We start from the raw sequence: 55447 nt of genomic DNA, 5'->3' as shown, positions 1-55447 counted from the left end.
GCGAACTTGCGCGCCTCGGCCACATGGAATCGCAACTCCGGCGTGTTGACCATCGCCGGCATCTCGCTGCGCAGCGCGGTGACCGACTTGCCGAGCCGCGCCGAGGCGGCGATCAGCCGCACGCCGGCATAGAGCGCGTCGTCGAACCCGTAATACTCGTCGGCGAAAAAGACGTGGCCGCTCATCTCGCCCGCAAGCGGGGCGCCAATCTCCTTCATTTTGGACTTAATCAGGCTGTGCCCGGTCTTCCACATCAGCGGCCTGCCGCCGAGCTGGGCGATACGCTCGAACAGCGCCCGGCTCGCCTTCACATCGGCGATGACCGGGGCGTTAGGTAGTCTCCCTAATAGATCTTCAGCGAAGATCATGAGCAACTGATCCCCCCAGATGACCCGGCCTTCGCCGTCGATCGCGCCGATCCGGTCGCCGTCGCCGTCGAAAGCCACTCCGAAGTCGAGGTTCTTCGACGCGACAAGGCGCCGCAGGTCGTCGAGGTTTTCGGAAACGGTAGGATCAGGATGATGATTGGGAAACGACCCGTCGACCTCGGTGAAGAGAAGGTGGTGCTCCCCCGGCAGCCGGGCGGCGAGCGCCTCGAGCGCGGGCCCCGCGGCGCCGTTGCCCGCGTCCCAACCGATTCGAAGACCGGCCAGCGCATCGCGGTCGATCCCCTCCAGGCCGAGGAGCAGCCGCTCGACGTAATCCTCGAGGACCTCGCGCGAGGTGACCTCGCCCTGCCCGTCGGCCCAGGCGCCGGCCTGCGCACGTCGACCGAGCTCGATGATATCCTCCCCGAAAAACGGCCGTCCCAGGAATACCATCTTGAAGCCATTGTAATTGGCGGGATTGTGGCTGCCGGTTATCTGAATGCCGCCATCCACCTCTTCGGCTGACGCCTCTGCGTAATAGAGCATCGGGGTCGGCCCCATGCCGATCCGCACCACGTCACAGCCCGACGCGGTAAGCCCTTCGACCAGCGCGTGCTCGAGCATCGGGCTGCTCACCCGACCGTCGTAACCCACTGCCACCGTCCGGCCGCCGGCCTCGCGCAGCATCGTCGCGAAGCTGCGGCCGATCGCGCGCGCGTCCTCCGCTCCCAGCGTTTCGCCGATGATCCCGCGAATGTCGTATTCGCGAAGTGCGGTGGGATCGAAGGTGTGGCTCAAGCCGGGTTCCTCAGCGGCCATCAGGCAGCTCGCCCAGCAACAGGTCGCGCGCGTCGTTTGCCGCGTGAACCTGGTCGCTGGTGCCGCCGCGGTCGGGATGAACCCGGGCGATCAGCCGCCGGTGCGCCTCGAGGATTTCGCCGCGACCCGCTTCGTGCGGCACGCCCAGCAGCTTGCGCGCCCGCAGCACCGCCTGCGCGCGGGTGGGTTTCGCCGACAGGTATTCCCACGGCCAGCGATGGGTCGCGATCCGGACGATGAGCGAGACGAGGCCCGCGACGAGGAGGAGCTTGATCACCGCCGCGACCTAGCGCGCGCGTCAGGCCAGCGCCAGTTCGGGTTCGCGCCGGGCGGGCACAGGAAGGTTGAGCGCCGAGACGAGGGTGCGCAGTTCCTGCCGCGCGACGAGGTGGCTGGTGCCGAGTTCACCCAGGTGTCCCTTGTCGAGCAGGGTCAGCCCGCTCGGGAACAGCTCGCGGTAGATCACGCGTTCGGAAAGCCCCTGCGCGACGCGGAAGCCGACGCGCTTCGACAGTTCCTTCAGCGCCGCCTCGATGCGCGCCATGTTGCGCGCCTCGACGTGGCCGGTGCGGTTGCGTACGACGACCCAGTCCATCTCGCGCCGGTTCTGCTCGATCTGGCTGCGGCTGCGCTTGATCCGCGCTTCCCAGATCAGTTCGGCATAGAACGACAGCTTGCGGACCTTGAACGTCTCGGCGTCGACCTGCCCGATCAGGTCGAAGTCGACGAAGCTGTCGTTCAACGGGGTGACCAGCGTGTCGGCCTCGGTCGCGGCGTGGCGGGCGAGCGGATCGTCGCGCCCCGGCGTGTCGAAGACCACGAAGTCGCAGCCATCGGAGAGCGAGGTGGTGAGCGCCTCGAGCTCTTCGGGCGAGCCGCCCTCGAACACCTCGAACCGCGCGGTGGGCAGGTCGATTCCCCGCCGCGCCGCCGTCTCGGCCCGGTTTTCGAGGTAACGGTAGAGCGTCCTCTGGCGCGGATCGAGGTCGATTGCGGCGACCCTCGCGCCGCGATAGGCCAGCGCCACCGCGATGTGGACTGCGGTGGTCGACTTGCCGGTGCCGCCCTTCTCGTTGGCGAAGACGATCCTGTGAGCCGGCTTGGACACGCGTGCATTCCCGAATAGTGCCCGCTAGGGCGTTGGCATGACCGCAAGGATAGCGGAGGGACAAAGCCCCATGCAAACAGCGACCACGCTGGAAGTGTTGAGAAGCGCCGTGGACGCCCTCAGGCAAGGGGGCAAGCGGCTCGCGCTGGTGCCGACGATGGGCGCGCTCCACGAGGGCCACCTGGCGCTCGTGCGCGAGGCCAGAAAGCACGCCGATGCGGTGGCGGCGTCGATCTTCGTCAATCCGAAGCAATTCGGCCCGAACGAGGACCTCGACGCCTATCCGCGCACGTTCGCCGAGGATTGCCGCCTGCTGGAAGCGGAAGGGGTCGAGCTGGTCTGGGCGCCCGGCGTCGCGGCGATGTACCCCGACGGGTTCGCCACCAACGTTTCGGTCGCCGGCGTGAGCGAGGGCCTCTGCGGCGCGGCGCGGCCGGGCCACTTCGACGGAGTGGCCACCGTCGTGCTGAAACTGTTCAACCAGGTCCGGCCCGACGTGGCCGTGTTCGGCGAGAAGGACTGGCAGCAGCTCGCGGTGATCCGCCGCATGGCGCGCGACCTCGACCTCAGCGCGCCGCACGTCGATGCGATCGTCGGCGTGCCCACGGTGCGCGAGGGCGACGGCCTCGCGCTGTCGAGCCGCAACCGGTACCTTTCGCCCGAAGGCCGCGCCCGGGCGGCGGCGCTGCCCCAGGCTATGCGCGAGGGCATCGACGCGCTTCTCGCCGGAAGCGCGGTTGCCCCGACGCTCGCGGCGATCGAGGCGCACCTGCTGCAGGCGGGTTTCGATTCGATCGATTACGTCAGCCTCGTCGACGCAACCTCGCTCGAACCGGCGGAAACACTGGGAGACGCGCCCGCGCGCCTGCTGGTCGCCGCCCGCATCGGCGGCACGCGACTGATCGACAACATGGGTGTGACGACGCAAGGCCCGGCGCGCCTCTGACCAGCGAAGGCGCAAGGCAAGAAGGGACCGTGGAGCGGGTAAGGGGAATCGAACCCCTCTAGCCAGCTTGGAAGGCTGGAGCATTACCACTATGCTATACCCGCTCGGGAACCCTCCGGGCGTCCGGCGAAGGCGCGCTTGCCACGCCCCCGGCCATTCCGTCAATCCTCTGCCGCACCGGTCAGTTCGTCGACCAGCGTCCCGCTGTCGCTGGCAGGGGCCGCCGGCGGCGTCCCTTCGGGAACCGCGATGGTCATTTCGACACGCCGGTTTTTCGCCCGGCCCTCTGCGTCGGGTGTGCCGTCGGGCCTGGCATTGGGGACGGCAGGGTTCTGTTCGCCGAAGGCAATCACCACGATCCTCTCTTCCTCGACCCCGTGCTCGACAAGCCAGTCGCGCACTGCCTCTGCGCGTTTCTTCGAGGCGCGCAGGTTCGCGGTGTCTGACCCCGCCGAATCGCTATGCCCGCCGAGCGTTATGGCTCCCCCCGCCTTCATCTGCTCCGATGCAAGCGCATCGCGCAGCTGGGCGACCGCAGCGTCGGTCAGCTCCGTGCCGCCCGCGGCAAAGCCGATGACGACCTCGAGCGGGGCAAGCGGCGCAGTGGGCTCGCGATCGATCCCGACGTCGTCGCGGATGATCGACACCTTTTCGCCGGAGCCGGCGGTGGTTGCCGTTGCGCTCGGCGCGGGGGCCGGGTCGGGTCCCCCGCGATCGCACCCGGATAGCACGAGGGCGAAGGCGAACGGGAGGGCGATCATCGGATTGGGGCGCATGGCTTGCCTTTCCTTGGTCCTATTTCGCGGGCAACGCGCCGGGCGCGGCGCCGGGCTTGGCCTTCTTCGGCGATTTCTTCGCCGCCGCGGCCTCCGCCGAACGTTCCGGCGGCGGGGAGTAGGAGACGACGGTATCTTTGGCGCGGGGCGCCGGCTGGCTCGCGTGGGTGAAGAACCGGAGCGTACCGTCGGGCCGCACCAGCAGCAGCATCTGGCCCGCGTCGGGGAGCTTTTCCTTGGCGTCGTCGAACCCGAACCGCTCGCTGAGCCGGGTCTTGCGGAACACCCAGCCGGCGCGCTGGCGTTCCATCAGGTCCTCGACCCCCATGCCCGACTTGAACAGTGCGCGGCCGCGCAGGCTTTCGGGCAGGCGGCGGGGATCGTCTTCCTCGCCTTCCTCACCGACCTGATAGACCGCGTCGCGCCCGAACAGATAGGCGAATTCGTTGCAGACAAGCGTGTTGTAGGCCTCGTTCTCGGTCGCGGCGACGAGGACATGGAACGGCGACAGGTCGAGGTGGTGCTCGGTCGCCTCGTGGAGGATTTCGCCGTGATAGAACGGCAGACCGGCCTGGCGCACCGGGGCAAGGCGTTCCCAGCTCGAATCGGCGATCGTGACCGGGGTTTCGATTTCCTTCATCTCGCGGGCCAGCGCGATCGTCCACGGGGTGGCGCCGACGATCAGCAGCCCGGGACGGCTGGCGCCCTTGATGCCAAGCAGCCGCGCCGCGAGGTCGATCGTGAATCCGTGCGCGATGACGGTTGTCACCACTACCGCGAACGACAGGCCGATGAGGATGTTGCCGTCGGCATACCCGAGTTCGGTGAGGCGCAGCGCGAAGAGGCCGGCGATCGCCACCAGCACGATCCCGCGCGGCGCGATCCAGGCGACGAACAGGCGTTCCTTCCAGGGCAGGGAGCTGCCCAGCAGGCTGATCAGCACGGTCGCCGGTCGCACGATGAACAACAGGGCCAGCAGGAACAGCGCAAAGCGCCACTCGAGGTAGCGCAGCTCCTCGAACTGCAGGCTGGACGACAGCAGGATGAAGATGCCCGACACCAGCAGCACCGCCACGTTCTGCTTGAAGGGATGGATGCTGCGCAGCGAGGAAACGTTCATGTTGGCAAGCGCCACGCCCATGACGGTGACCGAGATCAGCCCCGCTTCGTGCTCGATCAGGTTGGCGGCGACGAAGACCGCGATCACCGCCGTCAGCAGGACCGGGACCTTGAGGTACTCGGGGACCAGCCCGCGCGGGAAGCTCCAGGCGATCGCCAGCGCGGCGAAATAGCCAAGCGCGGCGGCGATCACCGCCGCGACGATCATCGGCGGGACAACCTCGAACAGCAGCGCGCCGTTGGCCGAAAGGCGGAAGTATTCGTAGGCGATCACCGCGCACATGGCGCCCGCGGGATCGTTGACGATCGCTTCCCACTTGAGAATCGCGGCGGGCCGCGGCTGGACGTTCGCCTGGCGGAGCATGGGCATGACGACTGTCGGCCCGGTCACCACGAGGATGCCGGCGAACAGGATCGCCACCGGCCATACCAGGCCCGCCATGTGCAAGGCCACGCTGCCCAGCAGCCAGCCGAGCGGCACGCCGAACACGAACAGGCGCCACACCGCCTCGCCGGCATGGCGCAGTTCGCGAAAATTGAGGCTGAGGCCGCCTTCGAAGAGGATCAGGGCGACGCCGATCGAGATCATCGGCGCCAGCATCTCGCCAAATACCCGCTCGGGGTCGAACACGTGCAACACCGGCCCGGCCAGGAACCCGGCGGCCAGCATGAGGACGATCGCCGGCCAGCCCGTTCGCCACGCCACCCACTGCGCGCCGATCCCGAGCACGCCCACGAGCGCGATCACGAGTGCCTGCTGTTCCATGAACCCCTGCGTTGTCGCACGAATGCGGCTTGCAGTTCAAATGCGCGGAAGCCCGTTGGGGTCCCCGAAAGGAGGCAATCGGCTAGTGCCCGGGAAACGCCATCAGCGCATCGACAGCCAGGCCCGCGGCACGCAGGCGCTCCGCCCCGCCGAGATCGGGCAGGTCGATGACGAAGAGCGCGTCGGCCACGGTGGCCCCGGCACGGCGCAGCAGCGCGGCCGCGGCCAGCGCGGTGCCGCCGGTGGCGATGAGGTCGTCGACAATGGCGATCCGCTGGCCGGGACGAATCGCGGTGGGGTCGATCTCGAGCCGATCCGTCCCGTATTCGAGGTCGTAGTCGATGCCGATCGTCGCGACCGGCAGCTTGCCGGGCTTGCGCACGGGGACGAATCCGACGCCGAGCTCGATCGCCACCGCGGCCCCGAAGATGAACCCGCGCGCTTCCATGCCGGCGATGGATTCGGCGCCACGGGATCGCGCCCGGTCGGCGAGGTGGCCAACCGCCGCGCGCAGGCCGTCACCGTGCGCGATAAGGGTGGTGATGTCGCGAAAAAGAACGCCCGGTGCCGGGAAGTCGGGCACCGAGCGCACGAGATGCTTGAGATCGTCGGGGCTCACGCCCGCGGTATCCCTGACCGGGCGATCAGCCCTGGACCACCTTGGCCTTCTTGGGCTTGATCGCAGCCCAGACCTGGTTCTTCGCCATCCACGCGAGGATCGTCGCGAACAGCAGGAAGCCCAGCACCGGCCAGCCGACCTGGGTGCGCTTCACCTTCTTCGGCTCGGCAGTCCAGGTCAGGAAGGCGGCAACGTCGCGCGCCATCTGGTCGACCGTCGGCGCCGGCTGTCCTTCGGCGTAGGTCACCTGCCCATCGGCGGTGAGCGGCGGCGCCATCGCGATGTTGAGGTTGGCGAAGTAAGGGTTGAAGTGCGTGTTCGGCGGGGTGGCGAATTCGGGGAATTCCTCCTTCACCTTCTTGCCGTCGATGCTGAAGGTATCGACGTTGCGATAGCCGGTGAGCAGCGAATAGACATAGTTGCTGCCGTCGTGCCGTGCCTTCGTCATCAGCGAGAGGTCAGGCGGAATGGCGTTGTTGTTCGCCGCCGCCGCCGCCACTGCGTTCGGATAGGGCGAGGGGAAGTAGTCGGTCGGCAGGCCGGGGCGGGTGGTTGCCTCGCCGGTGTTCGGATCGACGCCGGGGACCTGGAAGCCCGCTGCGATCGCCTTCACTTCGGCCTCGCTGTAGCCGAGCGCCGCAAGGTCGCGGAAGGCGACGAACTTGAGGCTGTGGCAGGCCGAGCAGACTTCCTTGTAGACCTGGAAACCGCGCTGCAACTGCGCGAGGTCCCACTTGCCGAACGCGCCGTCCGAGGCGAGCTCGGCGTCACGCGGGTGCAGGTGGAACTCGTGCTCGGCGGTCGCTTCCTTGAGCTGGCCGTCGGAAATCACGGTGCCAAGGCCCGTGCCGAAGGCCCACAGCGCCATGACCGCGAAGAACAGGCCGATGAGGATTCCGAAGAGACGGATCATTGTCGTGTCGCTTTCCCTAAAGCCTGTCGTTCAGACGCCGACCGGTTCGGCGTTCTCGCCGAGGACCGCGTCCTTGTCCTCGCCCAGCACCGCCTCGGTGATCGAGTACGGCAAGGGCTCGGGCCGTTCGATCATCGAGACGATCGGCAGCACCACGAGGAAGTGGAGGAAGTAGTATGCGGTCGCGATCTGGCTGAGCATCACGTACGGCTCTTCGGCCGGCGCGCCGCCGCACCAGAACAACACCAGCATCGCCGGGATCAGGCCGAACCAGAAGAACTTGCGGAACAGCGGCCGGTAGTGCCCGCTGCGCACGGGACCCTTGTCGAGCCAGGGCAGGAAGAACCACAGCAGGATCGCGCTGAACATGGCCAGCACGCCGAGCAGCTTGGCCTCGATGATGACGATGCTGGTGAACGGGATGTGCAGGTCGACCGTGAAGGCGCGCAGGATCGCGTAGAACGGCCAGAAGTACCATTCGGGGACGATGTGCGCCGGGGTCGAGAGCGGGTTCGCCTCGATGTAGTTGTCGGGGTGCCCGAACATGTTCGGGCCGAAGAACAGCACCGCGCAGTAGATCAGCAGGAACACGCCGAGCCCGAAACCGTCCTTCGCCGTGTAGTACGGGTGGAACGGGATCGTGTCGCTCTCGCCCTTGACCTCGACGCCGGTGGGGTTCGAGGAACCGGTGAGGTGCAGCGCCCAGATGTGCAGGATCACCGCGCCCGCGATCACGAACGGCAGCAGGTAGTGCAGGCTGAAGAAGCGGTTGAGCGCGGCGTTGTCGGGCGCGTAGCCGCCGAGCAGCCAGATCTGGATCGGCTCGCCGACGACGGGGATCGCGCCGAACAGGCCGGTGATGACCTTGGCGCCCCAGAAGCTCATCTGGCCCCACGGCAGCACGTAGCCCATGAAGCCGGTCGCCATCATCAGCAGGAAGATGGTGACGCCCAGCAGCCAGACCATCTCGCGCGGGGCCTTGTACGACGAATAGAAGAACCCGCGGAAGATGTGCAGGTAGATCACCGCGAAGAACGCCGAGGCGCCGTTGGCGTGCGCATAGCGCAGCATCCAGCCCCAGTTGACGTCGCGCATGATGTGCTCGGTCGAGGCGAAGGCCACCGTGGCGTTCGATGCGTAGTGCATCGCCAGCACGATGCCGGTGACGATCTGCAGCACGAGGCAGAAGCCGGCGAGAACGCCGAAGTTCCACATGTAGTTGAGGTTGCGCGGCACCGGGTAGCCGCCGCCGATCGCGTTGTAGACGAGACGCGGAAGCGGCAGCTTCTCGTCCATCCAGCGCATGAACGGGTTAACCGGTTGATACTGTTGGGCCCAGGGGAAGCTCATGGTTGCTCTCTCTCGCCTCAGCCGACCTTGACGACGGTGTCGCTGGTGAATTCGTACTCCGGCACCTCGAGGTTCTTCGGGGCCGGGCCTTTGCGGATGCGCGCCGCGGTGTCGTAGTGCGACCCGTGGCAGGGGCAGAAATACCCGCCGAACTCGCCGCGGGGCTCGCCTTCCGCGGCACCGAGCGGCACGCATCCGAGGTGCGTGCACACGCCCATCGTGATGAGCAGGTCGGCATGACCTTCCTTGGTCCGCTCCTCGAGCGTCTGCGGGTCGCGCAGCGAGCCGACGTCGACCGCGTTGGCAATCTGGATTTCCTGCGGCGTCAGGCGGCGCACGAACAGCGGCTGCTTGCGGAACACCGCCTTGATCGCCTGGCCCGGCTCGATCGCCGCGGTATCGACCTCGGTGCTGCTCTCGGCGAGCACGTCGGCGGACGGGGCCATCTGGCTGATCAGCGGAAGGAGTACGCTCACCCCGCCCACGCCCGCGGCAGCGATCGCCGCTACATTGATGAAGTCGCGCCGCCGGATCCCGTCATCGTCGACCGTAACGGTCCCCGGGATCGCGTCGCCAGTCGTGTCAGCCATCAGCCGTGCCTGCCTTGCCTTGTAACGTCTTCGCGATGGGCTGTGCCGGATGGCGCAACCATTGAATATGCCACCGGCAGAGCAGCGAGAACGAAGCGTCGGCCCCTGTTTTCGCGGTTCGCCGCGAGAAGCCCTTCGAGCTACTCACGGTGCCGGTTTGCGGCGCGCATAGACTCCATTGGCGGTGTTGCCAACCGCCATTGTGGCGGTTTCAGGACGCGGTTCTCAGCCGAGGCCGATCAGCGATATCTGGCGGCCGTAGGTCGGCTCGCCGCGATGGGTGGCACGGCGGAAGGAAAAGAACGCCGCCTCCTCGGCGTATGTGTCGCGGTTCAGCACCGCGACATGGCCCACGCTCGATTCGGCAAGGCGGTGCGCGACGTAGCCCGGCAGGTCGAACTGGCAATGCCCGTCCCGGCCGGGCGCAAAGAAGCGTGCCTCGGCCTCGGCGAACTGCTCCCGGAACGCGTCGGTCACTTCGTAAGAGGGTTGCGCGATGCACGGACCGACCACTGCCGCGATCCGCTCTGCCCGCGCACCAAGCGCCTCCATGACGGCGACGGTATTGCCGATCACCCCGCCGTGGGCGCCGCGCCAGCCGGCGTGGGCCGCGCCGACGACGCCCGCCGTCCGGTCGGCGAGGAGAACGGGGGCGCAATCGGCCGTGAGGACCGACAGCAGCAGCCCCTTCCGGTCGGTGACCAGCGCATCGGCGCGCGGCCTGTCGGCGTCGCTCCACGGTCCGCGCACCGTCACGACCTCGCTCGAGTGGATCTGGAACAGGCCAACGAGCGCCGCCCCCGGCAGGACCGCAGCGGCCGCGCGGCGGCGGTTTTCCTCCACCGCTTCGTGATCGTCGTCGGCGCCGAAACCGCAGTTGAGGCTGGCGACCGGGCCGGTCGATACGCCGCCGCGACGGGTCATGAACCCATGCGGCACCCCGCCCAGCAGGTCCGACCGCAGCGCCTCTGCCAAAGTCCCTACCCCAGCGACCGCGTGACCTGCTCGAACGTGTCGCGCGAGAGGCCCGGCGTCGCCGCGATCCGCTCGAGCTGCGCGCGCATCAGCGCCGCGCGCCCCGGTTCGATCCGCCGCCAGCGGCCGAGCGGGGGCACGAATCGCGCGGCGGTCTGTGCGTTCAACGGATCGAGAGCGAGGATCAGGTCGGCGATCATCCGGTAGCCTTCGCCGCTGGGATCGTGAAACGCGTGCGGGTTGCCCGCGAACGCCATGTAGAGGCTGCGCACGCGATTCGGGTTCTTCAGCGTGAAGTCCGGGTGGTCGGCCAGCGCCTTGACGTGCGCGATGGCTTCCGGGTGGAGCGAGCTCGCCTGCAGGCTGAACCACTTGTCGATCACCAGCGCGTTGCCCCGGTACCGATTGTAGAATTCGATGAGCTTGTTGGTCCGCTCGATGCCCGGCAGGCCGGCGAGCACCATCAGCGCGCCCTGTCGGTCGGTCATCGTGGTCGCCGCATCGTATTGCGCGGCGGCCATTTGCGCGGCGAGGTCCGGATTGCCCGCGGCGAGATAGACCAGCGCCTGCGTCTTCACCTTGCGCGCGCCGCGCGCCGCGGCATCCATCCCGTCGGACGCCTTGCTGGCGCGCGCGTGCATCGCGACCAGATCGTCCTCGAGACGCTGGCCCAGCCACCCCTTGAGCGCCTCGCGCTCGGCGTGGATGCGGCCCGGATCGGCGACCAGAAGCTGCTCGGCGACATAGGTCTGGCTCGGCAGCATCATCAACTCGCCGCGCATCTGGTCGTCGAGCCCAGCGTCGGCGAGGATCGCGGTCATCGCCCGGCCGATCGCCGCGCGACCCGCCTCGCGGTCATCGCCCGAAAAGCCTTCGCCGACCGCGGCGACGAGATGGCCGACGATCAGTTCCTGCATCGCCTCGTAACGGGCGAACGAATCGTCGTCATTGGCGGCGAGGAACACGAGGTCCTCGACCGGGGTGTCGCGTTCGATCGAGACCGGCGCGGAAAATCCGCGATTGATCGACAGCACGGGCTTGTCGGCGAAGCCACCGAACGCGATCTGGGTTTCGGTACCGTCGAGGACGATCAGCTCTTCGCCGCGATGCGCGCCGGTCGCGCGGTCGAACAGCGCGTACTTGAGCGGGATCGGCATCGGCTGCTTGTCGGGCTGGCCGGGAGTGGGCGGCACCGTCTGGCGCAGCGTCAGCGTCGCGGTTTCCCCATCGTGCTCGAGTTCGACCTCGACCTTGGGCGTGCCGGCCTGGCTGTACCAGCGGCGGAACTGCGTAAGGTCGAGCCCGGCGCCGTCCTCGATCGCGCGGACGAAGTCCTCGCAGGTCGCCGCCTCGCCGTCGTGCCGCTCGAAATAGAGGTCGGTCCCCTGCCGGAACCGCTCGGGGCCCGCCATGGTGCGCATCATGCGGATCACCTCGGCACCCTTGTTGTAGATCGTCGCGGTGTAGAAGTTGCTGATTTCGCGAAACGAATCGGGCCGGATCGGGTGCGCGAGCGGCCCCGAATCCTCGGGATACTGCACGCTGCGCAGCAGGCGGACGTCCTCGATCCGATTGACCGCCTCGCCCTGCATGTCCTGGCTGAAAAGCTGGTCGCGCAGCACGGTGAAGCCTTCCTTGAGGCTGAGTTGGAACCAGTCGCGGCAGGTCACCCGGTTGCCCGACCAGTTGTGGAAGTACTCGTGCGCGATCACCCCCTCGATCCCGTCGTAGTCGCCGTCGGTGGCGGTCTCGGGATCGGCGAGGACGTACTTTGTATTGAAGACGTTGAGCCCCTTGTTCTCCATCGCCCCCATGTTGAAATCGCCGACCGCGACGATGTTGAACACGTCGAGATCGTATTCACGCCCGAACGTCTCCTCGTCCCACTTCATCGATTTCTTCAGCGATTCCATCGCGTGCTCGGTCCGCGGCAGGTCTTCCCCGCGGACCCAGATCGCCAGCTCGACCGTGCGGCCGGACATCGTCGTGAAGGTGTCCGTGCGCGCGACGAGATCGCCCGCGACGAGCGCGAAAAGGTAGCTCGGCTTGGGCCAGGGATCGTGCCATTCGGCCCAGTGATTGCCATCGCCGCCCTCGCCCGCAGCAGTCCGGTTGCCGTTCGAGAGCAGGACCGGGAACTGGCGCTTCGGCCCCTCCATGCGCACGGTGTAGGTGCTCAGCACGTCGGGCCGGTCGGGGAAGAACGCGATGCGCCGGAACCCTTCGGCCTCGCACTGGGTGCAGAGCATCCCGCCCGACGCGTAGAGGCCCATGAGCTGCGAATTGGCCGAAGGATCGATCTGCGTGACGATGGTCAGCTCGTGCGCGCCCTGTTCGAGCGGGATGACGAGGTCGCTTCCCTCCATCCGCCAGCTGTTCGAGCCGTGCCCGTCGACCGTGACCGACGCCGGCTCGAGCCCGTCGCCCGACAGGCGGATCTCGCTCGAGGGTTCCGCGTCCGGGTTCGGCTCGACCGCGAGCGTCGCGGTCACGCGCGTCGCCTCGACGCCGAGCGCGAAGTCCAGCCGGGTGGTCGGAACGCGCCAGGGGAACGGCTTGTAGTCCTCGCGCCGGATCACCGGCGGTTCGGCCGGCAGCGGCGGCGCGTCGGCCATCTGGGGGTTGCCATCGGGAGTCGAAGGGGAGCGTGCGATATCCATGGGCATTGCATTTAGACCTTACGGGCCGCGCGTCCAGCCGGTGCGCCAACGTTCGTCGGACGCAGGCGTTCACTCGTCTGCGCGCGCGATTGACAGGGACCGCTTCGGGGCCGAGCAATCGCGCCGGGACACGGCCGCAAGGCAAAAGGGGGGACCCAGATGACACCGTTCGACCTGCTGGCGGCCGCTGCCGCCAATCCGGGCTTCGACGTCGAGACTGCGACGCGGGCCTATCTCGACACGCTGCAAGGCGCGGCCAGGGCCAAGTCCGACGCCTACTTCGAAGGCGGCTACTGGCTCGGGCTGTGGGGGACGGTGATCGGGGTCCTGGTCGACTGGCTGCTGCTTCGCTTTCGCGTGACCCACGCGGTGCGCGCCTTCGCCGAACGCAGGAGCCAGCGGCGCGCCTTTGCGGTCTGGCTGACCGCGCTGGCCTATCTGGCGCTGTCCACCGCGATCACCCTTCCCTGGGCGATCTACACCGGCTTCCTGCGCGAACGGCAGTACGACCTGATGAACCAGGGCTTCGGCGGCTGGCTGGGCGAACTGGCGATCTCGTTTGCCCTTTCGCTGGTGTTCGTGCCGCTGCTGATCATGGCGGTCTATGCCGTGATCAGGCGCGCGCCGCGCACCTGGTGGCTGTGGGCGACCGCTGTCGTCGGCGCGTTCGCCTTCGCCGCGATGGTCGTGTCTCCGGTCTACATCGCGCCGCTGTTCAACACCTACACCGAGATGGAAGCCGGGCCGCTCCGCTCGAAGATCGAGGCGGTGGCGGCGAAGTACGACATTCCCGCCGACCACATCTACGTCTCGGACGCCTCGAAGCAGACCAAGCGCATCTCGGCCAACGTCTCCGGGCTGGGGCCGACGATCCGGATCACGCTCAACGACAACCTGCTGAACCGGACCAGCGAGCCGGAAATCCTCGCGGTCATGGGACACGAGATGGGACACTACGTCCTCGGCCATGGTTTCCGCAACGTGGCCTGGCTGCTGGTCGTCTTCGGGGTGTGCTTCTTCCTCGTCAGCGTGATCGCGCCGCGCCTGATCGCGCGGTACGGCGAGCGATGGGGCGTGCGCGAGCTCGCCGATCCCGCCTCGCTGCCGGTGCTCTCGGCGGTCTTTTCGGTATGCGCGCTGCTTGCCACACCGGCGATCAACACCCTCATCCGGACCGCCGAAAGCGAGGCCGACGCCTTCGGGCTCGAAGCCGCCCGGGAGCCCGACGGATTCGCCTCGACCGCAATGCGGCTTTCGGAATACCGCAAGATCGAACCCGGGCCGGTCGAGGAGTTCCTGTTCTTCGACCATCCATCGGGCGAGACGCGGGTGCGCATGGCGATGCAGTGGAAGAAGGACAACGTGCCCGGCGCCGAGGTGGTCCGCCCGCCCGCGGGGTATCTCGACCGGTAGATGCCGCAGCTGTTCGTCTTCGGGCTGGGCTATACCGCCAAGCGGATCGCCGCGGCACTGCCGGCGTGGACCGTCTCCGCCACCGGGAGCGACGGTTCGGTTTCGTTCGACGACGACGATGCGGTGCGGGCCGCGGTGGGCCGGGCGAGCCACGTGCTGTCGTCGGTCCCGCCGGACGGGGCGGGCGACCCCGTCCTGGCGCGCTATGCCGACGTGCTGGAGGGGCGCTGGCTCGGCTACCTGTCATCGACCGGGGTCTACGGCGATACCGGCGGCGCGTGGGTGGACGAATCCTCGCCCATCGGTTCGGGGCGCCGCACCGCGCGCTCGGACGCGGATGCGGCCTGGCTCGACCGCGGCGCCCGGGTCTTCCGCCTGCCGGGCATCTACGGCCCCGGTCGTTCGCCGCTCGACCGGGTACGCGAGGGCAGGGCCCATCGGATCGACCTCCCCGGGCAGGTGTTCAGCCGGGTCCACGTCGACGACATCGCCAGCGCGGTGGTCGCCGCGATCGATCGCGGCCCCGGCGCGCCGCCCGGCGCCTACAACCTGGCCGACGACCTGCCCGCGAGCGGCGCGGCCGTGACCGAGGAAGCCTGCCGCCTGCTCGGGATCGCGCCGCCGCCGCTGCAGACGCTCGACGAAGCCGGGCTGTCGCCGATGGCGCGCGAGTTCTATTCGGAGAACCGCCGGGTGGCGAATGGCAAGGCCAGGCGCGTGCTCGGCTGGTCGCCGCGCCATCCGACCTATCGCGCGGGGCTGCGCGCTACTCTGGCGGCCGAGCGGGGGTAGCGGCCGCGACCTGCCGCGCCCGCAGCGCGACGATCATCCCCAGCGTCGCCAGCAGCGCGCCCGCGATCGCCAGCGCCGACCAGCGATAGCCTTCGAGCACGGTCGAGATGCTCATCGCGATCACGATCACCAGCACGCCGTTGTAGGCCGCGCGGCCCGCGCCGATCTCGCGCACGAGCTGGTAGTAGAGCGGAAAGGTCACCACCGTGCCGACCAGCGCAAGCCACGCCGTGCCCGCCCAGAACCAGCCCGATGCCGGCAGGACCGGCGGCCCGGCGAGGGCAAGCGCCAGTCCGATGTCGATCCCGACGCCGTACAGGATCGCCCAGGCGAGCAGGCTGACGAGCGGCACGTCGCGCCCCGCGGGTCCCGCCTGGAGCACGTTCGCCAGAGAGGCCGAGATCATGCCCGCGAGCGCCAGCGCGGCGCCGAGCGCGACGTTGCCTTCGAGCGGTGCGGTCCGCGCCTCGTTCACGAGCAGCAGCGCAATTCCCGCAAGCGCGATTGCGCTGCCGAGAATGAAGCGCGCGGTTACCGTCTGTCCCAGCAGCACCCGCGCCAGCAAGGCATTCGACACGAACATGACCCCGATGATCAGCGCGACGATGCCCGAGGTCAGGTGCGCCTCGCTCGCGTAGACGAACGTGAAGTTGGCGCAGAACTGGAACAGGCCCATGACCAGCGCGAGGCCGTGCGCGCGGCGCGGCATCCTGACCGACTTGCCCGTCAGCAGGGCCAGCGCGAACATCGCCGGGGCAGCGAGCGCGAAGCGGTAGGCGACGGCCCACTGCGCTGGCACGTCCGCGATCTGGCCGCGGATGACGTACCACGTCGACCCCCAGATGAGCGCGGTGACGAGGAAGGGGATCGCGATGCGCGGCCGCAGCAGCGCGTGCGGCGGAGCGGCCTCGGTCACAGGCGGCCGATCGCCTTCGCGAGCGCGCGCGCGTCTTCGGCGGGCGTGTTCCAAGCGGTGACGAAGCGGGCCGCATCCGCGCCCCAGTCATAGAACGCGTAGCCCTGCGCCCGCAGCGCATCGCGCTCGGCCGGGCCAAGATGCACGAAGACCTCGTTCGCCTCGACCGGGTGCATGAGCCGCGCGCCGCAGGCGTCCGCGATCTCGGCCGCGGCGGCGTTGGCGGCGCGCGCGTTGTCGAGCCAGAGATCGCCCTCGAGCATCGCGAGGACCTGCGCGGCGAGGTACCGGCCCTTCGACTGCAGGTGCCCCGCGCGCTTGCGGCGCCAGCGCGCCAGCGCGGCGCGTTCGGAGTCGAAGAACACGATCGCCTCGGCGTTCATCGCGCCGTTCTTGATCATCCCGAAGCTGAGCGCGTCGCACGGCCCGGCCGCCTCTGCCGGCGTGCAACCGAGATGGGCGACCGCGTTGGCGAAACGGGCCCCGTCGACGTGGAAGCCGAGCCCGCGTTCGCCCGCCAGCGCGCCGAGCGCGGCAAGCTCGGCAGGGCGGTAGACGCAGCCCGCCTCGCTCGCCTGGGTCACGCTCAGCGCGTGCGGCTGGACCCAGTGGACGTCGGGCACGATCGGGTCGATCACCGCGCGCACGGCGTCCGGCGTCAGCTTGGCGTCCGCGCCATCGGCGAGCATCAGCTTGGCGCCGTGAAGGAAGAAGCCGGGGGCACCGCCCTCGTCGGCCTCGATATGCGCCGCGCGGTGGCAGACCACACCGCCGTGCGGCGCGCACATCGTGGCGAGCGCGAGGCAGTTGGCCGCGGTGCCGGTGGCAACCCACAGGACGTGGGCCTCGCGCCCGAACAGGTCGGTGAACCGCTCGTCGAGCGCCCGCGACAGCGCGTCGTTGTCGTAGGGCGGCTGCACCTCGTCGGCGGCGCGCATCGCCTCCCAGACCCTGGGGTGGACCGCGGCGGCGTTGTCGGACAGGAAGAGCATCGGAACGCCCCTAGCCGCGCTGGCGTTGAGCGCAAGAAGGAGACACCGGCATGGCCATCGAAGGGCTCGAAATCACGCACCGCGGCAACGAGGCGCACGGCGAATACCGCGCCACGGTGGCCAACAGCGACGCGGTTGGCCGGCTGACGTGGAAAGCGCGGGGGGACGCGCGGATCGCCGACCACACGATCGTGCCGCCCGAGATCGGGGGGCAGGGGGTCGCCGCCGCGCTGGTCGATGCACTGGTGCGCGACGCGCGCGAGCAGGGCTTCAAGATCGTCCCGCAGTGCTCGTACGTCGATGCCCAGTTCCGTCGCCATCCGGAATGGGCTGACCTGCTGGCCGATCCGCCGAGCTGAGCCGCGAGAAATCGCATCCCGCGATGCTGTCGAGCACGGCAGCGCGGATGCGCCGCGCCTCCTCGATCGGCACCGCCGCGAACGACAGCTTTCCGCCCGCGAGGCCGAGGTGGAGCGTGGCATAACCGCCGCGCCGCGCAAGCGGGCCCTGGGTGATCTCGACCGATTGCAGCTTGACCCGGCTGGCGACGTCGATCCGCGGCGCGAGCCAGCCGTGGCGGCCATAGACCTGCCGCGCGTCGAGCGCGTGGCGGGCGCGGCGCCAGTTGAGCACTTGGCCCAGCGCCACGAACGGCAGCGCCAGCAGGGGAAGCGGCGCGGCAAGCGCGAGCGGCGTGAACAGCAGGGCCACCGCCGCCATCACCGGTGCCAGCGAACCCAGCACGGCGGCATCGACGAACGCTCTTCTGGCTGGCCGGTGCCACTCGATCTCGGGCCCCGGCAAGGCAAAGCCCGCCGCCGCAGCAATCGGCGCGATCTCGGTCATACGGGCGAAGGGCGCGACCGTGTGGCTGCCCGAATCGGCGTCCTGCGCGAGACTGACGAACCTGAGCTCGTGCCATCCGAACAGCCGCCGCAGCAGCCGCGTGCGCACTTCAACCGCCTGGACCCGATGAGCGGGCATGACCACGTCGGTCCGGGTAAGCAGCCCGCGCCGCCGGCGAAATCCCTTCGGCGTGCGGGTCAGCTCGAAGCCCCAGTCGCGCAGGGCGGTGCGGGCCAGACCGGTTGCGAAGCCGACCACCACGAGGATCGCCAACGCGAGCGACACTGCCGCCGCCTGCGCGAACGGGCCGAGCGCGGCGAGCCAGTGGCCGCCGCCGTCGAGCCGCGCCTGCCAGCCCTCCCAGTCCCATATGTCGAACGGCAGGAAGCCGTCGAACTGCTGCGCCGCGCCCGCTGCAACGGCGAACGCGGCGAGCGAGAACTCGAACAAGCCGAACAGGGCGAGCCGGCGCGGGGGCATGGCGAACAGCACTTCGCCCGTCGGTTCCGCCGGTGATGCGGCGCCCGGTGCGGTCCGGTGCGCATCCTCGTCCTTCCACTCGCGCACGAGTTCGCGCAGCCGCTCGCCTTCCGCCAGCGGCAGCCATGCCAGAGCCAGCTCGTCCTTGCCGCCCGCGCCGGTGTCGAACGTGACCTTCGAAAGCCCGAACACGCGCGCCAGGACGGGTTCCTCGATGCTGACGTCCTGGATCCGCTCGTAGGGAACCGACCGTGCCGATCGGCTCAAAAGACCGGTTTCCAGCCGGATGTCTTCCGCGCCGACTGCATAGGTCGTGCGCAACCAGCGGACCGCGCCGCCGACGAGGCCGAACAGCACCGCCAGCGCGGCGATCCCGGCGATGAATCCGATCCCGGCGAATTCGTCGCGCAGACCATAGGCGCCCGCGATTGCCGGCAGGACTGCCTTGCGGATGTCGCTCAGCGCGCCGACGAGGATGCCGAGCGGCGCGGTCCGACGGGGCCGGCCGGCCTCCTGCCCCTGGTCTTGGCCGTCCCCTTCCGGCTCGCTCACGGCATCTCGCGCCGGATGTGCGTGCGGATCGTCTCGCGCATCGCCGCCGCGTCGCCCTGAGCGAGGCCGGGCAGCGAGACGCTGGCGTTGTGCGTGCCGGCGGTGTGGACCACCAGCGTCGCGAGGCCCCAGGCGCGCTCGAGCGGGCCTTGAGTCACGTCGATGTGCTGGACCCGGCCGAACGGGACCACGGTGTCGGAGCGAAACCACAGCCCGCGCACCACCCGCAGCCGGTCGGCGCCTAGGTCGTATCCGCGCGCGGCGTGGCGGCGCAGCGGCACCCGCAGGATGGCCCAGGCCGCCGCCACGAGCACCGGCACGGCGAACGCGCCGGTCGGCAGCAGGTCCGCCGCCTCCAGCACGAGCGAGCCGATCACGAAGGGCGCGGTCACGATCGCCGCCTGCGCGCGCAGCAGCTTCACGTGGTTCGGCGCGAGCGGGGTCAGCGCCTGCTCTTCGTCGGCCTCATCGATGCTCGCGCCCTGCCCCGTGTCGTCCATGGTGACTTAGATGGATAATACGGCGATCCGGCGCAAGGCGATTCGTGCGGCGAATACCTTTCGCCGGGAACTGCGCGGCCGAGAGCGGCGCGGAGCGGCCTTTTTGGGATGTGCAGCGCCGGCGAGGTGTGAAACAATCTCCGCGGGCCCTTCTCGTCGCGGAGGGAAAGGGGATGACGCAGACAGGACGATCGCGCGGCGGAGAACCCGCCGGGGTGAGACTGCTGCTGCCGCGGATCGGCGCGGCGCTGCTCCTCGCCGCCGTGCTGGCGGGGTTGTGCGCGCCGTTTCTCGCCGCTCCGCTGGCACAGGCTCCGCAGGCGCGCGACGGGGTCATCGACCTCACCGGCTGGAATCCCAGAAGCGAAGCGATCGCGCTCGTGGGGGAATGGGCGTTTCGCAGGGACGCCGGAGAGGGCTTCGACGGGCCGGCACCCGGCACGATGCGCGTCCCTGGAACATGGAGCCTTGGACCCGGCGAAAGCACGTCGTCCCGCGGCGTGGCGACCTATCGGCTGACCATCCGGGGCCTTGCGCCGGGCGAATACGCGGTGCGGATTCCGTTGCTCTATTCCGCGGCACGCGTCTACGTCGACGGCAAGCAGGTCGCGGGCATCGGACGGCTCGGGGGATCGCCAGCAACCACCGTCCAGCATCCGCGTGCCGCAACGGCCAATTTCGCCAGCGACGGCGGGCCCGTCGACCTCGCCGTGCAGCTGGCCTCGTTCCATCACCGCGAAACGGGGATAGTGACCGAACCCGTGCTCGGCTCGCCCGCCGCTGTCGCCGGGTGGCTAACCTGGCAGGCGGCGCAGGACTTCGTGTTCGTCGTGTCGCTGCTGGTCCTCGCGGCCTACGGGATCGTCGTGTTCTTCTACCGCGGCGAAGAGCTTCCCGCGCTGTATTTCGCAGCGAGCTGCGTCTTCTTCGTACCGACCGCGATGGGGCTGGCCTACGACAACCTCCTGCTCGTCGCGTTCCCTGCGCTGGGCCTCACCGGGATGCTCGCGGTCCAGTATTCGACGCTCGGGCTGAGCGTGCTGTTCTTCCTCGGCTACTCGCACCGCCTGTTTCCCAGCGAAAGCTGGCGCCCGGCGGCCCGAACGCTCGCGGCGGGCATGGGTGCGATCATGCTGGCGCAACTTGTGACCATTGCCATGGGCGACACGCTTACCGCGTCGTTTCTCTCGCTCGCATCGCTGGCAACGGCGATCGCGATCTGCGTCTACGTCGTCACGGTCGTGGCCCGGGCGGCGCGCCGGGGTCGACCGGGCGCCGGCATCCTGTTTGCGGGCATGGGCTTCTTCGTGGCGACGATGGCGGTGGTCGCCTTCGTCCAGTCGGACCTCCTGCCCCGCGACCGGGTCGTGGCATCGGACCTGGCCCCGATCGGCATCCTGATGCTGCTGTTTTCCCATGTCGTCGTATTCGCCATGCGCTGGTCGCTGGCCACACGCGCGGCCGAGCGGTCGAACGTCGAGCTCCGCACGCTGCTCGACGTGAGTACGGCGATCAGCACGGAGATGGACCTCCGGCCTCTGCTGTCCCGGATCGTCGAGGCCGCAACCAGGGTGGTGCGCGCCGATCGCAGCTCGCTGTTCATGTACGACGAGCGGACCAACGAGCTCTGGTCGCTCGTCGCCGAAGGGATCCCGGGGCAGCAGCTGCGCTTCCCCGCCGATCACGGCATAGCGGGACACTGCCACATCGGCGGCGAACCGATCGTGGCGGCCGACGCGTACGCCGACCGGCGCTTCAACGCCTCGGTCGATGCCGCCACCGGGTACATCACCAGGACCGTGATGGCGGTCCCCGTGATCACCCGCGACGGGCGGCGCCTGGGCGTCCTTCAGGCCCTCAACCGCGTCGGAAAGGACGGGTTCGACGGACGCGACGTGCGCCGGATGGAAGCCTTCGCTTCGCAGGCGGCCATCGCGATCGAGAACGCCCAGCTGTTCGCTGAGGTCGATTCGGAGCGAGGGTACAACGAGAGCATCCTTGCCTCGATGTCGAGCGGGTTGCTCACCCTCGACGGCAACGGCCGGATAGTGAAGGTGAACACGGCCGCCTGCGACATTCTGGGATATGCCCGCGACGCGATCGAGGGGGCCCGGCCCGCCGACACCTTCGCCCGCGAGAACCCCGGCCTTCTCGACGAGATCGGCAAGGTCGCATCCGAGGGCAGCGCCCGCAACCTGGTCGACTTCGACGTCGTCACCGGGCGCGGGGACCACATTTCCGCGAATATCGGCATCGTGCCCCTGCGCGGGGAAGCGGGCGCCGCCGGCGTGCTCGTGCTGTTCGACAACATCACCGCGACCAAGCGGCTGCAGGGCGCGATCGGCAGGTTCCTGCCGCAAGGCGCGGTAGAGGAAATCCTCGAGCGCGACGAAAACCTGCTGTTCGGCACTTCGTGCCGGGCAACCGTCCTGTTCGCCGACATCCGCAACTTCACCGGCGCCGCCGAAGCGCTGTCGCCGCGCCAGACCGTCGACATGCTCAACGATGTATTCACCAGCCTGTTCGAGGCGGTGGCGAGCAACGACGGCGTCCTCGACAAGTTCATCGGTGACGCGCTCATGGCGGTCTACGGCGCCCCCATCGCGACCGGAGCCGACGCGGAAAACGCCGTCAGGAGCGCGCTGAGGATGCAGGAGCTCCTCGCGGAGTACAATCGCTCGCGGGCGGACGATGCGCTGCCTCCCCTTGCCCTGGGTATCGGCATCGCCACCGGCGAGGTGATCGCCGGCACGATCGGGTCGCCCAAGCGGATGGACTACACCGTGATCGGCGATTCGGTGAACCTGGCCTCGCGGCTCGAGGCCATCACCAAGGCATACCAGGTCCACACCATCGTGTGCGCCGACACCGCGACCGAACTCGGCCCCGCGATCGGCTTGCGCGAGCTCGACCTTGTCCGCGTGCGCGGCCGCAACCAGCCCACGCGGATCTACGAAGCCTTTCCGGCCAGCGACGCAGGTGCCCGGGCGAGCCTGCTGCACACCTATGCGAAGGCCCGCGCACTGCTCGCGGAAAGAGACTGGACCGCCGCGGCGCGGACTTTCGAAACGGCCCTCGAGATCGCGCCGGATGACCACCCGTCGGCGCTGATGCGCGACCGGGCCCGGGCACTTGCCGCCGATCCGCCCGGTCGCGACTGGGACGGAGTCTGGGCGGACTGAACCGAGAAAGATCGAATGCAGCCGACAGCGAAAGGGAAGCGGGTCGATGGTGCTGCTGGAGAGAATTGAACTCTCGGCCTCTCCCTTACCAAGGGAGTGCTCTACCTCTGAGCTACAGCAGCGTGACCATCGGTCGATCCGCGCGGCGCGGGGCCGCGGCGGTGAGCGGGCGCGCCTTACAGTGCGCCCCTCTCTTGTCAAGCGGAACGCGCAGCGGCAAGGCCGCGAACGCGATGACCGGCAGCGACAAACCGACCCGCGAGGAACGACTGGCCGCGAAGCTGCGCGAGAACCTGCGCCGGCGAAAGGCCCAGTCGCGCGAAATGGCGGCACAAAAGCCCAGCCTTTCCAAAGAGGGCGAGCAAAGCTAGGGGCGGGACCCGCAACCACCCTCGCCCGATGGAGCCGCCGCGCGTGTCCACGCTGATCCTGATCCGCCACGGCCAGAGCCAGTGGAACCTGGAAAACCGTTTCACCGGCTGGTGGGACGTCGACCTGACCGACAAGGGCGTGGCCGAGGCGATCGGCGCGGGAGAGCTGCTGGCGGAAAAGGGCGTGTTCCCCACGGTCGCGTTCACCTCGCTCCAGACCCGCGCGATCAAGACGCTCCACCTCGCGCTCGAGGCCTGCGGGCGGTTGTGGATACCCGAGACCAAGGACTGGCGCCTCAACGAGCGGCACTACGGCGGGCTGACCGGGCTCGACAAGCAGGAGACCCGCGACAGGCACGGCGACGAGCAGGTCCACGTCTGGCGCCGCAGCTTCGACGTGCCGCCGCCCGAAATGGAGGCGGGGAGCGAATACGACCTGTCCGCCGACCCGCGTTACGCCGGGATCGACGTGCCGCGGACCGAAAGCCTCAAGCTCACCATCGAGCGCGTGCTGCCCTACTGGGAGAGCGCGATCGTGCCGCAGCTCGCCGCCGGCGAGACTGTCGTGGTCGCGGCGCACGGCAACAGCCTGCGCGCGCTCGTCAAGCACCTGTCGGGCATTTCCGACGCGGACATCACCGGGCTCGAGATTCCCACCGGCCAGCCGATCGTCTACGAATTCGACGCCTCAATGACGCCGGGCGAGCGGCGCTACCTCAAGGATACCTGAATCCCATGACCGCTTCCGGGGCAGACGTCGCGATCGTGATGGGCAGCCAGTCCGACTGGGACACGATGAAGTGCGCCGCCGAGGTGCTCGACGAGCTGGGCGTGAGCCACGAGGCGCGGGTCGTCTCCGCGCACCGCACCCCCGACCGGCTGCACCAGTTCGGCAAGGGCGCGGCGGGCGAGGGCTTCAGGGTCGTGATCGCCGGCGCGGGCGGTGCGGCGCACCTGCCCGGCATGATCGCCGCGCTCACCCACCTGCCGGTCCTTGGCGTGCCGGTGAAGTCGAAGGCGCTGAAGGGTCTCGATAGCCTGCTGTCGATCGTCCAGATGCCCGCCGGCGTGCCGGTCGGCACGCTCGCGATCGGCGAGGCCGGCGCGACCAACGCCGGGCTGATGGCGGCCGCGATCCTCGCGCTCGGCGACGACGACCTGTCGCGCCGCCTGCAGGACTGGCGCGCGGCGCGCACCGCCGCAGTCGCCGAGGCGCCGGAGGACTGATGCTGCCTGTCGGGGGGACGATCGGGATCCTGGGCGGCGGCCAGCTCGGCCGGATGCTGGCGATGGCGGCGGCGCCGCTCGGCTATCGCTGTCATGTCTATACCCCCGAGCGGGACAGCGTGGCCGCAGAGGTTTCCGCCGAGGTCACCGTCGCACCGTTCACCGACCCGCTCGCGCTGGCGCGCTTTGCCGATGCCTGCGACGCGATCACCTTCGAGTGGGAAAACGTGCCCACCGGCCCGCTGCAGTTCCTCGAGGGCCGCATCGCCCCCGGCCTGCGCGCGCTCGAGACCGCACAGGACCGGCTCAAGGAAAAGCGTTTCGTTGAGGACCTGGGCGGGCGCGCCGCGCCGTTCGCCGCGGTCCACTCGGCCGAGGATTTCGTTCGCGCGCTCGACCGCATCGGCACGCCGGGCGTGCTCAAGACCGCACGCGACGGGTACGACGGCAAGGGCCAGTGGCGCGTGCATTCCCCGCGCGACGCCGAGGCGATCCGTCTGCCGCAAGCCCCCTGCGTCTACGAGGGGTGGGTCGAGCACGAAGCGGAATTTTCGGTGATCCTCGTGCGCGGGGCGGACGGTGAGGTGCGGTTCTGGGATTCGACCGAGAACCGGCACGCGCACGGCATCCTGTCGCAATCGCTGTGGCCGCCGGGCGATGCGGTCGCGGCGCAGGTCGACTCCGCGCGAGGCCTCGCCCGCAAGGTCGCCGACGCGCTGGGCTATGTGGGCGTGCTGACGCTGGAGTTCTTCGCGACGCGCAACGGCCCGGTGTTCAACGAGATGGCGCCGCGGGTGCACAACTCGGGCCACTGGACGATCGAGGGCGCGGCGACGAGCCAGTTCGAGAACCACGTCCGCGCGGTGGCCGGCCTGCCGCTCGGCGACACGGCGACGGTGGTGTCCCGCGCGGTGATGGACAACCTCATCGGCGACGTATCGACCGCGCACGCGGCGCTGGCGGACGCGCACGCGCACCTCCACCTCTATGGCAAGTCCGAGGCGCGCGAGGGCCGCAAGATGGGCCACGTGACGCGCACATGGCACGCCAGGTAACCGCCATTCTCGCGCGCGCCGACAACGGGATCATCGGCAGGGACGGGGCGCTGCCGTGGCGCATTCCCGCCGACCTCAAGAGGTTCAAGACGCTTACCCTGGGCAAGCCCATGGTGATGGGCCGCAGGACCTTCGAAAGCTTCGGCAAGCCTCTGCCCGGCCGACGCCACGTCGTGCTGACCCGCAGCCGCGACTGGCGCGCCGCCGGCGCCGAGGTCGCCCACTCGGCCGCGGAGGCGCTTGCGCTGGCGGGTGAGGGCGATGTCTCGATCGTCGGCGGAGCGGAGATCTACCGGCTCATGCTGCCGCACACGAGCCGCATCGAGTTGACCGAAGTCCACGCCGACGTCGACGGCGATACCCGCGTTCCCCCGTTCGGCTCCGAATGGCGCGAAACCTGGCGCGAGGACCACGTCGCCGACGGCGAGACGCCGGCCTACAGCTTTGTCAGGCTGGAGCGCGTATCGTGAGAAAGTGGCACATCGCCCTCGCGCTGCTCGTCGTCGCCGCGCTTGGCGGACTGTTCGTGCTGGGACCCGGCTTGGCCGAGAATGCGATGAACAGGATCGACGGCAAACCGCTGGTCCGTGTCTCAGACGAGGCGAAGGCGCTGCACGCCACGCTGACGATCGTCGACCTGCATTCCGACACCTTGCTGTGGAAGCGTAACCTGCTGTCGGACGCCGAACGCGGACACATGGACCTGCCGCGGCTGGAACGCGGCAACGTCGCGCTGCAGGTATTCTCGAGCGTGACGAAGACGCCCAAGGGACAGAACTACGACGCCAACGGGGGCGATACCGACAACATCACCCCGCTGGTCTTCGCGCAGCTCCAGCCGCCCAATACCTGGACCTCGCTCTATCGCCGTTCGCTCTACCATGCGGCCAAGCTGAGGGACGCGGAAAGCCGCTCGGGGGGAAAGCTGGTGCCGGTAGCGGGACCGGCCGACGTCGACGGTCTGGTCGCCGCGCGCGATGCCGCCGCGCGCCCCGTCGGCGCGATGCTCTCGATCGAGGGGCTGCACGACCTCGAGGGCAATCTCGCCCGGCTCGACAAGCTCCACGCCGCGGGCTTTCGCATGGCGAGCCTGACACACTTCTTCGACAACGACCTTGCCGGGTCGATGCACGGGTTCGACAAGGGCGGCCTCACCGACAAGGGGCGCGAGGCGATCCGGCAGATGGAACAGCTCGGCATGATCGTCGACGTCGCGCATTGCAGCCACGCCTGCGTCGCCGACATCCTGGCGATGGCGCGGCGCCCGGTGGTCTCGAGCCATGGCGGGGTGCAGGCGACGTGCAAGGTCAACCGCAACCTGACCGACGCCGAGATCCGCGGGATCGCTCGCAGGGGCGGCGTGATCGGCATCGGCTACTGGGAAGGGGCGGTCTGTTCGACCGATCCGCGCGCCGCGGCGCGGGCGATGAAGCACGTGCGCGACCTCGTCGGGATCGACCACGTGGCGCTCGGCAGCGACTACGACGGGGCGACCACGGTGCGCTTCGACACGGGGCAGCTCGCGCAGGTGACCCAGGCGCTGCTCGACGAGGGGTTCTCGGAAGGCGAAATCCGCAAGGCGATGGGGCTCAACGCGCTGCGGGTCATCCGTGCCGGGATCGCCCCCAGGAGGGTCGAGCCGTGAGGTGGCTCGACCATCGCGCGCCGATGCCCGAATCGCTGCGCGGCGCGATCATCGCGCTCGGCAATTTCGACGGGTTCCACCTCGGCCACCAGGCAGTGGCCAACGAGGCGATCGGCTGGGCGCGCGAGGAGGGACGGCCGAGCATCGTCGCCACTTTCGATCCCCACCCGGTGCGCCTGTTCAAGCCCGACGCACCGCCGTTCCGCCTCACCACGCTCGAACAGCGGCACGAACTCTATCTCGCCGCGGGCGCAACCGCGATGCTGGTGTTCCATTTCGACCGCGAGCTGGCGAGCACCACCGCCCAGGACTTCGTGAACGTGCTCCTCCACGAACGGATCGGCGCCGCCGGCGTGGTGACCGGCGAGGATTTCACGTTCGGCAAGGGCCGGGGCGGCAATCGCCAGGTGCTCGCGGACCTCGGGCGCGAGGCCGGCATCGAGACACGGGCCGTTCCACCGGTGATGGAGAGCGGCGAGCCGGTTTCCTCCAGCCGGGTGCGCACCGCGCTCCAGGCGGGCAACTGCCTGGCCGCGACGCGCCTGCTCACCCGCCCGTTCGCGATCCGCGGCGTCGTCCAGCACGGCGACAAGCGCGGGCGCGAGATCGGCTATCCCACCGCCAACCTGCCGCTCGAGCAGTACCTGCGCCCCCGCTTCGGCATCTACGCGGTGACGGGCAGGGTGCTCAGCACCGGGCAGGAACTGAAGGGCGCGGCCAACATCGGCGTGCGGCCGACCTTCGATCCGCCCAAGGAACTGCTCGAGCCCCACTTCTTCGACTTTTCGGGCGATCTCTACGGTCAGGAGATCGAGGTGGCATTCCACCATTTCCTGCGGCCGGAGGCGAAGTTCGATTCGCTGGACGCCCTGATGGCGCAGATGAAAGCGGACTGCGACCGGGCGCGCGAACTGCTCGGGTGAACCAAAAACTTTCCTACGGCGCCGCCTTCCGCTAGCGGCCCTCTCGCCATGAGCGAAGCCGACAACCCCAAACGCGATTACCGCGACACCGTCTTCCTGCCGAAGACCGACTTTCCGATGAAGGCCGGGCTGCCGCAGAAGGAGCCGGCCATTGCCGCGCGGTGGGAGGCCGAGAAGCTCTACGAGCAGTTGCGCGACGTGCGCCGCGGCCGACCCAAGTTCATGTACCACGACGGCCCGCCCTACGCGAACGGCGACATGCACATCGGCCACGCGCTGAACCACACGATCAAGGACATGGTCTGCCGCACGCAGAACCTGCTGGGCAGGGACGCGCCCTACGTGCCCGGGTGGGACTGTCACGGCCTGCCGATCGAGTGGAAGGTCGAGGAACAGTACCGCAAGGCGAAGAAGAACAAGGACGAGGTCCCGCTGCTCGAATTCCGCGCCGAGTGCCGCGCGTATGCGCAGCACTGGGTCGACGTGCAGCGCGGGCAACTGAAGCGCCTCGGCGTGATGGCCGACTGGGACAATCCCTACCTGACGATGCAGCCCGAGAGCGAGGCGACGATCGTCGCCGAGCTGCTCAAGTTCGCGGAAAGCGGCCAGCTCTATCGCGGGGCCAAGCCGGTGATGTGGTCCCCGGTCGAAAAGACCGCGCTGGCCGAGGCCGAGGTCGAGTACGAGGACATCGTTTCCACGCAGATCGATGTGGCGTTCGAGATCGTGGAAAGCCCGATACCCGAACTCGTCGGCGCGCACGCGGTGATCTGGACCACCACGCCGTGGACGATCCCGGTGAACCAGGCGATCGCCTATGGGCCGGAGGTCGAATATGGCCTCTATGAGCTCGGCAGGGGTCTTGTCGTTGCGGAAGTGGAGTTGGTTGGCGAACTTGCCAAGCGTATGGGCATTTCGCGCGAGATCGATGACGAACGTTCTGAGTTGACCGGACGCTTTCGTCAGCTCGCCACCTTCAAAGGCGCCGACCTCGCCGGCACCGTCGCCCGCCATCCGATGCACCACCTCGGCGGGTTCTTCGCCGAGCCGCGGCCGTTCCTGCCGGGCGACTTCGTCACCACCGACAGCGGCACCGGGCTCGTCCACATGGCGCCCGACCACGGCGAGGACGATTTCGACCTGTGCAAGGCGCACGGGCTTAACCCGAAGTTCGCGGTCGAGGGCGACGGCAAGTACCGTAGCGACTGGGGCTGGCTCGGCGGGCAAGGGTCGGTCATCAACCCCAAGTTCAACGCCCCCGACGGACCGATCTGTTCGGACCTGCGCGAGGCCGGCGCGCTGCTCGCCGCATCGCAGGACTACCAGCACAGCTACCCGCACTCGTGGCGATCGAAGGCCAAGGTCATCTACCGCTGCACCCCGCAGTGGTTCGTGCCGATGGACAAGCCGCTCGCGCACCTGCCCGCGCTGAGCAGCGCCGAGCAGCGCTGGGAGAACGAGGGTGGCGACGACACGATCGACGAGGAAGCCACCGCCGGCTCGCCCAGCTTGCGCGAGATCGCGCTGGCCGAGATCGAGCGGGTCCAGTTCACTCCCGAAAAGGGCCGCAACCGCATCAGCAGCATGGTCGCGGGCAGGCCGGACTGGGTGCTGAGCCGCCAGCGCGCGTGGGGCGTGCCGATCACGCTTTTCGTCAACCGCAAGACCGGCGACTACCTCGTCGACGAGGCGGTGAACGCGCGCATCGTCAATGCCGTGCGCGCCGAGGGTATCGACGCCTGGACGCCCGAGACCGCGCACCGTTTCCTCGGCGACGAATACGACCACGAGGAGTGGGAGCCGGTGTCCGACATCCTCGACGTGTGGTTCGATTCGGGCACCAGCCACGCCTACGTGCTCGAGGACAAGGCCCGCTGGCCCGACCTGAGCTGGCCGGCCGACATCTACGTCGAAGGGTCCGACCAGCACCGCGGCTGGTTCCAGTCCTCGCTGCTCGAATCGTGCGCCACCCGCGGCCGCGCGCCCTACGACCGCATCCTGACCCACGGCTTCACGATGGACGCCAGGGGCATGAAGATGTCCAAGAGCCTCGGCAACACGGTCGATCCGATCAAGGTCATGGAAACCTATGGCGCCGACATCATCCGGCTGTGGGCGCTCTCGGTCGACTTCACCGAGGACCACCGCATCGGCGACGAGATCCTGAAAGGCGTCGCCGACCAGTACCGCAAGCTCAGGAACACCTTCCGCTACCTGCTCGGCGCGCTCGACGGGTTCGATGAGGCCGAGCGGTTGCCGGCCGCAGAGATACCCGAGCTCGAACGGTACGTCCTCGCGCTGCTCGGCGACGTCGACGCCACTTTGCGCGAGGCGGCCGAGACCTACGACTTCAACACCTACGTCCGCACACTGATCGACTTCTGCAACGAGGACCTGTCGGCGTTCTACTTCGATATCCGCAAGGATTCGCTCTATTGCGACGTGCCCGGCAGCACCAGGCGCCGCGCGGTGCGCACGGTGTTCGACACGCTGTTCCACGCGCTCGTCCGCTATGCCGCCCCGGTCCTCGTGTTCACCGCCGAGGAAGTCTGGGGCACGCGCTATCCGGAGGGCGGCAGCGTGCACCTGCTGGAATGGCCGGAGATCGAGCACGCGGACACTTCGGACAAAAAGTGGGATGCCGTCCGCGACCTGCGCGAGCGCGTGACCGAGGCGATCGAGCCGCTGCGCCGCGACAAGGTCGTGCGTTCGGGGCTCGAGGCCGAGGTGTCCGTTCCCTCCGCCGCGGTGCCCGAAGGGTTCTCCGACGACCAGCTCGCCGAACTGTTCATCACCGCGACAGTCCGCCGGGGCGATGGGGACGCGGTGACCGTCACCCGTACCCAGGACCACAAGTGCGGCCGCTGCTGGCGGCTGCTGCCCGAAGTGGACGCGGACGGCGACCTCTGCGCGCGCTGCGCCGACGTCGTGGGCGAAGAGGTGCCGGCATGAGCCCGCTCACCCGCAACCGGCTGGTCGGCCTCGCCATCGCGGTGGTGCTGTTCGCCGCGGACCAGGCGACGAAGACCTACATCCTCGACGGATTGCAGCTCGGCCTTGGGCAGTCGCACTACCTGCTGCCGTTCTTCCAGTTCACCCTGACGCACAACTACGGCGTCTCGCTCGGCATGTTCACCGCCGATACGGACCAGATGCGCTGGATCCTGGTCGGGGTGACCGGCGTGATCGCGGCGGTCGTCACGGTGTGGCTGGTGCGCGAAAGGAAGCTCGCCGACATCGTGCCGCTCGCGCTGATCCTCGGCGGCGCGCTCGGCAACATCAAGGACCGGTACGAGTACGGCTACGTCGTCGATTTCCTCGACCTGCACTTCGGCGACTTCCGCCCGTTCCTCATCTTCAACATCGCCGATGCCGCCATCACTATCGGCGTGCTGATCATCCTTGCCCGATCGCTCTTCGTAGGCGACAAGGCAGCCGACAAACCGGCCGACCCGGCCCCGAAACTCGGAAACGAGAGCTAGATTCCATGCGCAAGACCGTCTTCATCGCCCTTTCGTGCCTCGCGCTTGCCGGTTGCGGCAGCGGCGGCATCCTCAACCGCGAGCGGCCGGACGAATTCGCCGTGCAGCGCCAGGCGCCGCTGGTGGTGCCGCCCGACTTCAGCCTTGTCCCCCCTTCGCCGGGCGCGCCGCGCCCGACCGAGGGCACCGCGGCCGAACAGGCGCTCGATGCGCTTTTCGGCGGTCCCGCTCCGCGCAGCGCGGTGGAGACCAGCGCGCTCGACCGTGCCGGCGTCGCCGAACCCGGCATCCGCACCGCGGTCGGCGACCCGCAGACGAACACGGTCGCCAAGGGCCGCGTGACCCGCGACATCATCGCCGCCCCCGAAGGCGACGGCCAGGGCGCGAGCGCGGTGATCCCGGGCTGACCGTTTCGATCGACAAGCCGCTGGCGCACAGCAGATCGCTTTGCTAAGCGCCCGCGACCGAAGCACCCGTAGCTCAGCTGGATAGAGCGCTGCCCTCCGAAGGCAGAGGTCACAGGTTCGAATCCTGTCGGGTGCGCCATCGTCCGATCGTCGGGGAACGTCGCATCGTAGGCCGATGGTTGGCTTTCAACAGCAATTGATGGGCCGTCACTGTATCTGAGGCCGCGTTGCACTCGCCCGCCTCTTGAATAAATTATTCAACGGGTTAACAGTCGCGATGCAGGATCATGCTGCAGATGTCCGGAACCGTTCGACAGGTCGAACCTTTCTTCGGGGAAGTCGATTTGGGAGGTTCCTTTTCCGCCGATCGTGCAATGTCGCAGCCTGCCTTTCGATTACCGCAGGCAGTTTTCGCTGACGCCGCGTTTATGCCGGACGGGCATGCGGGAATTACCCCCGTTACGCTGCGTGCGGACTGACGCGCCGGTGAGCGGGCCTTGCGCCCAGTTCGAAACCTTTGTCGCGGGCATCTGCAGTGCAGACGCCGATCGAGGGGCAACGCGCCCGATCGGACGTCACACCGGGCTGGCTCGATGAGAGCGGCAGCGAGCATCAAGAACCTTGTTCGGCGCGTCCCCGGCCTGAACGGACTGTTGAAGCACTTCGATTTCCAGAGCAATCTCGATGCGTATATCATCGAGCAGCTCGCCGCCTTGCCCGCTGGCGGCACGATACTCGACGCGGGATGCGGCAGTCAGCGATTCAGGGCGCATTGCGCGCACCTCACCTACAAGGCGCAGGATTTCGGCGCGTTCGAGAACGAAGCGAAGCGAACCTTCGTGACCCCCTTTCTCGAGGGCAACGAGGTTTCGGGATACGCCGACGAGGGTTATCGGTACGGCAAGCTCGACTACGTCGGTGACATCTGGTCGATCGACGAACGCGACGCGTATTTCGACGCGATACTCTGCACCGAGGTGCTCGAACACATTCCCTACCCCATCGAAGCCGTGCGCGAGTTCGCGCGACTTCTGAAACCCGGCGGTACCCTGATCCTGACAGCGCCCAGCGCGTGCCTTCGCCACATGGACCCGTTCTTCTTCCAGACCGGATTGAGCGACCGCTGGTATGAAACGATTCTCCCGCAGGCCGGATTCGAGATCGAACGCCTGGACCAGGTCGGCGATTATTATGCGTGGATGGCCTACGAGCTGGGCCGATCCGCGCTGACGCATTCCTTCCTCGCGAAGCTCGCGCTGTTGCCGGCCTTCCTGTTCTTCAATTCGCGCACGCCGACCGAGACTTCCCGCAACAGCCTGTGTTTCGCATATCGGGTCGTAGCGACCAGGAAATCCGACCTCTGAGAAGGCGGTCGCGCGCAGTGGCCTGAATTGCAGGACTTAGCCGAGTTTGCACGGGAATGGCCGCTTCCGGCGGCCGTCATCGTTTGCCTTCTCGCCAGGCCTCCCGGACCCGCCCGTCAGCCATCGACGCCGATGGCAATCGGTACGGCAACCCGGCTCGCCGCGTGCGATTCGGTGGTTTCGCCCGGATCCAGCCTTACGAAGCGGTAGGCGGCAAATTGATCCCCGCCCCATTCGGCGAAGAGGAGGGTGGTCGCCATGCCTGCGTCGGGAAAGTCGCTTTGTCCGACTGCGCGCACGACATGGACGCTGCCCGCGCGGGGCCCGTGATCGACATATTCGCCCGTCGCCCGATCGCGCCAGCGGCTGTGTTTGATGCAGAGGGCAAGATCGCCCGATTTCCAATGAACGTCCACGCGCCGTCACTCCCTTGCCAGCAGGAGGTTGAACACGCGCACGAGAGGAAAACACCGCTTGGTTGCCATCGGCCGCATCCTCTTCGCGAGAGCCACCTTGCCCGGATTGGCAGGTTGGCGAGGGCGACACGCCCCACTCCTGATGCCCTTTCGTTAGATCACGGCTGCACGGCACGGGTCAACCCGACAATTCGTCGCGGCCGCGATGCGGGATCGCACGATCGAGCGCCTGGCAAGGTCGGACCCCGGCGCGTCATCCGCCCCGGGTGGCAATCCAGGCGTCGACGTTCTCCTCGAGGATCGACAATGGCACCGGCCCGCTCCCCAGCACGATTTCATGGAAGGCGCGGATGTCGAACGCCGGGCCGAGCTCCTTCCGCGCTCTTTCGCGCAGTTCCATGATCTTGAGCTTGCCGATCATGTAAGCGGTCGCCTGCCCCGGATAGACCACGTAGCGTTCGATTGCCTTGCGAATGTCGCCGTCGGGGTTGGGGGTGTTCTGCGTCAGGTATTCGATTGCCTGCTCCCGGCTCCAGCGCTTGGAATGGATGCCGGTGTCGACCACCAGCCGCGCGGCGCGCCACAGCTCCATACCCAGCCGGCCGAAGTCCGAATAGGGATCGGTGTAGAACCCCATGTCCTTGCCAAGTTCCTCGGCGTAGAGGCCCCACCCCTCGCTGTACGCGGTCACCCCGCCGAACCGCCGGAACGCCGGCATGTCGTCGCCGAGCTCGGTCTGGATCGCGCGCTGCAGGTGATGTCCGGGCAGCCCCTCGTGGTAGAACAGCGCCTCGAGCTCGTTGCGGCTCATGTCCTCGAGCCGGTAGAGGTTGACGTAGTAGGTGCCGGGCCGCGAGCCGTCGGGCGCGGGGCTCTGGTAGAATGCCTTGCCCGCACTCTGTTCGCGGAACGCCTCGACCGGCTTGACCACCAGCGGCGCCTGGGGAAGCGTCTGGAAATATTGCGGCAGCACCGGCTCGATCCTGTCCTGCACGGCCTTGACCGCGGCGAGGTAGTCCTCGCGCGTCTTGAAGAAGAACCGCGGATCGGTGCGCGCGTATTCGAAGAACTGCTGGAGCGTGCCCTCGAACCCGACCTGGCGCATGATCGCGCGCATCTCGTCGTGAATCCGGGCGATCTCGCGCAGGCCGATCGCGTGGATCTGGTCTGCGGTCAGATCGGTAGTGGTGTAGTTCGCCAGCAGCGCATCGTAATAGGCGCGGCCCTGCGGAAAGCGCCACACGCCGTCGTCGGTGCCCGCGATCGCCTGCTGGCGCTCCATTTCAGCGAGAAGGCGCTCGTAGGCCGGCCGCGCCGAGCCGGTCCACGCCGCCTGTGCACGCGCCTCGAGCGCGGTCTTTTCCGCCTGCGGGATCGACAGCTTGCCGACCTTGCCCGCGAAGTCCGTGAGCACGGCATTGTCACGGCCCGCGGACAGGAGGTTCTCGATATCGGAAATGACGTAGGCATAGACCCAGCGCGGCGGCATCACCCCGTTGCCGGCGCGCTCGCGCGATTCGGCGGCCAGCGTGTCGAGCACCGGGCCGAGGCCTTCGATCCGTTCGACGTAGTCTTCGGCCTGGCCAGCGTCGGCGATGGAGTGGATGTTGATGAGGAAGGCCGGAAGGTCGCTCTGCGCGCCGTTCATCTGGTCGAACACGTAGCCGTATTCGCGGAACGGAAACGACCGCGCGCTCCGCCTGGCCATCGCGTCGAACAGGCGAAAGCTGAGCGCGTCGTCGGCCGGCAGCGCACCCGGCGAATAGGCGGCGCGCATCCGCGCGGCGGTGTCCTGGAGCAGCGCCTGCTGGGCGATCGCGCCGGCGTCGGAAAAGTCGCCCCATTTGCCGTAATCCTCGTCCCGGATCCCGCGATAGGCCTTGGACAACGGCGAAAGCGCGAGCTGGCGCTCGTCGTAGGTCGCGAACAGCGCGTCGATGTCCCGCGCCTCGGCGGGGGCGGATGCCTGCGCGCTGTCCAGCGGCGCGCGCTGGGCGGCGCAGGCGGCGAGCGCCAAAGCTCCCAGTGAAATGGTGGTGATGCGACCAATGCGACCCATGGGGGATGTTTCCTTCGGTTCCGGTTCAATCGCCGGGCTCTTGACGCAGACTTGCACCCATGGCCAGCCCCCCGGCTGCATTAGCGATTTGGCAAGCGACTCGGGTTAACGCTCGGGTCACGATGAACGCGACTCCGACCGATTTCGCTCGCGCAGAAGGCGCGGCCCTGCGGGGACCGAGTGCGATGAGCGTGCAGTGGGCCGCCCTGCAGGACGCAGCCGGCGCGGTCGCGGCCCTCGCCGGGCTGGCGGCGGAACCGCCGAGCGCGCAGGTCCGCAACTTTCCCGCGCTGATCAAGGACGCCGGCGGCTGGCGGCTCGAACTCGCCACCAACGGCGTCGCCGACCTTGCCGCGATGATGACCCCGGGGGTGAAGGCGCTGCTCGCCGTCTCGGCGCGCGGACAGGACCCGACCCCCGCCGCGCTCACGCTCTGGCGCGAATACCACCAGGCGCGTGCCGCGCTGCTCGCGCTGGTGCCCGAACAGGGCCGCATGGGACCGCTGCGCAAGGCGTGATCGCGGCGCCAGCCGGCATCCGCCCGGCGGGCAGAAACGGGAAGCGCACGCCGCAAACAGGCCGTTGACGGCGTTCCACATCTGTTCCACCAAGGTGCGATGCCCGACTCGCCCGCGCTCGCACTCGCCGCCGACCGTCATGACGCCATCGCGGTGGCGCGCGGAATATGCCGCCTGTTCGCGCGCAACGACATCTGGTGCCTGCCCGAAATGCCGCTCCGGAACGGGCGCCGGGCCGACCTGATGGGGGTCGATCCGAAGGGACGCATCGTTATCGTCGAGATCAAGGTCAGCCGCGCGGACCTCGTCGGCGACGGCAAGTGGCCCGACTATCTCGATTTCTGCGACCGGTTCTACTGGGGGGTTGCGCCAGGGATCGACCGCACGATCCTCGACGGGCTCGATTTCCAGCCCGACTGCTGCGGAGTGATCGTGGCCGACGGCTACGACGCGGAGATCGTCCGCCCCGCGCCGAGCCACCCGCTCGCCGCCGCCCGCCGCAAGGTCGAGGTCGAGCGGCTCGCCCGCACCGCGCTGCGCCGCCAGCTCGTCGCCGCCGATCCGCACTGCGCGCCGTGGGGCCAGGCCATCTAGGACGGCTTCGCGCCTGGCGAACCTAGCCAGCGCCCGTCGCCGCGCCTAAGCCGGGGGCGCGATGCTGCTCGCCATTCTTCTTTCCGCCCTTGCGATGACCGCGATCGTCGCGGTGCGCTACCTCGTCACCAGCGGCGCCTTCGCCTGGGCCACGGGGCGCGTGCGGCCCGGTCACTACGCCGGCCTCGACGCGCAGATCCGCCGCGAGATCGGCTGGTCGCTCGCCGCGGCCGCGATCTACGGCATCCCCGCGGGCGTGGTCGCATGGGGCTGGCAGGAGCGGGGTTGGACGCGCATCTACTCCGACTGGAGCGACTGGCCGCTGTGGTACCTGCCGGCGAGCGTGCTCGCCTACCTCTTCGCGCACGACACCTGGTTCTACTGGACCCATCGCTGGATGCACCGCCCCCGGCCGTTCCAGGCGATGCACGCGGTCCATCACGCCAGCCGCCCGCCGACCGCATGGGCGGCGATGAGCTTCCACCCGTGGGAGGCGCTGACCGGCGCGGTGGTGATCCCGGCGCTGGTCTTCCTGGTGCCGATCCACGTCGCGATGCTCGGCCTCGTGCTCGCGATCATGACGGTGATGGGGGTGACCAATCACATGGGGTGGGAGATGTTTCCCCGCTGGATCGTTCATTCAAGGTTGGGCGCATGGCTGATAACCGCCAGCCACCACCAACGGCATCACGACCTCTACCAATGCAACTACGGCCTCTATTTCCGCGTCTGGGACAAGCTGTGCGGCACCGATCGCGGCCTGGCGCAGCCCTGATCCTCGCCACCGTCGCGCTGGCGCTCGGCGCGGCCGCGCCGACCCGCACGGTGACGGTGACGGTGACCGACCTGCGCTCGGCCAAGGGCGTGGTGCGGGCCTGCATGACGACCGACGCGGAGCGGTTTCCGAGGTGCGCCGGCGACCCGGCATCATACCGTCTCGTCGTCCCGGCCAGCGAAGGCAGTCTGACGCTTACGTTCAAGGGCGTGACGCCCGGGCGCTATGCCGTCGCCCTGCTCCACGACGAGAACGGCAACGGCAAGGCCGACCGCGCGCTTGGCATGATGCCCAGGGAAGGCTTCGGCTTCTCGCGCGATGCGCCGGTGCGGATGGCGCCGCCCAGGTTCGCCGACGCGGTGTTCCCGGTCGCCGACAGCGACCAGAAGCTGACGATCAAGATGCGCTACATGCTCTGACGCCCAAGAGCGATCGGCGGCGGTCGGTGGCCGCGTGCCCACCGACAAACCGGCGATCCACTTAACGGGATGTTTACCACACCCCGGCACAACCGTTCCCGATCGCATCGGGCGTGCCATGCCGCGCCTTTGCAACGGGGGTAGCGACAAGCGATGGACAACCTGCGGGGATATCTCGGATCGGTCGATTTCGACGCCGAGGGGACCGATTACGGCCTCGGCGACGACGAGGCCGTGAGCGAGCCGCCGCCCAGCCCGGTCGGCCAGGACGAGCGCCGGATGCAGGTGCGTGCCTACAACCACTGGGCGAGCCTGCTGGCCGATCGCAACTTTCCCTCGATCGAGGATCTTGATCCCGATGCGCTGCCCGATTTCGGGCCCAATTCGGTGCTGCTCGACTTCACCAACGGGATCGAGGACCCGTCGATCCGCTTCCTCGGCGACCAGCTCGCCGCGGAGTGCGACATCGACAGAGCGATCGACAAGCTGAGCGACGTGCCGCACCGCTCGTTGCTCACCCGCATCACCGACCATTACATGCAGATCCTCGCCAACCAGGCGCCGATCGGATTCGAGGCGGAATTCGTCAACCAGCGCGGGAGCACGATTCTCTATCGCGGGATCCTGCTGCCATTCTCGAGCGACGATGACACGATCGACTTCATCTACGGGGTGATCAACTGGAAGCAGATGGCCGACCAGCAGACCAGCGACGAACTGCTGCTCGAGATCGACCAGGCTCTCCAGGCTGACGAGGGCGTCCCGCACCGCGCGGACCCGGTGACCGACTGGGCCGATGGCCCCGGAGCCGAATCCGCCGCCGAATCCGCCGCCGAAGCCCGCCAGGACGAGGACGCCTCCTCTCCGCTGGCGAAGAAGCCGGCAAGCGCCGATCCGCTTCCCCTGCCCGCCTTCGGCAACGACGACGAAAGCGACGAGGAGGACGACGACGGCGATCTCTCCGAGGCGATCGAAGCGGTCGACGACGAGCCGGAGGGGCCGAGCCGGTTCGCTTCGCTGCTGGGCCTGGGCGGCGCGCGCACCGCAGCCGACGGCTTCGACGAGGACGACGAGGACGATTACGATGCGGACGAGGACCCGGTGGCCAAGTGGCTGAACCGCCCCACCCCGCTCGAGGCCCTGCCCGAAGTCTGCTTCGGCCACGAGGACGCCCAGGTGGCCCCGGCTACGCCCGCAGGCGACACGGAACACTCGGCGCAGGACGAAGCGGGCGGTCATCGCGATGAAGCCGAGCCGCTCGAACTCGTCGATGCGGTCGAGGACTCCGCCGACGCGCCGCTCGAACTGGTCGACGTGGTCGAGCCGGAACCCGAGCCCGAAACGGGCACCGCGGCCGTCGCGCCGGCCTTCGATCCTGCCGACAGCGGCGATGCCGGCCTCTACGATTGCCTCGCCGAAGCGCGCGAACTGGCGCTGGCCGCGCGCAGCTGCGAGGATCGCAGCCGCACCGCGCTCTATGCCGCGGTTGGCCGCGCCTACGACGTCAGCCTCGCGGCACAGGCCGAGCCCGAGGAATTCGCCGAACTGATCGCAGACAGCGGGCTGACGGTGCAGGACCGCGCGCCGATGACCCCGGTGGTCAAGCTCGTGTTCGGTGCCGACTACGACAAGACGCGCCTGACCGAATATGCCGCCGTCCTGACCCATGCGCACCGGCTCGGGATCGAGCGCGGCGCGCTCGCCGGTTTCCTTGGCCAGGCCGAAGGCGGCCTCAAGGGCGTGGTCCAGGCCGAGCGCGCGCTGCGCCGCGCCGACGACGGCGAGGACACCGCCCGCGAAACGCCGCGCGAGGCGCTGGCGCGCAAGCTGCGCGACATTGCTCCGCTGGGCTTCGAGGACATCGAGAGCGAGGGCGAGGAATTCGCGCTGGTGATGATCCGCCGGGTGGATGGCGACGTGGTCGTGCTCGGCGAGATCGCCGATGCGGCGCTCGTCGAAAAGGCGGCGAGGAAGCTCGTCGCCTGACCGGACGCTTTCGAAGATAGGGGTTTAATCGTCGCGCCGCGCTCGCTAGCGCCGATCCGATGGCCCTGTTCAGTCGCGCGCCTGTCCGCCTCCAGCCCTATTTCGGCTACCGCAGCGAAACGCGGCTGACGATCTCGGCGCGCGCGCTGCGCATCGCGCGGCCGCACCGGGATCGGTTCGAGAAGCGCGGGCGCCTGCGGGCCATGCGCACGATGCTGGCGCAGTTCGCCTCGCGCGAGGTGCCCGGTCTCGCCGTCCGGCTCGAACTGCGGGACCCGCTCGGCGCCACCATCGAGCACCACGCGGTGACCGACCGGGAAGGCTACGTCCATTTCGACCTGCCGCTGGACCCGGCCTGGCCGCTGGCGCAGGACCCGGCGTGGGAAGTGGTCTGCCTGCACTGGCTGACGACCGAGGGGCCGCAGTGCTGCGACGGCTACGTCCTTGCCCCGGGCACCGCGACCCATCTCGCGGTCATCTCGGACATCGACGACACGATCGTCGAGACCGGCATCACCGGGGGCCTGCGCTCGGTCGCCCGCAACTGGCGCCGCGTGCTCGCCGAACTGCCGGGCGAGCGGATCGCCGTACCCGGTGCGGATGCGTTCTATGGCGCCCTGGGCGGAGGCGCGGTCGGCGGCCAGGCGCTACTTGCCGATCCGGGTGGCGCCGGGACGCATTACACCGCGACGCACCGGCCGTTCTTCTACATCTCCTCGTCGCCGTGGAACCTGTTCTCCTATCTCGTCGCGTTCCAGCAGACCCGGGGGCTGCCGCTGGGGCCGCTGCTGCTGCGCGACTGGGGCCTCAACCGCGCGACCTTCGGTTCGGCAAGCCACGGAGCGCACAAGCGCGCCGCGCTGGGCAAGCTGCTCGCGTTCTATCCCGGCCTGCGGTTCGCGCTGATCGGCGACGACACGCAGGACGACCTGCCGGCCTATGCCGACGCCGTGCAGGAGAACCCGGGACGGATCGCCGCGGTGTTCATCCGCACCGGCGCCGGCCCGCTCTCTCCCGAGGAAATTGCGGGCAAGGCGCTGATCGAGGCTTCGGGCGTGCCGCTGTGGCTCGGCGACGACTTCGCCAGCGGCAACGACTTCCTGCGTGCGATCGGGATTTCCACCGGCGGCGAAACCGCGCAGATCGTCCGGACGGTCCGCCAGGAAGGCGGCGAGTGACCCCGCGAACGAGGAGTTGGCTGATGGGAACCGCGCTGGCGCTCGGGCTCTTCGCGCTCGCGGGCTGGGGTGTTTGGCGCTGGGCCGTCGCGCAAGGCTCGGCCGCCACGCTCGAATGGATCGACGCCCGCTTCGCGCGCGAGACCGGCGTGCGCCTTGCCGCCGAGGGCACATACGGCGCGGCCGCGAACCAGAACGTCGAACTGTGGGTGCCGGACCGCGCGGCGCCCGCCGGCGGCTGGCCGCTGGTGGTGTGGGTCTACGGCGGGGGCTGGCATTCGGGGACGACGAAGGACTACCGCTTCGTGGCGCGCACCCTGGGCGATGCGGGCTTCGCGACCGCGCTCGTCGGCTATCGCCTGGTGCAGGATGGGGGGCGCTTTCCGGCGATGCTCGAGGACACCGCCGCCGGGGTCCGCTGGGCGCGCGACCACGCCGGCGGCCATGGCGTCCGTACCGGCCGGATCGCGCTGGCGGGACATTCGGCAGGTGCGTACAACGTGCTCATGCTGGCGCTCGATCCGCAGTGGCTGGCCGGCGCCGGGGTACCTGAAGACGCCATCGGCGGGGTCGCGAGCCTGGCCGGGCCGGCTGATTTCTACCCCTTCACCAGCGATTCGGCGCGCAACGCGCTGGGTTATGCGCCCGATCCCGCGCGCACCCAGCCGATCCGCTTCGCGCGGGGAGACGCGCCGCCGATCCTGCTGCTTCACGGCACCGCCGACGACGTCGTGCGGATCCGCAATTCGCGCCGCCTTGCCCAGGCCGCGCGCGAAGCGGGGGGCCGGGTCGAGGAGCGCGCGTTTCCCGGCATGGGCCACGCGGGCATCGTCATGGGCCTGTCGCGACCGTTCGCCCAAGGCGGCATCGTGCGCGATCCCATGGTGGCCTTCCTGCGATCCGCGACGGCCCCGGGGTCTTCAGTTCCGGTTCAGCGCGAACCCCGCTAGACCGGTCCGCCCATGCGCCTCTTCGCCCGCATCCTTGCCGTCGTTGCAGCCCTGTTGCTGACCGCGCAGCCGGTCGCGGCGCAATCGATCCTGCGCGATGCGGAAACCGAGGCGCTGCTGCAGGACCTCGCCGACCCGCTGGCCGAGGCGGCGGGCCTGGGCAAGGGCAGCGTCGAAGTCGTCCTCGTCGGCGACCAGCGCCTCAACGCCTTCGTCGCCGGCGGGCAGGCGGTCTACATCCATTCGGGGTTGATCGAGGCGGCCGACACGGCCGAGGAAGTGCAGGGCGTGATCGCGCACGAGATCGGCCACATCACCGGCGGTCACGTGATCAATTCGAGCGGCGCGAGCGAGGCGACCGGCATCTCGATCCTGTCGATGGTGCTGGCCGCGGCCGCCGCGGCCGCGGGCGCGGGCGATGCCGCGATGGGGGTGATGATGGCCGGGCAGCGCGCCGCGCTCGGCAAGTACCTCGCGTTCAGCCGGATGCAGGAAAGCTCGGCCGACGCGGCGGGCGCGGAGTACCTGTCGAAAGCGGGCCTGTCGGGCCGCGGCAGCCTCGCCTTCTTCAAGAAGCTCCAGAACATGGAGTTCCGCTACGGTCGCAACCCGTCCGACGAGGATGCGTTCGTCTCCACCCACCCGCTGTCGGGCGACCGCATCGCGCGGCTGACCGAGGCCTACCAGGCCGATCCGGCATGGTCGAAACCGGCCGACCCGGCGCTCCAGGCCCGCTTCGAACTCGCGAAGGCCAAGCTCGCCGGCTACATCGACGAACCGAAAAAGACGCTGCGCAGGTATCCCCTGACCGATACCAGCCTGCCGGCGCGCTATGCCCGGGCCTACGCGTTTCACAAGGACGCGCTGGTCGACAAGTCGCTGGCGGAAACCGAGGCGCTGATCGCGGCGCAGCCCGACAACCCCTATTTCCTCGAGCTCGAGGGCCAGGTGCTGCTCGAATCGGGGCGGCCCGCCGACGCGATCGAACCGCTGCGCAAGGCGACCGCGCTGACGAACAACCAGCCGCTGATCGCGGCCACGTTCGGCCACGCGCTGATCGCGACCGAGGATCCCGACAACTATGCCGAAGCGCAGACGGTGCTCAAGGCGGCGGTGGCGCGGGACCGCTTCAACCCGTTCGCGTGGTACCAGCTCGGCGTCATCTATGCCGCCCAGGGCGATATGCCCCGCGCGCGCCTGGCGAGCGCCGAACAGCAGGCGATGACCGGCCGCTTCGGCGATGCCCTGCGCAGCGCGCAGGCGGCGCTCGCGGGCCTCGACAAAGGTAGCCCCGACTGGATCCGGGCGCAGGACATCGAACTGCAGGCGCGCGCCGAACTTGAACGCGACAAGAAGCGCAAGTAGCCCCACCGCCGCATGAACCGTCTGCTCGCGCTCCTTCCCACCGCGCTCGTCGCGCTGGTCTTCGGCTTCCTCGGCGCATGGCTGTTCGCGCTTTCGGGTCTCGGCGGGGCGGCGACGCGCGACTGGCTGCTCGCCCATCCCGAGATCCTGCCCGACATGGTCGAGGCGTACCAGGCGAACGAGGCAGGCGCCCGGCTCGCGGACGTTTCCGACGAGGTCCACCGCCCCTTTCCCGGCGCGGTTCTCGGCAACCCCGAAGGGTCGGTGACGCTGGTCGAATTCACCGACTACGGCTGCACGTTCTGCCGCCAGTCGGTCGCCGACGTGAAGGCGCTCGTCGCGGCGAACCCGGACCTGCGCGTGGTGATGCGCGAGTGGCCGATATTCGAAGGCAGCGATGCCGCCGCGCGCATGGCGCTCGCCGCCGCCCGGCAGGGCAGGTACACCGCCTTCCACGACGCGATGTTCGCCCACGGGCCGCCGAGCGAGGCGACGATCCGGATCGCCGCCGAAGCCGCCGGGCTCGACATGGAAGCCGCCCGCGCCTTTGCCGGGTCGCAGGCGGCCGCGTTCGAGATCCAGAAGAACCGGGAACTCGCCCGCCAGCTGGGCTTTGACGGCACCCCGAGCTGGGTCGCGGGCACGCGGGTCTTCGCTGGCGCCATCGGGCGCGAGCGGCTGGCCGAAGCGGTCGAGGCCGCGCGCAAGGGCGCTTGACCGGTCGCGCCGCCCGGCTCGCCGCGCTGGTGCTGGCACTGGCGCTGGCACCGCCCGGACCACCGGCGCGGGCGGGCCTCGTCGAGGACCGCGCAGGCCTGGCCCAGCTCCAGGAGGAAGATCTCCGGCTCCAGGCAATCGGCTGGAAGCTCGCCGTGGGCAATGCCCGGTTCTGCGACGCCGCGCCCGCAATCGGGCTGCTGCTGCAGGACATGGCGAGCTACGCCGCGCCCGAACGGATGCGGGCGGCCGCGGGGATCGCGGGCGATGTCGCGGTGCAGGCGGTGGTCCCCGGCGCGCCCGCCGCGGCGGCCGGGCTATCGCCCAACGACGAGGTGATCGCCATCGACGGCGAACCGATGGCGGCGCTGCCCCAGGCCAAGGCCGGTTCGTGGCAGCGCCTTGCCGCGCTCAACGACAGGCTCGAGGCGGCGCTCGCTCGGGACGGCGCGGTGCGGATCGCGTGGCGAAAGGCGGACGGATCGACCGGCGACGCGGCGATCGCGGGCGTGCCGGCCTGCCGCTCGCGGTTCGAGCTGGTCGACGGCGGCGGCAAGGCGATCGCCGACGGGCAGCGGGTGCTGATCGGCCGCGGGTTCGCCGGGACCGGCTACGACGAGGAGCTGTTCGCCGCGGCGATCGCGCACGAACTGGCGCACAACCTGCTGCGGCACCGCGGCTGGCTCAAGCAGGTGGGCCGCAAGCGCAGCAACATCCGCGTGACCGAGCGCGAGGCCGACCGCCTGATGCCCTGGCTGCTCGCCAACGCGGGCTACGATCCGCAAGCCGCGGCGCGCTTCTTCCACCGCTGGGGACCGCGCAACGGGGGCTGGATCTTTCGCGCGCGCACCCATGACGGGTGGGACGAACGCGCGGGGTTCGTGCGCGGCGAGCTGCCGCAGGTCGAGGCGCTGATGACGCGCGAAGGCGCCGCCGACTGGCGGACGCACTTCCGGCGCGACACCGGCGACTAGGCCGCTTCGGCAGCCTTGGCGTAGAGCGAGTTGATCGGCCGGGCCATCACCCGGCGCACCATCGGCTCGAAGAACTCCAGCGGCTCGCTGTCGTAGTCCGGGTCGAACGCGGCCTGGTCGTATTTTTCGCAGAACTCGGCACAGGCGTCGAAGAAGGGGTGGTCCCGGAACTGCTCGCGCGATTCGCGGTCCATGCCGAGGTAGTGGAAGTAGTAGTACCCCTGGAAATGCCCGTGGTTCTGGCAGATCCAGTGGACTTCCTCGGACACGAACGGCTTGATGATCGATGCCGCGACCTCGGGGTGGTTGTAGGTGCCCAGCGTGTCGCCGATGTCGTGCAGCAGCGCCATGACGACATAGGCCTCGTCGCGCCCGTCGCGGTGCGCGCGGGTCGCGGTCTGCAGCGAGTGTTCGAGCCGGCACACCGGGAAGCCGCCGAAATCGCCGTCGAGCAGCTTGAGGTGTGCGAGCACCCGGTCGGGCAACCCCTTGGCGAAATTCATGTACTCGCCGCCGATGATCGCCCAGTCTTCCTGGGTTCCTTCCTTCATCTCGCGGAACTTCGCGCGCTCGGCTGCGCCGTGCGCCATGTCTTCCAAGGTTTCTTCGGTAACGCCCATCGCCTGAATCTCCCTGCCGCTGCACTTACTCCATCGGCGCCCCCGATGGCAAAACTTGTCTGACGCGTCGCTCGAACTAGTTTAGAGGGGCCTTGCGATGCCGATGATGCTGCCTTTCCGCCCCGCGCCGTTCTTCGACAACAAGAACGCCGCCTTCTGGAACCTGCAGTTCGCGGGCTGGGGGGGCGTGCTGGTGCTGCGCTCGATGTCCGCGCTTGCCAACCAGCAGCCGTGGGACCTGCTGCTGGTCGTGCTGGTCCAGGTCATCACCGGTTTCGCCATCAGCCTGATCCTGAGCGTGATCTACGGGCAGCTGATCCAGCGCCGCCCGGTGGTCACCTGGACGATGTCGGGGGTCGTGCTGGTCGCCGCAGTGGCGATCTATGCGGCGATCGATTCGTGGCTGCAGGGCATCTATTATTCGGGCATCCGCGAGATGACTTTCGCCCAGCGGATCGTCGGCCTCGTGTTCCTCGACGGCACGCTGCTGGGGGCGTGGTCGGCGCTCTATTACGCGATCAACTTCTTCCTCCAGGTCGAGGAACAGGCCGACCGGCTCGAGCGGCTCGAAGCCCAGGCGACGAGCGCGCAGCTCGCCATGCTGCGCTACCAGCTCAACCCGCACTTCCTGTTCAACACCCTGAACTCGATCTCCACGCTGGTCCTGCTCAAGCAGACCGAGCCGGCGAACGCGATGCTCACCCGCCTCAGCGCCTTCCTGCGCCACACGCTGGTCAGCGAGCCGGGCAGCAAGGTTACCGTCGCGCAGGAGGTCGAAACGCTGCAGCTCTATCTCGGGATCGAACGGATGCGGTTCGAGGAGCGCTTGCGCACCGAGTTCCGCGTCGATCCCGAGGCCGCGGACGCCTGTCTTCCGTCGATGCTGCTCCAGCCGCTGGTCGAGAACGCGATCAAGTACGCGGTAAGCCCGCAGGAGGAAGGCGCGTGCATCTCGCTGACCGCGCAACTCGTCGGACGGCGGCTGCGCGTCGCCGTGTCGGACACCGGGCCGGGCTTGCGCGAGGGACCGCCGCGCGCCAGCTACTCGAGCGCGCTTGCGGGAGTGGGCAGGACGGTGTCGACCGGCGTCGGCCTTGCCAACATCCGCGACCGTCTTGCCCAAGCCTATGGTGAGGACCACCGATTCGAAATCCGCAATCCGCCCGAAGGCGGTTTCACGGTGATCATCGAGATCCCCTATGAAGCCGCCGAAAGGGAGGAATCGGCCCGCAGGGTGAAACCCGCGCCCGCCGAACCCGTTACTGCTCCGCGGTCCGCACCGCGATCGATTGGAACTGCCGCATGACCATTCGCACCCTGATCGTCGACGACGAGAAGCTCGCCATCCAGGGCCTCCAGCTCCGCCTCGACAAGTTCGACGACGTCGAGGTGATCGGCACTTGCGCCAACGGGCGCGAGGCGATCCGCGCGATCAAGACCGAGAAACCCGACCTCGTCTTCCTCGACATCCAGATGCCCGGTTTCGACGGGTTCAGCGTGGTCAAGGGCGTGATGGAGATCGAGCCGCCGCTGTTCGTCTTCGTCACCGCGTTCGAGGAGCACGCGATCCGCGCGTTCGAGGCAAACGCGGTCAATTACCTGATGAAGCCGGTCGACGAGGACAAGCTCGCCGACACCGTCGAGCGCGTGCGCCAGCGGCTCGCCGAAAAGCGCAGCGCCGAGGAGGCCGAAAAGCTCAAGAACGTGCTCAGCGAAGTCGCCCCCGACGCGGCCGAGGAATTCGCCGCCGCGGACGAGAACCCGGGCGAGAGCGCCGACCGCTACGAGAAGCTCATCAACATCAAGGACCGCGGCCAGATCTTCCGCGTCGAGATCGACTCCATCGAGCACATCGAGGCCGCCGGCGACTACATGGTCATTTCCACCGGCAACAACAGCCTCGTCCTGCGCGAGACGATGAAGGACCTCGAACGCCGCCTTGATCCGCGGACCTTCCAGCGCGTCCACCGCTCGACGATCGTCAACCTCAACCAGGTCCGCCAGGTCCGCCCGCACACCAACGGCGAGTGCTTCCTGGTGCTCGAGAGCGGGGCCGAGGTGAAGGTGAGCCGCAGCTACCGCGACGTCGTAGCCCGCTTTGTCCACTGAAGGCTGGCATCTCGAGGGCTTCGACCTCGATCGCTTCGTGCGCGAAACGCTCGCCGAGGATCTCGGTGCGGGGCTTGCGGGCGGCGGGCATGACGTCACCAGCGAGAGCGTGATCCCGGCTGACGCGCGGTTTTCGGGCGTGATGGACAGCCGCGACGCGATCGTTGTCGCCGGGCTGCCGGTGGCAGAGGCGTTCTTCCACGCGCTCGACCCGGACATGGACATCGCGCTTCTCGTCGGCGAGGGCGAGGCGGTCGCGCCCGGCACCGATCTGATGCGGCTCGCCGGCAATGCCCGCGCCATGCTCACCGCCGAGCGCAGCGCCTTGAACACCGTCCAGCATCTTTCCGGCATCGCGACGATGACCCGCGAATACGTCCGCGCGATGGACAACCCCGCCTGTACGCTGCTCGATACCCGCAAGACGATCCCCGGCCTGCGCCACCTGGAAAAATACGCGACCCGCATGGGCGGCGCGGCGAACCACCGGATGGGCCTGTGGGACGCGGCGATGATCAAGGACAACCACGTTCTCGTGGCCGGCTCGGTCGGCGAAGCGGTGCGCCGCGCGGTCGATGCCGGGGTGCGCGAGATCATCTGCGAGGTCGACCGGATCGACCAGATCGAGCCCGCGCTCTCGGCCGGCGCCACGCGCCTGCTGCTCGACAACATGGACCCGCCGACCCTGCGCGAGGCCGTCGCGCTGGTCGCGGGGCGAGTCCCGACCGAGGCGAGCGGCGGCATCAACCTCGGTACGATCAAGGCGAAGGCAGCGACCGGGGTCGACTATGTCTCTGTCGGCCGCCTGACGCAGAGCGCGCCAGCCGCCGACATCGGGCTGGACTTCACCCCGTTGTGAGCGCGCGCACGGGTCCCCGACCGTGGCCGATCCGGGCCTTCGCGGCGCTGTTTGCGGGCGCCGCGCTGTTGAGCTTTGCCGACGGGATGGCGGGCCTCAGCGATCCCGCGCTGCCGCGCGCGATCCGCGACGCCGCCATCATCGGATCGAGCGTGCGGCTGACGATCGCGCTGATGACCACGGGCCTCGTGTGGTTCTTCGCGTTTCGCCTTGCGCGCTGGCTGGTGCCGGCATTCCTCTTCGCAAAGGCGGCGTGGGCGCTTGCGATCGTGTGGCAGGCCGGCGCCGCCGACTTCGTCTCGTCGACCTGGCTTGCCGCGATGGCGCTTGGCTTCGTCGCGGCGATCATGCTGTTCGTGCCTGCGGCCGATGGGTGGTTCTCGAAAGCGGGCGAGCCAGACCCTGCGGTTTTCCGCTAGCCTTGCCGCCCTGTGCGCATTGGCCGCCGCCCCGGCCGCGGCGCAGGCATATCAGTGCCGCGTTCCCCCAGGCGTCGAGGTCCCGCAAGTGCGCCCCGACGGCCCCGTGCGCCGAGTACCCATCACCGGCTACACCCTTGCGCTCAGCTGGGCGCCCGAGTTCTGCAAGGGGCGCGAGACGCGCGCCGCCGATGCCATGCAGTGTTCCGGCCGGAGCGGGCGGTTCGGGCTGGTCGTCCACGGCCTGTGGCCCGAAGGTCTCTCCGGCTGGCCGCAGTGGTGCCCGAGCCCGCGCAGGCCCTCGCCCGCCGAGGTTCGCCGGAACCTGTGCATGATGCCCTCGGCCCGGATGCAGGCGATCGAGTGGGCCAAGCACGGCACCTGCATGGTACGCCGCCCGGAAACCTATTTCCGCGTCACCCGCATCCTGTGGGACAGCCTGCGCCTGCCCGACCTCGACCGGCTGTCGAAGGAGCCGGGCCTCACCGCCGGGATGCTGCGCGATCGGTGGACCTACGCGAACCCCGCGTGGCCGCGCGATGCGGTCGGCGTGAAGCTCAACGCGCGCGGCTGGCTGCAGGAACTGCGGCTCTGCTACGGCAATGACTTCATGCCGAGGGCGTGCGACCGCCGGCGACTGGGCGCCAGGGACGGCGCGCCGATAAAGATCTGGCGCGGGCTCTAGCGCCTTTCGCGGAAGAACCCGCGCAGCATTTCGGCCGCCTCGGCCTCGCCGATGCCGCTCACGACCTCGGGCTTGTGGAGCGCCTGGGGATGGTCGAACACCCGCGCGCCGTGGGCGACCGCGCCGCCCTTGGGATCGGGCGCCGCGTACGTCAGCCGCGCGATCCGCGCGTGAACGATGGCGCCGGCACACATCGCGCACGGTTCGAGCGTGACGAACATCTCGCAGCCCGTCAGCCGCTCGTTGCCGAGCACGGTCGCCGCCATCCGAATCGCAGCGATCTCGGCGTGCGCGGTGGGATCGTGCAGACCGCGCGGCGCGTTGCGGCCCTCCCCCACCACGCGCCCGTCCTTGACGACGACCGCGCCGATCGGCACTTCGCCCGCCTCGGCCGCTGCCTGCGCGAGCGCGAGCGCGCGTTTCATCGGTTCGGGAAGCGGCCAGCGGGTCATCGCGGTTCCCTAGCAGGTGCTTGACGATTCGCGAGTGCCTCGCTAAGCGCGCGCCTTTCCCGGCACTGCCGAACCAGCTTATCGAAGAGATTTGTCATGTCCCGCATCTGCGAACTCACCGGCAAGGGCCGCCAGGTCGGCCACAACGTGAGCCACGCCAACAACAAGACCAAGAAGGTCTTCCTGCCCAACCTGCAGAACGTGACGCTGATGAGCGAGAAGCTCGACCGCAGCTTCAAGTTCCGCGTTTCGACCCAGGGCCTGCGCTCGGTCGAGCACAACGGCGGGCTCGATGCGTGGCTGCTGAAGACCAGCGACGACAAGCTTTCGGCCAGCGCGCTCAAGGTGAAGCGCGAGCTGAAGAAGGCGGAAAAGACCGCCGCCTGATTGCGGTCCCAGGGCTGCTCGAAAGGGCGCGCGAGACCTCGGTCCGCGCGCCCTTTTCGCGTTGTCTGGCCAATGCTATGCCGGGGTCGCAAGCCAGAAAACGGCCGGGAGAAACGGGTTGCCGACGATGAAACGCCTTGTCACCTGTGCCCTTGTCACCGGCGCCGTTGTCGCCGGCGCGTTCGGCGGAGGCACCGCGGCCGCGCGCGATCCCCAGCCAACCGCCACCCCGGCCGTGATCGAAGGCATCTACTCTTGCCGTGAGATCGCCGAGGCCGACCGCAGGCTCGCGTGCTTCGATGCGGCGTCGGCCGCGCTCGCCGCTGCCGAAGCGGCCAGGGACATCGCCTTCGCCGACCGCGAGGCGGTGCGCGAAACCCGCAAGGGCCTGTTCGGGTTCACGCTTCCCAAGCTGGGCATCTTCGGGGGCGACGACGACGAGAGCGAGGAGTTCCAGACCCTGACCAGCACGATTGCGCGGGCCGGCGAATACGCCCCGGGCAAATGGTATTTCGTGCTTCCCGACGGTGCCCGCTGGCAACAGACCGACAGCCAGGTCCTCTACCGCGACCCGACCCGCGGCGAGGAGATCGTGATCCGCAAGGCGGCGATGGGAAGCTATATGGCGAACATCGCGGGCCGCCGCGGCATTCGCGTCAAGCGGGTGGACTGACCCGCCCTTCCTATTGCGGCGGGAGGAACAGCAGCGGGTCGAGCCGCGCGCCCTGCCATTCGAGCGACCAGTGAAGATGCGGCCCGGTCGTTCGCCCACTCGCGCCGACGTAGCCGAGCAGCTGCCCCTGCTTGACCCGTTGCCCTTCGCTCACCACCAGCCGGTCCGAGTGCAGGAACGCGCTGTTGAGCCCGCCGCCGTGGTCGATCATCAGCAGGTTGCCCTCGAGCGAGAACGGGCTGGTCGCCGCCAGCACGACGATGCCGTCGGCGGGCGCAACGTAAGGCGTGCCACCCCCAGGCGCGATGTCGAGGCCCGAGTGGTACGAACCCGGCTCGCCGCGATAGATCCGCTGCGCGCCGAACCGCCCCGAGATGCGCCCCTTGACCGGCCAGACGAAGGCCTGCCGCCAGCCATCGACGTCGTGATCGGTGGCGCGGGCGGCACGAATGCGCGCCAGTTCGGGTCGGCGAATCCGCATGAACGCCTCGGTCGGCCCGCCCGGGAGGCGCGCGGCGTCGATGTGCTCGATGTTCCACGCCCGCGGGCTGACCGTCAGCGGGCTCTCGACCACGCGACCGTCGGCGAGCCGCGCGGTCAGCGTTTGCGACGGGCCGGCATCGCGGTCAAACGCGGCGAAGAACCGCCCCTCGGCGTCGAGCCGAAGCGCCGTGTCGCCGAGGCTTGCGCTGCGGGTGCCGGCGGGCGCCTGCCCGCGGATCCAGCCGCCCTGGGTGAGCTGTCCGTCGAACACGAACGTGCTCGGGCCGGAGAGCGCGGGCACCGCGGCGGCAGAGGGCGTGGGCGCGGGGGTCGGCTTGCGCACCGGCTGGACAATCGCGGTGCTGTCCGGCGCGGGCGGAGCGCCCGCCGGGACGCAGGCACCCACGACCAGCGACAGGGTTACGACCGCGCGACGCTTCACCCGGAGATGAGCCTCCGCGTTGCGAGTTCGGCGCTGGCGTAGGCCTCCTGCCGCTCCACGCTCCAGTACCGCAGTTCCTCGAGCGGCACCGGAACGCCGCTTGCCGCGCAGACGACGTGGTTGCCGGGCCGCATGACGCGAAACCCGTTGGGCCCGTAGATCAGTTGGGCCGCCCGATCGCTTGCATTCATCAGCATGGCATCGCCTCTATCATCTCGCGCTCACCCGAACAAATCGTCCTGACCGGCGGGCGGTTCCGCCCGTCGCGCCGGCGGCACCCGGCGCGGCTTGTGCTGCGCCCCCGCGAGTGGGGCCACCTCGAGCGGCCCGTCGCGGAAGTGCAGCGTCAGCGCGGCCTCGCCCTTGGCGGCGGAGGCATCGACGAGCGTCTGCCCCCCCGCGCCGGTGACCCGGACATAGCCTTTCTGCAGCAGGTTGTTCGGATTGATCGTGTCCATCAGCCGCTTGGCCGCGTCGAGCCGGTCCTGCGCGCGCTCGACGCGGTGCCGCAGCAGCGCGGGGGAAAGCCGGGCGCGATCGTGCTGCAGCGCCTCGCGCGCCGCGCCGGCCCGGTCGCGCAGCCCCTGGCGCAGCCGCCCGGCGAGGTCGTCGAGCGTCTGCGCCTGCGGGGCGAGCAGCGCCTCGATCCGCGGCATCCGCCGGACTCGCGCCTCGAGCCGTTCGCGACCCAGTTCCACCGGGCGCAGCGCGCAGCGTTGCTTGCGCACCGCGAAGTCGGCGAGCGTCGCGGCGAGTTCGCGCCGCACCGGTACCGCCATCTCGGCAGCCGCGGTCGGCGTCGGCGCGCGGCGATCGGCGGCGAAATCCGCAAGCGTGGTGTCGGTCTCGTGCCCGACCGCGCTGATCGTCGGGATCGTCGAGGCGGCGATCGCGCGCACGACGACTTCCTCGTTAAAGCTCCACAGGTCCTCGATCGATCCGCCGCCGCGCGCGACGATCAGCAGGTCGGGGCGCAGTGCGTGCCCCGCGGGCAGCGCCGAGAACCCGCGCACCGCGGCGGCGACCTGGTCGGCCGCGCCCTGCCCCTGGACGAGCACCGGCCAGACCACGACGCGGCTCGGAAACCGGTCCGCCAGGCGGTGAAGGATGTCGCGAATCACCGCCCCGGTGGGCGAAGTGACGACCCCGATCGTCGCCGGCAGGTACGGCAGCGGTCGCTTGCGTTCCGGCGCGAACAGCCCTTCGGCGGCAAGCCGCTGGCGCGTTTTCTCGAGCAGCGCGAGCAGCGCGCCCTCGCCCGCGAGTTCGAGGTTGTCGATCACGACCTGGTATTTCGAGCGGCCCGGATACGTCGTCAGCTTGCCGCTGGCGACGACTTCGAGCCCGTCCTCGGGCACGAACGCCAGTCGCTCGGCGCTCCCGCGCCACATGACCCCGTCGATCACCGCCTTGTCGTCCTTGAGGCAGCAGTAGAGATGGCCCGAGGCGGCGCGCTTCACGCCCGACAGCTCGCCGCGCAGGCGGACGAATCCAAAGCGGTCCTCGACCGTGCGCTTGAGCAGGCCGGACAGTTCGGACACCGTGAGCGGCTCGGCGTTGTCCCCGGCCCGCCCCTTCGCTACCAGCCCCGCACGGTTACCTTCGGCATCGAAATCGGGAGCGGGCATGAACATCCTTTTGCTGGGCAGCGGCGGGCGCGAACATGCGCTGGCATGGAAGCTCGCGCAATCCCGGCTGCTCTCGGACGAGGGAGATAGGCTCTACGCCGCGCCGGGCAACCCGGGGATCGAACGCCACGCCGACCTTGTCGCGCTCGACGCCGCCGACCACGCCGCCGTCGTCCGCTTCTGCGAGGAAAGGCGGATCGGCCTCGTTGTGATCGGGCCCGAGGCGCCGCTGGTCGACGGGCTCGCCGATTCGCTGCGCGCCGAAGGCTTCGACGTGTTCGGGCCCGGCAAGGAGGCCGCGCAGCTCGAGGGGAGCAAGGGATTCACCAAGGATCTGTGCCAGAAGGCCGGCATCCCCACCGCGGGGTACGTCCGGGCGACCTCGCTCGCCAACGCCGCGGCGGCGCTGGAGAACTTCACCCCGCCCTACGTGCTCAAGGCCGATGGGCTCGCCGCGGGCAAGGGCGTGGTGATCGCAGATACGCTCGAAGAGGCCGAGGCGGCGCTCGCGGACATGTTCGGCGGCGGCTTCGGAGACGCGGGCGCCGAGGTCGTGATCGAGGAGTTCATGGAGGGCGAGGAAGTGAGCTTCTTCGCGCTCACCGACGGTGCCAGCGTGCTCGCGTTCGGCAGCGCGCAGGATCACAAGCGGGTCGGCGAAGGCGACACCGGCCCCAACACCGGCGGCATGGGCGCTTATTCCCCCGCGCGCGTGCTTACCCCGCTGCTGCGCGGCGAGGTGATCGAGCGGATCGTCGCGCCGACCGTGCGCGCGCTCGCGGACGCGGGAATGCCGTATTCGGGCGTGCTCTTCGCCGGGCTGATGCTGACGCGCGAGGGACCCAAGCTCGTCGAATACAACTGCCGCTTCGGCGACCCGGAATGCCAGGTGCTGATGATGCGGCTCGAGGACGACCTCGGCGAATTGCTGCTCGCCTGCGCCCAGAACCGCCTTTCGCGCGTCCAGCCGGTCAGGATGCGCAAGGATGTCGCGCTGACGGTGGTGATGGCGGCCGAAGGCTATCCGGGCACTCCAGCGAAGGGCGGCGCGATCGACCTCGGCGATGCCGAGGCGAACGGCGCGAAGGTGTTTCAGGCGGGCACCGCCAGGTCTGCCGGCGACCTCGTCGCCAGCGGCGGCCGCGTGCTCAACGTCACCGCGATGGGCGCCACGGTCCGAGAAGCGCGGGAGCGCGCCTACGCCGCGGTCGACGCGATCGAAGCGCCAAGCCTCTTCTGCCGCCGGGACATCGGGTGGCGCGAAGCCGCGCGCGAGGCGGAAGCCGTGGGCTAGTGGACGCGTCGATTCGCGCCTGATAGCCTCCCCCGGCGGTCGCGGAACTCCGGGGGGAGGGAACTGCCGTGCCGTATCGCCATGCCCATTACTACGTCGCGGGCGTCTTGCTCGTCATCCTCGCCGGGTTCTGGGCGAGCTATTTCGCGCCGATCGGAAACGTCCCGCTCGCTTTCCATGTTCACGCGATGACCGCGATGACCTGGCTCGCGCTGCTGATCGTCCAGGTCGTCTCCATCCAGCGGCGGATGAACGCCCTGCACCGCACGATCGGCCTTGCGAGCTTCGT

General features: G+C 69.0%; 57 protein-coding genes, 3 tRNA genes and 1 riboswitch (2 of these 61 cut by a window edge). Of the genes, 36 read left to right on the top strand and 24 right to left on the bottom strand.

Annotation, left to right across the window (positions count from 1 at the left end; genetic code table 11):
* The 3 genes in view from pgmG to N0B51_RS03200 are tightly spaced (at most 21 nt apart) and all read right to left on the bottom strand, a layout consistent with a single transcriptional unit that may run on beyond the window.
* Nucleotides 1-1166: the 5' portion of a phosphoglucomutase/phosphomannomutase PgmG gene (gene pgmG, locus N0B51_RS03210; protein ID WP_259960731.1), read on the bottom strand. It extends 238 nt beyond the left edge of the window; 1166 of the gene's 1404 nt are visible here — the first part of the coding sequence; it begins with the start codon at nt 1164-1166; its stop codon lies beyond the left edge, outside the window.
* Nucleotides 1167-1176: 10 nt separating this feature from the next.
* Entirely contained in the window at nt 1177-1464 is a 288-nt protein-coding gene (locus tag N0B51_RS03205) for a J domain-containing protein (protein WP_259960730.1), read from the bottom strand.
* 21 nt (nt 1465-1485) lie between these two features.
* Nucleotides 1486-2295 (bottom strand): division plane positioning ATPase MipZ, encoded by an 810-nt coding sequence (locus N0B51_RS03200; protein WP_259960729.1) that lies wholly within the window; start codon nt 2293-2295, stop codon nt 1486-1488.
* A 70-nt stretch (nt 2296-2365) separates the two neighbouring features.
* Here N0B51_RS03200 and panC point away from each other — a divergent pair, with 70 nt between their 5' ends.
* Nucleotides 2366-3241, top strand: a complete 876-nt coding sequence (panC, locus tag N0B51_RS03195; protein ID WP_259960728.1) for a pantoate--beta-alanine ligase — start codon at nt 2366-2368, stop codon at nt 3239-3241.
* A gap of 30 nt (nt 3242-3271) precedes the next feature.
* Here panC and N0B51_RS03190 read toward each other — a convergent pair.
* The 9 genes from N0B51_RS03190 to pepN form a co-directional block, all read right to left on the bottom strand.
* Nucleotides 3272-3345 (bottom strand) — tRNA-Gly (locus N0B51_RS03190).
* A 57-nt stretch (nt 3346-3402) separates the two neighbouring features.
* The gene (locus N0B51_RS03185) at nt 3403-4017 is read right to left on the bottom strand and encodes an OmpA family protein (RefSeq protein ID WP_259960727.1); all 615 of its coding nucleotides are present in this window, start codon (nt 4015-4017) and stop codon (nt 3403-3405) included.
* 19 nt (nt 4018-4036) lie between these two features.
* A complete protein-coding gene (locus N0B51_RS03180; protein WP_259960726.1) occupies nt 4037-5902 on the bottom strand; it encodes a cation:proton antiporter in 1866 nt (621 codons plus the stop codon).
* A gap of 82 nt (nt 5903-5984) precedes the next feature.
* On the bottom strand, nt 5985-6521 hold the full coding sequence (locus N0B51_RS03175) for an adenine phosphoribosyltransferase (RefSeq protein WP_259960725.1): 537 nt from the start codon (nt 6519-6521) through the stop codon (nt 5985-5987).
* Between the two features lie 25 nt (nt 6522-6546).
* Nucleotides 6547-7434, bottom strand: coding sequence for a cytochrome c1 (locus N0B51_RS03170; RefSeq protein WP_259960724.1), 888 nt, complete (start codon nt 7432-7434; stop codon nt 6547-6549).
* Between the two features lie 30 nt (nt 7435-7464).
* Complete coding sequence (locus N0B51_RS03165; protein WP_259960723.1) at nt 7465-8784, bottom strand: cytochrome b; 1320 nt, start codon at nt 8782-8784, stop codon at nt 7465-7467.
* A gap of 17 nt (nt 8785-8801) precedes the next feature.
* Nucleotides 8802-9374, bottom strand: coding sequence for a ubiquinol-cytochrome c reductase iron-sulfur subunit (gene petA, locus N0B51_RS03160; RefSeq protein ID WP_259960722.1), 573 nt, complete (start codon nt 9372-9374; stop codon nt 8802-8804).
* A 225-nt stretch (nt 9375-9599) separates the two neighbouring features.
* On the bottom strand, nt 9600-10298 hold the full coding sequence (pgeF, locus tag N0B51_RS03155) for a peptidoglycan editing factor PgeF (protein ID WP_259960812.1): 699 nt from the start codon (nt 10296-10298) through the stop codon (nt 9600-9602).
* Between the two features lie 56 nt (nt 10299-10354).
* A complete protein-coding gene (gene pepN, locus N0B51_RS03150; RefSeq protein ID WP_259960721.1) occupies nt 10355-13009 on the bottom strand; it encodes an aminopeptidase N in 2655 nt (884 codons plus the stop codon).
* 159 nt (nt 13010-13168) lie between these two features.
* On the opposite strand from pepN, the gene N0B51_RS03145 reads away from it, so the two are divergent.
* Complete coding sequence (locus N0B51_RS03145; protein ID WP_259960720.1) at nt 13169-14422, top strand: M48 family metallopeptidase; 1254 nt, start codon at nt 13169-13171, stop codon at nt 14420-14422.
* Nucleotides 14423-15214 carry a Rossmann-fold NAD(P)-binding domain-containing protein gene (locus N0B51_RS03140; protein WP_259960719.1) on the top strand — a complete coding sequence of 264 codons (792 nt, stop codon included), beginning with the start codon at nt 14423-14425 and terminating at the stop codon, nt 15212-15214. It begins immediately after the preceding gene.
* On the opposite strand, the gene N0B51_RS03135 is transcribed toward N0B51_RS03140, so the two are convergent.
* Together N0B51_RS03135 and N0B51_RS03130 are read right to left on the bottom strand one after the other, a co-directional pair.
* Nucleotides 15189-16130: a DMT family transporter gene (locus N0B51_RS03135; protein ID WP_259960718.1), complete on the bottom strand. Its 942-nt coding sequence runs from the start codon at nt 16128-16130 to the stop codon at nt 15189-15191. The two genes, N0B51_RS03140 and N0B51_RS03135, sit on opposite strands and share 26 nt — an antisense overlap.
* On the bottom strand, nt 16127-17122 hold the full coding sequence (locus tag N0B51_RS03130) for a threonine aldolase family protein (protein ID WP_259960717.1): 996 nt from the start codon (nt 17120-17122) through the stop codon (nt 16127-16129). Before N0B51_RS03130 ends, N0B51_RS03135 begins: the two co-directional genes overlap by 4 nt.
* A 50-nt stretch (nt 17123-17172) precedes the next feature.
* On the opposite strand from N0B51_RS03130, the gene N0B51_RS03125 reads away from it, so the two are divergent.
* Nucleotides 17173-17481 (top strand): GNAT family N-acetyltransferase, encoded by a 309-nt coding sequence (locus N0B51_RS03125; protein ID WP_259960716.1) that lies wholly within the window; start codon nt 17173-17175, stop codon nt 17479-17481.
* Here N0B51_RS03125 and N0B51_RS03120 read toward each other — a convergent pair.
* Both N0B51_RS03120 and N0B51_RS03115 read right to left on the bottom strand, forming a co-directional pair.
* Nucleotides 17393-19000, bottom strand: coding sequence for a PH domain-containing protein (locus N0B51_RS03120; protein ID WP_259960715.1), 1608 nt, complete (start codon nt 18998-19000; stop codon nt 17393-17395). The two genes, N0B51_RS03125 and N0B51_RS03120, sit on opposite strands and share 89 nt — an antisense overlap.
* Entirely contained in the window at nt 18997-19500 is a 504-nt protein-coding gene (locus tag N0B51_RS03115) for a PH domain-containing protein (RefSeq protein ID WP_259960714.1), read from the bottom strand. Before N0B51_RS03115 ends, N0B51_RS03120 begins: the two co-directional genes overlap by 4 nt.
* A 173-nt stretch (nt 19501-19673) precedes the next feature.
* On the opposite strand from N0B51_RS03115, the gene N0B51_RS03110 reads away from it, so the two are divergent.
* Complete coding sequence (locus tag N0B51_RS03110) at nt 19674-22682, top strand: adenylate/guanylate cyclase domain-containing protein (protein WP_259960713.1); 3009 nt, start codon at nt 19674-19676, stop codon at nt 22680-22682.
* 47 nt (nt 22683-22729) lie between these two features.
* On the opposite strand, the gene N0B51_RS03105 is transcribed toward N0B51_RS03110, so the two are convergent.
* Nucleotides 22730-22804: transfer RNA gene (locus N0B51_RS03105), tRNA-Thr, on the bottom strand.
* Between the two features lie 111 nt (nt 22805-22915).
* On the opposite strand from N0B51_RS03105, the gene N0B51_RS03100 reads away from it, so the two are divergent.
* The 12 genes from N0B51_RS03100 (at nt 22916) to N0B51_RS03045 (ending at nt 33156) form a co-directional block, all read left to right on the top strand.
* The gene (locus N0B51_RS03100) at nt 22916-23053 is read left to right on the top strand and encodes a hypothetical protein (protein WP_259960712.1); all 138 of its coding nucleotides are present in this window, start codon (nt 22916-22918) and stop codon (nt 23051-23053) included.
* Between the two features lie 43 nt (nt 23054-23096).
* Complete coding sequence (gene gpmA / locus N0B51_RS03095; RefSeq protein ID WP_259960711.1) at nt 23097-23783, top strand: 2,3-diphosphoglycerate-dependent phosphoglycerate mutase; 687 nt, start codon at nt 23097-23099, stop codon at nt 23781-23783.
* 5 nt (nt 23784-23788) lie between these two features.
* Nucleotides 23789-24280 carry a 5-(carboxyamino)imidazole ribonucleotide mutase gene (purE, locus tag N0B51_RS03090; RefSeq protein WP_259960710.1) on the top strand — a complete coding sequence of 164 codons (492 nt, stop codon included), beginning with the start codon at nt 23789-23791 and terminating at the stop codon, nt 24278-24280.
* Nucleotides 24280-25335, top strand: a complete 1056-nt coding sequence (locus tag N0B51_RS03085) for a 5-(carboxyamino)imidazole ribonucleotide synthase (RefSeq protein ID WP_259960709.1) — start codon at nt 24280-24282, stop codon at nt 25333-25335. The genes purE and N0B51_RS03085 overlap by 1 nt, the downstream gene beginning before the upstream one ends.
* Nucleotides 25320-25805, top strand: a complete 486-nt coding sequence (locus N0B51_RS03080; protein WP_259960708.1) for a dihydrofolate reductase — start codon at nt 25320-25322, stop codon at nt 25803-25805. Before N0B51_RS03085 ends, N0B51_RS03080 begins: the two co-directional genes overlap by 16 nt.
* Complete coding sequence (locus tag N0B51_RS03075) at nt 25802-26980, top strand: dipeptidase (RefSeq protein WP_259960707.1); 1179 nt, start codon at nt 25802-25804, stop codon at nt 26978-26980. Before N0B51_RS03080 ends, N0B51_RS03075 begins: the two co-directional genes overlap by 4 nt.
* Nucleotides 26977-27903 carry a bifunctional riboflavin kinase/FAD synthetase gene (locus N0B51_RS03070; RefSeq protein ID WP_259960706.1) on the top strand — a complete coding sequence of 309 codons (927 nt, stop codon included), beginning with the start codon at nt 26977-26979 and terminating at the stop codon, nt 27901-27903. Before N0B51_RS03075 ends, N0B51_RS03070 begins: the two co-directional genes overlap by 4 nt.
* Nucleotides 27904-27951: 48 nt before the next feature.
* The gene (ileS, locus tag N0B51_RS03065; RefSeq protein WP_259960705.1) at nt 27952-30855 is read left to right on the top strand and encodes an isoleucine--tRNA ligase; all 2904 of its coding nucleotides are present in this window, start codon (nt 27952-27954) and stop codon (nt 30853-30855) included.
* Nucleotides 30852-31385: a signal peptidase II gene (gene lspA / locus N0B51_RS03060; RefSeq protein ID WP_259960704.1), complete on the top strand. Its 534-nt coding sequence runs from the start codon at nt 30852-30854 to the stop codon at nt 31383-31385. Before ileS ends, lspA begins: the two co-directional genes overlap by 4 nt.
* Before the next feature lie 5 nt (nt 31386-31390).
* Nucleotides 31391-31792: a DUF3035 domain-containing protein gene (locus N0B51_RS03055; protein WP_259960703.1), complete on the top strand. Its 402-nt coding sequence runs from the start codon at nt 31391-31393 to the stop codon at nt 31790-31792.
* Nucleotides 31793-31854: 62 nt separating this feature from the next.
* Nucleotides 31855-31931 (top strand) — tRNA-Arg (locus N0B51_RS03050).
* Nucleotides 31932-32385: 454 nt separating this feature from the next.
* Complete coding sequence (locus N0B51_RS03045; RefSeq protein ID WP_259960702.1) at nt 32386-33156, top strand: class I SAM-dependent methyltransferase; 771 nt, start codon at nt 32386-32388, stop codon at nt 33154-33156.
* Nucleotides 33157-33272: 116 nt separating this feature from the next.
* On the opposite strand, the gene N0B51_RS03040 is transcribed toward N0B51_RS03045, so the two are convergent.
* Nucleotides 33273-33572, bottom strand: a complete 300-nt coding sequence (locus tag N0B51_RS03040) for a hypothetical protein (RefSeq protein ID WP_259960701.1) — start codon at nt 33570-33572, stop codon at nt 33273-33275.
* A gap of 48 nt (nt 33573-33620) precedes the next feature.
* A riboswitch (SAM-I-IV-variant riboswitch) is annotated at nt 33621-33723 on the bottom strand.
* 102 nt (nt 33724-33825) lie between these two features.
* Nucleotides 33826-35631, bottom strand: coding sequence for a DUF885 domain-containing protein (locus N0B51_RS03035; RefSeq protein WP_259960700.1), 1806 nt, complete (start codon nt 35629-35631; stop codon nt 33826-33828).
* Between the two features lie 122 nt (nt 35632-35753).
* On the opposite strand from N0B51_RS03035, the gene N0B51_RS03030 reads away from it, so the two are divergent.
* The 10 genes from N0B51_RS03030 to N0B51_RS02985 all read left to right on the top strand — a co-directional run bounded on the left by N0B51_RS03030 (nt 35754) and on the right by N0B51_RS02985 (nt 45107).
* Nucleotides 35754-36149, top strand: coding sequence for a hypothetical protein (locus N0B51_RS03030; RefSeq protein ID WP_259960699.1), 396 nt, complete (start codon nt 35754-35756; stop codon nt 36147-36149).
* Between the two features lie 99 nt (nt 36150-36248).
* Nucleotides 36249-36743, top strand: a complete 495-nt coding sequence (locus tag N0B51_RS03025; protein WP_259960698.1) for an MmcB family DNA repair protein — start codon at nt 36249-36251, stop codon at nt 36741-36743.
* A gap of 61 nt (nt 36744-36804) precedes the next feature.
* Nucleotides 36805-37518 (top strand): sterol desaturase family protein, encoded by a 714-nt coding sequence (locus N0B51_RS03020; protein WP_259960697.1) that lies wholly within the window; start codon nt 36805-36807, stop codon nt 37516-37518.
* A complete protein-coding gene (locus N0B51_RS03015; RefSeq protein WP_259960696.1) occupies nt 37485-37937 on the top strand; it encodes a DUF2141 domain-containing protein in 453 nt (150 codons plus the stop codon). The genes N0B51_RS03020 and N0B51_RS03015 overlap by 34 nt, the downstream gene beginning before the upstream one ends.
* A 153-nt stretch (nt 37938-38090) precedes the next feature.
* Nucleotides 38091-39923, top strand: coding sequence for a PAS domain-containing protein (locus N0B51_RS14860; protein ID WP_375545915.1), 1833 nt, complete (start codon nt 38091-38093; stop codon nt 39921-39923).
* Between the two features lie 59 nt (nt 39924-39982).
* The gene (locus N0B51_RS03005; RefSeq protein ID WP_259960695.1) at nt 39983-41101 is read left to right on the top strand and encodes a phosphatase domain-containing protein; all 1119 of its coding nucleotides are present in this window, start codon (nt 39983-39985) and stop codon (nt 41099-41101) included.
* A gap of 23 nt (nt 41102-41124) precedes the next feature.
* On the top strand, nt 41125-42051 hold the full coding sequence (locus N0B51_RS03000; RefSeq protein WP_259960694.1) for an alpha/beta hydrolase: 927 nt from the start codon (nt 41125-41127) through the stop codon (nt 42049-42051).
* 12 nt (nt 42052-42063) lie between these two features.
* Nucleotides 42064-43416: a M48 family metalloprotease gene (locus tag N0B51_RS02995; protein ID WP_259960693.1), complete on the top strand. Its 1353-nt coding sequence runs from the start codon at nt 42064-42066 to the stop codon at nt 43414-43416.
* A gap of 12 nt (nt 43417-43428) precedes the next feature.
* Entirely contained in the window at nt 43429-44133 is a 705-nt protein-coding gene (locus tag N0B51_RS02990) for a DsbA family protein (RefSeq protein ID WP_259960692.1), read from the top strand.
* Nucleotides 44130-45107, top strand: a complete 978-nt coding sequence (locus N0B51_RS02985; RefSeq protein WP_259960691.1) for a PDZ domain-containing protein — start codon at nt 44130-44132, stop codon at nt 45105-45107. The genes N0B51_RS02990 and N0B51_RS02985 overlap by 4 nt, the downstream gene beginning before the upstream one ends.
* Here N0B51_RS02985 and N0B51_RS02980 read toward each other — a convergent pair.
* Nucleotides 45104-45727, bottom strand: coding sequence for an HD domain-containing protein (locus N0B51_RS02980; protein WP_259960690.1), 624 nt, complete (start codon nt 45725-45727; stop codon nt 45104-45106). The two genes, N0B51_RS02985 and N0B51_RS02980, sit on opposite strands and share 4 nt — an antisense overlap.
* A 97-nt stretch (nt 45728-45824) precedes the next feature.
* Between N0B51_RS02980 and N0B51_RS02975 the strand changes: the two genes are divergently transcribed.
* The 5 genes from N0B51_RS02975 to N0B51_RS02955 are packed head-to-tail and all read left to right on the top strand — an operon-like array spanning nt 45825 to nt 49799.
* Nucleotides 45825-47033 (top strand): sensor histidine kinase, encoded by a 1209-nt coding sequence (locus tag N0B51_RS02975; RefSeq protein ID WP_259960689.1) that lies wholly within the window; start codon nt 45825-45827, stop codon nt 47031-47033.
* Nucleotides 47030-47836 carry a LytR/AlgR family response regulator transcription factor gene (locus tag N0B51_RS02970; protein WP_259960688.1) on the top strand — a complete coding sequence of 269 codons (807 nt, stop codon included), beginning with the start codon at nt 47030-47032 and terminating at the stop codon, nt 47834-47836. The genes N0B51_RS02975 and N0B51_RS02970 overlap by 4 nt, the downstream gene beginning before the upstream one ends.
* Nucleotides 47826-48695: a carboxylating nicotinate-nucleotide diphosphorylase gene (gene nadC, locus N0B51_RS02965; protein WP_259960687.1), complete on the top strand. Its 870-nt coding sequence runs from the start codon at nt 47826-47828 to the stop codon at nt 48693-48695. Before N0B51_RS02970 ends, nadC begins: the two co-directional genes overlap by 11 nt.
* Nucleotides 48692-49114 carry a hypothetical protein gene (locus N0B51_RS02960; RefSeq protein WP_259960686.1) on the top strand — a complete coding sequence of 141 codons (423 nt, stop codon included), beginning with the start codon at nt 48692-48694 and terminating at the stop codon, nt 49112-49114. Before nadC ends, N0B51_RS02960 begins: the two co-directional genes overlap by 4 nt.
* Before the next feature lie 19 nt (nt 49115-49133).
* Nucleotides 49134-49799 (top strand): ribonuclease T2 family protein, encoded by a 666-nt coding sequence (locus N0B51_RS02955; protein ID WP_259960685.1) that lies wholly within the window; start codon nt 49134-49136, stop codon nt 49797-49799.
* Here the strand turns inward: N0B51_RS02955 and tadA are convergent.
* Complete coding sequence (gene tadA, locus N0B51_RS02950) at nt 49796-50251, bottom strand: tRNA adenosine(34) deaminase TadA (RefSeq protein WP_259960684.1); 456 nt, start codon at nt 50249-50251, stop codon at nt 49796-49798. The two genes, N0B51_RS02955 and tadA, sit on opposite strands and share 4 nt — an antisense overlap.
* A 96-nt stretch (nt 50252-50347) precedes the next feature.
* Between tadA and rpmB the strand changes: the two genes are divergently transcribed.
* Together rpmB and N0B51_RS02940 are read left to right on the top strand one after the other, a co-directional pair.
* Entirely contained in the window at nt 50348-50638 is a 291-nt protein-coding gene (gene rpmB / locus N0B51_RS02945; protein WP_259960683.1) for a 50S ribosomal protein L28, read from the top strand.
* A 127-nt stretch (nt 50639-50765) separates the two neighbouring features.
* Entirely contained in the window at nt 50766-51311 is a 546-nt protein-coding gene (locus tag N0B51_RS02940) for a hypothetical protein (RefSeq protein ID WP_259960682.1), read from the top strand.
* A 10-nt stretch (nt 51312-51321) separates the two neighbouring features.
* Here N0B51_RS02940 and N0B51_RS02935 read toward each other — a convergent pair whose 3' ends face one another.
* Genes N0B51_RS02935 through xseA form a run of 3 tightly spaced genes read right to left on the bottom strand, consistent with a single transcriptional unit; the run spans nt 51322 to nt 53864 of the window.
* Nucleotides 51322-52236 (bottom strand): M23 family metallopeptidase, encoded by a 915-nt coding sequence (locus N0B51_RS02935; RefSeq protein ID WP_259960681.1) that lies wholly within the window; start codon nt 52234-52236, stop codon nt 51322-51324.
* The gene (locus N0B51_RS02930) at nt 52233-52433 is read right to left on the bottom strand and encodes a DUF2093 domain-containing protein (protein ID WP_259960680.1); all 201 of its coding nucleotides are present in this window, start codon (nt 52431-52433) and stop codon (nt 52233-52235) included. Before N0B51_RS02930 ends, N0B51_RS02935 begins: the two co-directional genes overlap by 4 nt.
* Nucleotides 52434-52457: 24 nt before the next feature.
* Nucleotides 52458-53864 carry an exodeoxyribonuclease VII large subunit gene (gene xseA, locus N0B51_RS02925; RefSeq protein ID WP_259960679.1) on the bottom strand — a complete coding sequence of 469 codons (1407 nt, stop codon included), beginning with the start codon at nt 53862-53864 and terminating at the stop codon, nt 52458-52460.
* Between xseA and purD the strand changes: the two genes are divergently transcribed.
* Complete coding sequence (purD, locus tag N0B51_RS02920) at nt 53863-55158, top strand: phosphoribosylamine--glycine ligase (protein WP_259960678.1); 1296 nt, start codon at nt 53863-53865, stop codon at nt 55156-55158. The two genes, xseA and purD, sit on opposite strands and share 2 nt — an antisense overlap.
* 68 nt (nt 55159-55226) lie before the next feature.
* Nucleotides 55227-55447 carry the 5' portion of a hypothetical protein gene (locus tag N0B51_RS02915; protein WP_259960677.1) on the top strand. Its footprint extends 613 nt past the window's final position, so 221 of the gene's 834 nt are visible here — the first part of the coding sequence; it begins with the start codon at nt 55227-55229; its stop codon lies beyond the right edge, outside the window.

Origin of the sequence: Tsuneonella litorea, from assembly GCF_025154015.1 — a bacterium.
Lineage (GTDB): Bacteria > Pseudomonadota > Alphaproteobacteria > Sphingomonadales > Sphingomonadaceae > Tsuneonella > Tsuneonella litorea.
This window is presented reverse-complemented; position numbering and strand designations above follow the sequence as displayed.

Coding starts and splice junctions, on each gene's coding strand:
- purE (WP_259960710.1), top strand. CDS start 23,789: ATGACCGCTTCCGGGGCAGACGTCGCGATCGTGATGGGCAGCCAGTCC.
- petA (WP_259960722.1), bottom strand. CDS start 9,374: ATGGCTGACACGACTGGCGACGCGATCCCGGGGACCGTTACGGTCGAC.
- N0B51_RS02930 (WP_259960680.1), bottom strand. CDS start 52,433: ATGCTGATGAATGCAAGCGATCGGGCGGCCCAACTGATCTACGGGCCC.
- panC (WP_259960728.1), top strand. CDS start 2,366: ATGCAAACAGCGACCACGCTGGAAGTGTTGAGAAGCGCCGTGGACGCC.
- N0B51_RS03005 (WP_259960695.1), top strand. CDS start 39,983: ATGGCCCTGTTCAGTCGCGCGCCTGTCCGCCTCCAGCCCTATTTCGGC.
- N0B51_RS02990 (WP_259960692.1), top strand. CDS start 43,429: ATGAACCGTCTGCTCGCGCTCCTTCCCACCGCGCTCGTCGCGCTGGTC.
- N0B51_RS03100 (WP_259960712.1), top strand. CDS start 22,916: ATGACCGGCAGCGACAAACCGACCCGCGAGGAACGACTGGCCGCGAAG.
- N0B51_RS03020 (WP_259960697.1), top strand. CDS start 36,805: ATGCTGCTCGCCATTCTTCTTTCCGCCCTTGCGATGACCGCGATCGTC.
- N0B51_RS03145 (WP_259960720.1), top strand. CDS start 13,169: ATGACACCGTTCGACCTGCTGGCGGCCGCTGCCGCCAATCCGGGCTTC.
- N0B51_RS03035 (WP_259960700.1), bottom strand. CDS start 35,631: ATGGGTCGCATTGGTCGCATCACCACCATTTCACTGGGAGCTTTGGCG.
- N0B51_RS02975 (WP_259960689.1), top strand. CDS start 45,825: ATGCCGATGATGCTGCCTTTCCGCCCCGCGCCGTTCTTCGACAACAAG.
- N0B51_RS03000 (WP_259960694.1), top strand. CDS start 41,125: ATGGGAACCGCGCTGGCGCTCGGGCTCTTCGCGCTCGCGGGCTGGGGT.
- N0B51_RS03170 (WP_259960724.1), bottom strand. CDS start 7,434: ATGATCCGTCTCTTCGGAATCCTCATCGGCCTGTTCTTCGCGGTCATG.
- N0B51_RS02940 (WP_259960682.1), top strand. CDS start 50,766: ATGAAACGCCTTGTCACCTGTGCCCTTGTCACCGGCGCCGTTGTCGCC.
- N0B51_RS03125 (WP_259960716.1), top strand. CDS start 17,173: ATGGCCATCGAAGGGCTCGAAATCACGCACCGCGGCAACGAGGCGCAC.
- ileS (WP_259960705.1), top strand. CDS start 27,952: ATGAGCGAAGCCGACAACCCCAAACGCGATTACCGCGACACCGTCTTC.
- N0B51_RS03180 (WP_259960726.1), bottom strand. CDS start 5,902: ATGGAACAGCAGGCACTCGTGATCGCGCTCGTGGGCGTGCTCGGGATC.
- N0B51_RS03045 (WP_259960702.1), top strand. CDS start 32,386: ATGAGAGCGGCAGCGAGCATCAAGAACCTTGTTCGGCGCGTCCCCGGC.
- lspA (WP_259960704.1), top strand. CDS start 30,852: ATGAGCCCGCTCACCCGCAACCGGCTGGTCGGCCTCGCCATCGCGGTG.
- N0B51_RS02970 (WP_259960688.1), top strand. CDS start 47,030: ATGACCATTCGCACCCTGATCGTCGACGACGAGAAGCTCGCCATCCAG.
- N0B51_RS03140 (WP_259960719.1), top strand. CDS start 14,423: ATGCCGCAGCTGTTCGTCTTCGGGCTGGGCTATACCGCCAAGCGGATC.
- N0B51_RS03110 (WP_259960713.1), top strand. CDS start 19,674: ATGACGCAGACAGGACGATCGCGCGGCGGAGAACCCGCCGGGGTGAGA.
- N0B51_RS03115 (WP_259960714.1), bottom strand. CDS start 19,500: ATGGACGACACGGGGCAGGGCGCGAGCATCGATGAGGCCGACGAAGAG.
- N0B51_RS03165 (WP_259960723.1), bottom strand. CDS start 8,784: ATGAGCTTCCCCTGGGCCCAACAGTATCAACCGGTTAACCCGTTCATG.
- N0B51_RS03080 (WP_259960708.1), top strand. CDS start 25,320: ATGGCACGCCAGGTAACCGCCATTCTCGCGCGCGCCGACAACGGGATC.
- purD (WP_259960678.1), top strand. CDS start 53,863: ATGAACATCCTTTTGCTGGGCAGCGGCGGGCGCGAACATGCGCTGGCA.
- tadA (WP_259960684.1), bottom strand. CDS start 50,251: ATGACCCGCTGGCCGCTTCCCGAACCGATGAAACGCGCGCTCGCGCTC.
- rpmB (WP_259960683.1), top strand. CDS start 50,348: ATGTCCCGCATCTGCGAACTCACCGGCAAGGGCCGCCAGGTCGGCCAC.
- N0B51_RS14860 (WP_375545915.1), top strand. CDS start 38,091: ATGGACAACCTGCGGGGATATCTCGGATCGGTCGATTTCGACGCCGAG.
- N0B51_RS03025 (WP_259960698.1), top strand. CDS start 36,249: ATGCCCGACTCGCCCGCGCTCGCACTCGCCGCCGACCGTCATGACGCC.
- N0B51_RS02995 (WP_259960693.1), top strand. CDS start 42,064: ATGCGCCTCTTCGCCCGCATCCTTGCCGTCGTTGCAGCCCTGTTGCTG.
- N0B51_RS03030 (WP_259960699.1), top strand. CDS start 35,754: ATGAACGCGACTCCGACCGATTTCGCTCGCGCAGAAGGCGCGGCCCTG.
- N0B51_RS03085 (WP_259960709.1), top strand. CDS start 24,280: ATGCTGCCTGTCGGGGGGACGATCGGGATCCTGGGCGGCGGCCAGCTC.
- xseA (WP_259960679.1), bottom strand. CDS start 53,864: ATGCCCGCTCCCGATTTCGATGCCGAAGGTAACCGTGCGGGGCTGGTA.
- N0B51_RS03185 (WP_259960727.1), bottom strand. CDS start 4,017: ATGCGCCCCAATCCGATGATCGCCCTCCCGTTCGCCTTCGCCCTCGTG.
- N0B51_RS02980 (WP_259960690.1), bottom strand. CDS start 45,727: ATGGGCGTTACCGAAGAAACCTTGGAAGACATGGCGCACGGCGCAGCC.
- N0B51_RS03055 (WP_259960703.1), top strand. CDS start 31,391: ATGCGCAAGACCGTCTTCATCGCCCTTTCGTGCCTCGCGCTTGCCGGT.
- N0B51_RS03130 (WP_259960717.1), bottom strand. CDS start 17,122: ATGCTCTTCCTGTCCGACAACGCCGCCGCGGTCCACCCCAGGGTCTGG.
- pepN (WP_259960721.1), bottom strand. CDS start 13,009: ATGGATATCGCACGCTCCCCTTCGACTCCCGATGGCAACCCCCAGATG.
- pgeF (WP_259960812.1), bottom strand. CDS start 10,298: ATGACCCGTCGCGGCGGCGTATCGACCGGCCCGGTCGCCAGCCTCAAC.